At 62.0% G+C, this 56,074-nt stretch carries 58 protein-coding genes, 1 tRNA gene and 1 pseudogene (2 of these 60 cut by a window edge); 10 read left to right on the forward strand and 50 right to left on the reverse strand.

Translation table 11 applies throughout. The features are described 5' to 3' along the window. On the forward strand, positions 1-1,241 hold the final stretch of the coding sequence (locus ACN6NG_RS24665; RefSeq protein WP_474316699.1) for a PepSY domain-containing protein. 1,315 nt of this gene lie to the left of the window's left edge; the window shows 1,241 of its 2,556 coding nt (coding positions 1,316-2,556); the start codon falls outside the window, past its left edge; it ends in the stop codon at positions 1,239-1,241. 213 nt (positions 1,242-1,454) lie between these two features. On the opposite strand, the gene ACN6NG_RS24670 is transcribed toward ACN6NG_RS24665, so the two are convergent. The 21 genes from ACN6NG_RS24670 to trmJ all read right to left on the reverse strand — a co-directional run bounded on the left by ACN6NG_RS24670 (position 1,455) and on the right by trmJ (position 20,167). Then, positions 1,455-2,246 (reverse strand): amidohydrolase, encoded by a 792-nt coding sequence (locus ACN6NG_RS24670; protein WP_063426341.1) that lies wholly within the window; start codon positions 2,244-2,246, stop codon positions 1,455-1,457. Then, entirely contained in the window at positions 2,234-3,382 is a 1,149-nt protein-coding gene (locus ACN6NG_RS24675; protein WP_059394691.1) for a pyridoxal phosphate-dependent aminotransferase, read from the reverse strand. The genes ACN6NG_RS24670 and ACN6NG_RS24675 overlap by 13 nt, the downstream gene beginning before the upstream one ends. A gap of 210 nt (positions 3,383-3,592) precedes the next feature. Next, positions 3,593-5,056: a ribosome biogenesis GTPase Der gene (gene der, locus ACN6NG_RS24680; RefSeq protein ID WP_016501390.1), complete on the reverse strand. Its 1,464-nt coding sequence runs from the start codon at positions 5,054-5,056 to the stop codon at positions 3,593-3,595. A gap of 116 nt (positions 5,057-5,172) precedes the next feature. Beyond that, the gene (gene bamB / locus ACN6NG_RS24685; protein ID WP_003248513.1) at positions 5,173-6,315 is read right to left on the reverse strand and encodes an outer membrane protein assembly factor BamB; all 1,143 of its coding nucleotides are present in this window, start codon (positions 6,313-6,315) and stop codon (positions 5,173-5,175) included. Continuing rightward, positions 6,316-6,957, reverse strand: coding sequence for a tetratricopeptide repeat protein (locus ACN6NG_RS24690; protein WP_016501391.1), 642 nt, complete (start codon positions 6,955-6,957; stop codon positions 6,316-6,318). Positions 6,958-6,996: 39 nt separating this feature from the next. Next, positions 6,997-8,286, reverse strand: coding sequence for a histidine--tRNA ligase (gene hisS, locus ACN6NG_RS24695; RefSeq protein ID WP_049274109.1), 1,290 nt, complete (start codon positions 8,284-8,286; stop codon positions 6,997-6,999). A gap of 25 nt (positions 8,287-8,311) precedes the next feature. After that, positions 8,312-9,421: a flavodoxin-dependent (E)-4-hydroxy-3-methylbut-2-enyl-diphosphate synthase gene (gene ispG / locus ACN6NG_RS24700; RefSeq protein WP_016501393.1), complete on the reverse strand. Its 1,110-nt coding sequence runs from the start codon at positions 9,419-9,421 to the stop codon at positions 8,312-8,314. A 3-nt stretch (positions 9,422-9,424) separates the two neighbouring features. Beyond that, positions 9,425-10,450, reverse strand: a complete 1,026-nt coding sequence (locus ACN6NG_RS24705; RefSeq protein WP_063426337.1) for a RodZ domain-containing protein — start codon at positions 10,448-10,450, stop codon at positions 9,425-9,427. Then, positions 10,447-11,208 (reverse strand): type IV pilus biogenesis/stability protein PilW, encoded by a 762-nt coding sequence (gene pilW / locus ACN6NG_RS24710; RefSeq protein WP_063426335.1) that lies wholly within the window; start codon positions 11,206-11,208, stop codon positions 10,447-10,449. Before pilW ends, ACN6NG_RS24705 begins: the two co-directional genes overlap by 4 nt. 14 nt (positions 11,209-11,222) lie before the next feature. Then, positions 11,223-12,368 carry a dual-specificity RNA methyltransferase RlmN gene (gene rlmN, locus ACN6NG_RS24715; RefSeq protein ID WP_016484976.1) on the reverse strand — a complete coding sequence of 382 codons (1,146 nt, stop codon included), beginning with the start codon at positions 12,366-12,368 and terminating at the stop codon, positions 11,223-11,225. Positions 12,369-12,396: 28 nt separating this feature from the next. Beyond that, on the reverse strand, positions 12,397-12,822 hold the full coding sequence (gene ndk / locus ACN6NG_RS24720) for a nucleoside-diphosphate kinase (RefSeq protein WP_008092560.1): 426 nt from the start codon (positions 12,820-12,822) through the stop codon (positions 12,397-12,399). Positions 12,823-12,910: 88 nt separating this feature from the next. Then, positions 12,911-13,111, reverse strand: a complete 201-nt coding sequence (gene iscX, locus ACN6NG_RS24725; protein ID WP_003248529.1) for a Fe-S cluster assembly protein IscX — start codon at positions 13,109-13,111, stop codon at positions 12,911-12,913. Positions 13,112-13,121: 10 nt separating this feature from the next. Then, a complete protein-coding gene (gene fdx, locus ACN6NG_RS24730; RefSeq protein WP_016501396.1) occupies positions 13,122-13,463 on the reverse strand; it encodes an ISC system 2Fe-2S type ferredoxin in 342 nt (113 codons plus the stop codon). 3 nt (positions 13,464-13,466) lie between these two features. Next, the gene (hscA, locus tag ACN6NG_RS24735; protein WP_474316708.1) at positions 13,467-15,329 is read right to left on the reverse strand and encodes a Fe-S protein assembly chaperone HscA; all 1,863 of its coding nucleotides are present in this window, start codon (positions 15,327-15,329) and stop codon (positions 13,467-13,469) included. A 42-nt stretch (positions 15,330-15,371) separates the two neighbouring features. Then, positions 15,372-15,893, reverse strand: coding sequence for a co-chaperone HscB (hscB, locus tag ACN6NG_RS24740; RefSeq protein ID WP_016501398.1), 522 nt, complete (start codon positions 15,891-15,893; stop codon positions 15,372-15,374). A gap of 8 nt (positions 15,894-15,901) precedes the next feature. Next, positions 15,902-16,225 (reverse strand): iron-sulfur cluster assembly protein IscA, encoded by a 324-nt coding sequence (gene iscA, locus ACN6NG_RS24745; protein ID WP_016501399.1) that lies wholly within the window; start codon positions 16,223-16,225, stop codon positions 15,902-15,904. A 32-nt stretch (positions 16,226-16,257) separates the two neighbouring features. Next, positions 16,258-16,644, reverse strand: coding sequence for a Fe-S cluster assembly scaffold IscU (gene iscU / locus ACN6NG_RS24750; protein WP_003248539.1), 387 nt, complete (start codon positions 16,642-16,644; stop codon positions 16,258-16,260). Between the two features lie 46 nt (positions 16,645-16,690). After that, positions 16,691-17,905 carry an IscS subfamily cysteine desulfurase gene (locus ACN6NG_RS24755; protein ID WP_016501400.1) on the reverse strand — a complete coding sequence of 405 codons (1,215 nt, stop codon included), beginning with the start codon at positions 17,903-17,905 and terminating at the stop codon, positions 16,691-16,693. A gap of 46 nt (positions 17,906-17,951) precedes the next feature. Beyond that, a complete protein-coding gene (gene iscR / locus ACN6NG_RS24760; protein ID WP_008092572.1) occupies positions 17,952-18,443 on the reverse strand; it encodes a Fe-S cluster assembly transcriptional regulator IscR in 492 nt (163 codons plus the stop codon). Positions 18,444-18,622: 179 nt separating this feature from the next. After that, positions 18,623-19,408: a serine O-acetyltransferase gene (gene cysE, locus ACN6NG_RS24765; protein ID WP_474316711.1), complete on the reverse strand. Its 786-nt coding sequence runs from the start codon at positions 19,406-19,408 to the stop codon at positions 18,623-18,625. A 3-nt stretch (positions 19,409-19,411) separates the two neighbouring features. After that, positions 19,412-20,167 (reverse strand): tRNA (cytosine(32)/uridine(32)-2'-O)-methyltransferase TrmJ, encoded by a 756-nt coding sequence (trmJ, locus tag ACN6NG_RS24770; RefSeq protein ID WP_474316714.1) that lies wholly within the window; start codon positions 20,165-20,167, stop codon positions 19,412-19,414. Positions 20,168-20,318: 151 nt separating this feature from the next. On the opposite strand from trmJ, the gene suhB reads away from it, so the two are divergent. After that, a complete protein-coding gene (suhB, locus tag ACN6NG_RS24775; RefSeq protein WP_012270588.1) occupies positions 20,319-21,137 on the forward strand; it encodes a type III secretion system regulator SuhB in 819 nt (272 codons plus the stop codon). Positions 21,138-21,342: 205 nt separating this feature from the next. Here the strand turns inward: suhB and ACN6NG_RS24780 are convergent, their stop codons facing one another. The 6 genes from ACN6NG_RS24780 to queA form a co-directional block, all read right to left on the reverse strand. Continuing rightward, on the reverse strand, positions 21,343-21,885 hold the full coding sequence (locus ACN6NG_RS24780; protein WP_016501403.1) for a glycine zipper 2TM domain-containing protein: 543 nt from the start codon (positions 21,883-21,885) through the stop codon (positions 21,343-21,345). Between the two features lie 122 nt (positions 21,886-22,007). Next, positions 22,008-22,916 carry a protein translocase subunit SecF gene (gene secF, locus ACN6NG_RS24785; RefSeq protein WP_016484966.1) on the reverse strand — a complete coding sequence of 303 codons (909 nt, stop codon included), beginning with the start codon at positions 22,914-22,916 and terminating at the stop codon, positions 22,008-22,010. 10 nt (positions 22,917-22,926) lie between these two features. Further along, on the reverse strand, positions 22,927-24,789 hold the full coding sequence (secD, locus tag ACN6NG_RS24790) for a protein translocase subunit SecD (RefSeq protein WP_049274125.1): 1,863 nt from the start codon (positions 24,787-24,789) through the stop codon (positions 22,927-22,929). Between the two features lie 63 nt (positions 24,790-24,852). Further along, complete coding sequence (yajC, locus tag ACN6NG_RS24795) at positions 24,853-25,188, reverse strand: preprotein translocase subunit YajC (protein WP_016484964.1); 336 nt, start codon at positions 25,186-25,188, stop codon at positions 24,853-24,855. A gap of 42 nt (positions 25,189-25,230) precedes the next feature. Beyond that, complete coding sequence (gene tgt / locus ACN6NG_RS24800; protein WP_016501406.1) at positions 25,231-26,346, reverse strand: tRNA guanosine(34) transglycosylase Tgt; 1,116 nt, start codon at positions 26,344-26,346, stop codon at positions 25,231-25,233. Between the two features lie 14 nt (positions 26,347-26,360). Continuing rightward, a complete protein-coding gene (gene queA / locus ACN6NG_RS24805) occupies positions 26,361-27,410 on the reverse strand; it encodes a tRNA preQ1(34) S-adenosylmethionine ribosyltransferase-isomerase QueA (RefSeq protein ID WP_049274126.1) in 1,050 nt (349 codons plus the stop codon). A 107-nt stretch (positions 27,411-27,517) separates the two neighbouring features. Here queA and ACN6NG_RS24810 point away from each other — a divergent pair. Further along, positions 27,518-27,602: transfer RNA gene (locus ACN6NG_RS24810), tRNA-Leu, on the forward strand. 75 nt (positions 27,603-27,677) lie between these two features. Here ACN6NG_RS24810 and ACN6NG_RS24815 read toward each other — a convergent pair. Both ACN6NG_RS24815 and ACN6NG_RS24820 read right to left on the reverse strand, forming a co-directional pair. Further along, the gene (locus ACN6NG_RS24815) at positions 27,678-28,175 is read right to left on the reverse strand and encodes a RidA family protein (protein ID WP_063426328.1); all 498 of its coding nucleotides are present in this window, start codon (positions 28,173-28,175) and stop codon (positions 27,678-27,680) included. A 79-nt stretch (positions 28,176-28,254) separates the two neighbouring features. Beyond that, positions 28,255-29,670: an NAD(P)/FAD-dependent oxidoreductase gene (locus ACN6NG_RS24820; protein WP_063426325.1), complete on the reverse strand. Its 1,416-nt coding sequence runs from the start codon at positions 29,668-29,670 to the stop codon at positions 28,255-28,257. Positions 29,671-30,104: 434 nt separating this feature from the next. Here ACN6NG_RS24820 and ACN6NG_RS24825 point away from each other — a divergent pair. Next, positions 30,105-30,209: pseudogene (locus ACN6NG_RS24825) on the forward strand (effector protein); the annotation flags it as partial. Between the two features lie 22 nt (positions 30,210-30,231). On the opposite strand, the gene ACN6NG_RS24830 reads toward ACN6NG_RS24825, so the two are convergent. Beyond that, positions 30,232-30,654 (reverse strand): bleomycin resistance protein, encoded by a 423-nt coding sequence (locus tag ACN6NG_RS24830; protein ID WP_012051239.1) that lies wholly within the window; start codon positions 30,652-30,654, stop codon positions 30,232-30,234. A 330-nt stretch (positions 30,655-30,984) separates the two neighbouring features. Between ACN6NG_RS24830 and ACN6NG_RS24835 the strand changes: the two genes are divergently transcribed. The 3 genes from ACN6NG_RS24835 (at position 30,985) to ACN6NG_RS24845 (ending at position 33,274) form a co-directional block, all read left to right on the forward strand. Next, entirely contained in the window at positions 30,985-31,632 is a 648-nt protein-coding gene (locus ACN6NG_RS24835; protein ID WP_016501411.1) for a trypsin-like peptidase domain-containing protein, read from the forward strand. A gap of 170 nt (positions 31,633-31,802) precedes the next feature. Beyond that, entirely contained in the window at positions 31,803-32,282 is a 480-nt protein-coding gene (locus ACN6NG_RS24840; RefSeq protein WP_063426323.1) for a GNAT family N-acetyltransferase, read from the forward strand. Positions 32,283-32,380: 98 nt separating this feature from the next. Next, complete coding sequence (locus tag ACN6NG_RS24845) at positions 32,381-33,274, forward strand: bestrophin family protein (protein ID WP_063426321.1); 894 nt, start codon at positions 32,381-32,383, stop codon at positions 33,272-33,274. 36 nt (positions 33,275-33,310) lie between these two features. Here the strand turns inward: ACN6NG_RS24845 and phnE are convergent, their stop codons facing one another. Genes phnE through ACN6NG_RS24865 form a run of 4 tightly spaced genes read right to left on the reverse strand, consistent with a single transcriptional unit; the run spans position 33,311 to position 36,556 of the window. After that, complete coding sequence (gene phnE / locus ACN6NG_RS24850) at positions 33,311-34,078, reverse strand: phosphonate ABC transporter, permease protein PhnE (RefSeq protein WP_016501416.1); 768 nt, start codon at positions 34,076-34,078, stop codon at positions 33,311-33,313. Further along, complete coding sequence (locus ACN6NG_RS24855) at positions 34,075-34,902, reverse strand: PhnE/PtxC family ABC transporter permease (protein WP_063426319.1); 828 nt, start codon at positions 34,900-34,902, stop codon at positions 34,075-34,077. Before ACN6NG_RS24855 ends, phnE begins: the two co-directional genes overlap by 4 nt. Beyond that, positions 34,896-35,705, reverse strand: a complete 810-nt coding sequence (locus ACN6NG_RS24860) for a phosphonate ABC transporter ATP-binding protein (protein ID WP_353455806.1) — start codon at positions 35,703-35,705, stop codon at positions 34,896-34,898. The genes ACN6NG_RS24855 and ACN6NG_RS24860 overlap by 7 nt, the downstream gene beginning before the upstream one ends. Further along, positions 35,702-36,556: a putative selenate ABC transporter substrate-binding protein gene (locus tag ACN6NG_RS24865; protein WP_474316721.1), complete on the reverse strand. Its 855-nt coding sequence runs from the start codon at positions 36,554-36,556 to the stop codon at positions 35,702-35,704. The genes ACN6NG_RS24860 and ACN6NG_RS24865 overlap by 4 nt, the downstream gene beginning before the upstream one ends. Before the next feature lie 126 nt (positions 36,557-36,682). Between ACN6NG_RS24865 and selD the strand changes: the two genes are divergently transcribed. Together selD and mnmH are read left to right on the forward strand one after the other, a co-directional pair. Next, complete coding sequence (gene selD, locus ACN6NG_RS24870) at positions 36,683-37,717, forward strand: selenide, water dikinase SelD (RefSeq protein ID WP_353455807.1); 1,035 nt, start codon at positions 36,683-36,685, stop codon at positions 37,715-37,717. Next, positions 37,717-38,829 carry a tRNA 2-selenouridine(34) synthase MnmH gene (gene mnmH, locus ACN6NG_RS24875; protein WP_169725096.1) on the forward strand — a complete coding sequence of 371 codons (1,113 nt, stop codon included), beginning with the start codon at positions 37,717-37,719 and terminating at the stop codon, positions 38,827-38,829. Before selD ends, mnmH begins: the two co-directional genes overlap by 1 nt. Positions 38,830-38,952: 123 nt before the next feature. Here the strand turns inward: mnmH and ACN6NG_RS24880 are convergent, their stop codons facing one another. From ACN6NG_RS24880 to hmpA, 16 genes are all read right to left on the reverse strand, one after another. Continuing rightward, the gene (locus tag ACN6NG_RS24880; RefSeq protein ID WP_016501422.1) at positions 38,953-39,339 is read right to left on the reverse strand and encodes a lysozyme inhibitor LprI family protein; all 387 of its coding nucleotides are present in this window, start codon (positions 39,337-39,339) and stop codon (positions 38,953-38,955) included. 20 nt (positions 39,340-39,359) lie between these two features. Then, entirely contained in the window at positions 39,360-39,899 is a 540-nt protein-coding gene (locus tag ACN6NG_RS24885) for a hypothetical protein (protein WP_474316724.1), read from the reverse strand. Between the two features lie 67 nt (positions 39,900-39,966). Further along, a complete protein-coding gene (locus ACN6NG_RS24890) occupies positions 39,967-42,492 on the reverse strand; it encodes a TonB-dependent siderophore receptor (RefSeq protein ID WP_174371258.1) in 2,526 nt (841 codons plus the stop codon). A 73-nt stretch (positions 42,493-42,565) separates the two neighbouring features. Then, positions 42,566-43,540, reverse strand: coding sequence for a FecR family protein (locus ACN6NG_RS24895; RefSeq protein WP_063426305.1), 975 nt, complete (start codon positions 43,538-43,540; stop codon positions 42,566-42,568). After that, entirely contained in the window at positions 43,537-44,064 is a 528-nt protein-coding gene (locus tag ACN6NG_RS24900; protein ID WP_049273391.1) for a sigma-70 family RNA polymerase sigma factor, read from the reverse strand. Before ACN6NG_RS24900 ends, ACN6NG_RS24895 begins: the two co-directional genes overlap by 4 nt. 56 nt (positions 44,065-44,120) lie before the next feature. Further along, complete coding sequence (locus tag ACN6NG_RS24905; RefSeq protein WP_016501424.1) at positions 44,121-44,684, reverse strand: GNAT family N-acetyltransferase; 564 nt, start codon at positions 44,682-44,684, stop codon at positions 44,121-44,123. 194 nt (positions 44,685-44,878) lie between these two features. Further along, entirely contained in the window at positions 44,879-45,262 is a 384-nt protein-coding gene (locus ACN6NG_RS24910) for a YkgJ family cysteine cluster protein (protein ID WP_016501425.1), read from the reverse strand. Between the two features lie 126 nt (positions 45,263-45,388). Then, positions 45,389-46,516 (reverse strand): hypothetical protein, encoded by a 1,128-nt coding sequence (locus ACN6NG_RS24915; RefSeq protein WP_063426303.1) that lies wholly within the window; start codon positions 46,514-46,516, stop codon positions 45,389-45,391. Between the two features lie 217 nt (positions 46,517-46,733). After that, positions 46,734-47,942: an alanine transaminase gene (gene alaC, locus ACN6NG_RS24920; protein ID WP_063426301.1), complete on the reverse strand. Its 1,209-nt coding sequence runs from the start codon at positions 47,940-47,942 to the stop codon at positions 46,734-46,736. A gap of 335 nt (positions 47,943-48,277) precedes the next feature. Beyond that, complete coding sequence (gene cyoE / locus ACN6NG_RS24925; RefSeq protein ID WP_016484944.1) at positions 48,278-49,165, reverse strand: heme o synthase; 888 nt, start codon at positions 49,163-49,165, stop codon at positions 48,278-48,280. An 11-nt stretch (positions 49,166-49,176) separates the two neighbouring features. After that, positions 49,177-49,509 carry a cytochrome o ubiquinol oxidase subunit IV gene (gene cyoD / locus ACN6NG_RS24930; protein WP_016501428.1) on the reverse strand — a complete coding sequence of 111 codons (333 nt, stop codon included), beginning with the start codon at positions 49,507-49,509 and terminating at the stop codon, positions 49,177-49,179. Continuing rightward, the gene (gene cyoC / locus ACN6NG_RS24935; protein WP_016484942.1) at positions 49,509-50,135 is read right to left on the reverse strand and encodes a cytochrome o ubiquinol oxidase subunit III; all 627 of its coding nucleotides are present in this window, start codon (positions 50,133-50,135) and stop codon (positions 49,509-49,511) included. Before cyoC ends, cyoD begins: the two co-directional genes overlap by 1 nt. A gap of 3 nt (positions 50,136-50,138) precedes the next feature. Further along, positions 50,139-52,157 carry a cytochrome o ubiquinol oxidase subunit I gene (gene cyoB / locus ACN6NG_RS24940; RefSeq protein ID WP_016501429.1) on the reverse strand — a complete coding sequence of 673 codons (2,019 nt, stop codon included), beginning with the start codon at positions 52,155-52,157 and terminating at the stop codon, positions 50,139-50,141. A gap of 3 nt (positions 52,158-52,160) precedes the next feature. Further along, positions 52,161-53,105 (reverse strand): ubiquinol oxidase subunit II, encoded by a 945-nt coding sequence (gene cyoA, locus ACN6NG_RS24945; RefSeq protein ID WP_016501430.1) that lies wholly within the window; start codon positions 53,103-53,105, stop codon positions 52,161-52,163. A gap of 559 nt (positions 53,106-53,664) precedes the next feature. Then, positions 53,665-54,171, reverse strand: coding sequence for a disulfide bond formation protein B (locus ACN6NG_RS24950; protein ID WP_016484939.1), 507 nt, complete (start codon positions 54,169-54,171; stop codon positions 53,665-53,667). Positions 54,172-54,673: 502 nt separating this feature from the next. Then, positions 54,674-55,852, reverse strand: coding sequence for an NO-inducible flavohemoprotein (hmpA, locus tag ACN6NG_RS24955; RefSeq protein ID WP_063426299.1), 1,179 nt, complete (start codon positions 55,850-55,852; stop codon positions 54,674-54,676). Positions 55,853-56,006: 154 nt separating this feature from the next. Here hmpA and norR point away from each other — a divergent pair, with 154 nt between their 5' ends. Then, positions 56,007-56,074, forward strand: partial view of a nitric oxide reductase transcriptional regulator NorR gene (gene norR / locus ACN6NG_RS24960; protein ID WP_353455810.1) — the 5' portion only. 1,489 nt of this gene lie beyond the right edge of the window; the window shows 68 of its 1,557 coding nt (coding positions 1-68); it begins with the start codon at positions 56,007-56,009; the stop codon falls past the right edge of the window.

Here is a 56,074-nt window from a genome sequence, read left to right on the forward strand (position 1 = left end):
CCCGCCGCGCATTGTTCGTGGTCAGTACTTTCGGCGACGGCGAAGCACCCGACAGCGCCCGCGCCTTCGAGCGCAAGGTGCTCGGCCAGCCGTGGGCACTGAACCACCTCAACTACGCCCTGCTCGCCCTCGGCGACCGCCAGTACCCGCACTTCTGCGGCTTTGCCCGTCGCCTGCAGGCGTGGCTGGGAGAACGCGGTGCCAGCAGCGCGTTCAGCCCGGTGGAAGTGGACAACGCCGACCAGGCCGCCCTGCAGCAGTGGCAGCAGGAGCTGGCGCAACTGACCGGCGCCCAGCCAGTGGCCGCCTGGCAGCCGCCAAGCTTTGGCAACTGGTCACTGGTGCGTCGCGAATTGCTCAACCAGGGCAGCCAGGGCCAGCCGGTGTACTTGCTTGGCCTGCTGGCTGGAGAGCCTGCCAGTTGGGAAGCCGGCGACCTGGTGGAAATACTGCCGCTCAATGGGCAGCCACGGATCGGCGCGTTCCTCAAGGGCATGGCGCTGGACGCCAGCGCCCCGGTACAGGTGAATGGCCTGGGCGAAACACTTGCCCAAGCCCTCGCTGGCCGCCAGTTGCCGGCGCGCCGTGATCACCTGATCGGCTTGCAGCCGCAAGCCCTGGTAGACGCCCTGGTGCCGATCGGCAGCCGCGAATACTCCATCGCCTCGATCGCCAGTGACGGCGCGCTGGAGCTGATCGTGCGCCAGGAGCGCCATAGCGATGGCAACCTGGGCCTGGGCTCCGGCTGGCTCACCGAATACCTGCCACTGAACGGCACGCTGAGCTTGCGCCCGCGGCGCAACAGCGGCTTCCACCTGCCGGAGACCGCAGCCCCGATGATCCTGATCGGTAACGGCACCGGCCTGGCCGGCCTGCGCAGCCTGATCCGCGCACGGGTGAATGCTGGCGAACAGCGCAACTGGCTGCTGTTTGGCGAGCGTAACCGGGCGCATGACCTGCTGTGTGGTGACGAGCTGCAAGGCTGGCTGCAGAGCGGCGACCTGGCACGCCTGGACCTGGCGTTCTCGCGGGATCAGGCCGAGAAAGTGTATGTGCAGGATGTGTTGCTGCAGCAAGCCGAGGAATTCAAACGCTGGGTGGCGGATGGCGCCTGTGTGTATGTCTGCGGCAGCCTGCAAGGGATGGCTGCGGGGGTGGATGCGGCGCTCAACGGCATGCTTGGTGAAGCCGCTGTGCAGCAGATGATCGAGGATGGGCGGTATCGGCGGGATGTGTACTGATCATTCATTGATGTAGCCGGTGCTGGCCCTATCGCCGGCACAGGCTGCTCCCACAGGTACAGCACCGGGCCGGAAGGCAGTGGGTTACCTGTGGGAGCTGGCTTGCCGGCGATGGGGCCGGTACAGGCTGCTCCCACAGGTACAGCACCGGGCCGGAGGGCAGTGGGTTACCTGTGGGAGCTGGCTTGCCGGCGATAGGGCCGGTACAGGCTGTCAGTGTAAATCGAAGGTATCGGCATCCAGGTTGGCCGGGAACTTGGCCCGGTACGCCGCCAGTTCCGGCGCACTCAGCACGGCGGTAAACACCCCGTCTGCCTCGCCTGCACCAAGCAAGCTCTCGCCCTGGAAGTCCAGCACCTGGCTGTCGCCCGAATAGGCAAAGCCCTTGCCGTCCGTGCCCACCCGGTTCACCGCTGCCACATAGCACAGGTTCTCGATGCCCCGCGCCGGTAGCAGACGGTTCCAGTGCTGGCGGCGCGCAGCCGGCCAGTTGGCGGTGTACAGCAGCAGGTCAGTGTCCTGGGCGTCACGGCTCCACACCGGGAAGCGCAGGTCGTAGCAGATCAGCGGGCGAATCCGCCAGCCCTTGAGCTCGAACTGCACCTGGCGTTCGCCTGGGGTGTAGTGCTTGTGCTCACCGGCCATGCGGAACAGGTGGCGCTTGTCGTAGTGCAATATCTCGCCGTCCGGCCGGGCCCACAACAGGCGGTTGCGGTGGCTGCCATCGGCGGCCTGGATGATCACGCTGCCGGTGATCACCGCGTTGCACTTCTTCGCCTGGGCCTTGAGCCATTTGTAGGTCGGGCCGTTTTCCGGCTCGGCTAGGCTTTCGGACTGCATCGAGAAGCCGGTGGTGAACATCTCTGGCAGGATTACCAGGTCCACCTCCCCTACCTGCTCCAGCAACACCTCGAAGTGTGCATAGTTGGCCTCGCGGTCGTGCCAGGCCAGGGTGGTTTGCACCAGGGCGACTTTCAGGTTGGGCAGTGTGCTCAGATCGCGCATAGTCGTTCCGCTGCCTGACGCAGCGTCTCCTCACGTTTGGCAAAGCACAGGCGTACCAGGCGTTGCTCGGGGATGGGTTGCTGGTAGAACACCGATACCGGGATGGTCGCCACACCGTGCTCACGGGTGAGCCATAGCGACATGTCGACATCGTTCAGGTCCGGGCGGATCTGCGAGTAGTCCACCAGCTGGAAATAAGTGCCCGCCGTGCGGGTAAAGTTGAAACGCGAGCCTTCCAGCAAGCCGCAGAACAGGTCGCGCTTGGCCTGGTAGAAGGCCGGCAGCTCATCGATATGCTCAGGGTGCTCGGCCATGAAATCAGCCAGGGCGCACTGCAATGGCGTCACGCCACAGAAGTTGACGTACTGGTGCACCTTGCGCAGCTCTGCGCTCAGCGCCGGGGGCGCGATCACGTAGCCGGTCTTCCAGCCGGTAACGTGGTAGGTCTTGCCGAACGAACTGACCACAAAGGCACGTTGATACAACTGCTCGTGGGCCAACACGCTGGCGTGACGAACGCCGTCATAAACCAGATGCTCGTAGACCTCATCGCTGACCAGGTAGATATCGCGATCGGCAATCAGCGTTGCCAACTGCTCAAGGTCTTCGCGAGTGATCAATGCACCGCTGGGGTTGTGCGGCGAATTGAGGATGACCATGCGGGTGCGTGGGCTCAGGGCATCACTGAACTTCTGCCAGTCGATACGGAAGTCGCCGTCGCTCAGTTGCACATGCACACAGCGGCCACCGGCCAGTTCCACGGACGGCTCGTAGCTGTCGTAGCACGGGTCGAAGACAATCACTTCGTCACCGGCATGGACCACCGCCTGGATGGCACAGAAGATCGCCTCGGTGGCACCGGGGGTGATGGTCACTTCCTGGTCGGCATCCACCTGTGCGCCGTACAGCCGCGCCACCTTCGCCGCCACTTGCTGGCGCAAGGCCGGCAGGCCGGTCATTGGCGAATACTGGTTGTGCCCGGCAGCCACATGCCGGCCCACTGCATCGAGCAGGGCCTGCGGGCCGTTGAAATCAGGGAAACCCTGGGACAGGTTGAGCGCGCCGGTCTGCACGGCGAGCTGGGACATGGTGGTGAAGATGGTCGTGCCGACATTCGGCAGTTTGCTGCGGATCATGGAGCCCTCTTTCCTGGGGTGTATCCGGCACGGGGTGGAGTCCGAGCATAGCGGATCGAGCAGTCAGGAAAAAGGTTGAAACAATAGGGGGATTGCTTTGGATCAAAGGGCCTCTTCGGGGTGAACCCGCTCCCACAGGTGCTGCACAATATTCAAAATCTGTGGAGGACCTGTGGGAGCGGGCAAGCCCGCGAAGAAGCTGACGCGGAATCAGCGCTTGTCGCGGCGCTTCTTCTCGGCCTTCTTGTGGTGCGACATCAAGCGGCGCTTCTTGTTGACCTGGCGGTCGGTGAGGGTGTTTTTCTTGCCCTCGAACGGGTTCTCACCGCCCTTGTACTCGATGCGGATCGGCGTACCGACCAGCTTCAGCACCCGGCGGTAGGTGTTTTCCAGGTAACGCGAGTACGACTTGGGAATGCTCTCGGTCTGGTTGCCGTGGATCACGATCAGCGGCGGGTTGGCACCACCAAGGTGGGCATAGCGCAGCTTGATGCGGCGGCCGTTGACCAGCGGTGGCTGGTGCTCGCTGACAGCATCTTCGAGGATCTGCGTCAGGCGGCTGGTTGGCCAGCGGGTCACAGCCGAGGTGAATGCGGCCTGCACCGACTTGTACAGGTTGCCCACGCCGGTGCCGTGCAAGGCGGAGATGAAGTGGATGTCGGCGAAGTCGACGAAGAACAGCCGGCGCTCCAGCTCGGTCTTCACGTAGGCGCGCTCACCCGGCTCCATGCCATCCCACTTGTTCAGCGCGATGACGATGGCGCGGCCGGCTTCGAGGGCGAAGCCCAGCAGGTTCAGGTCGTGGTCGACCACCCCTTCACGGGCGTCCATGACGAAGATGACGACGTTGGCGTCCTTGATCGCCTGCAGCGTCTTGACCACCGAGAACTTCTCGACTTCCTCGTGGATCTTGCCGCGCTTGCGCACCCCGGCGGTGTCGATGAAGGTGTACTTGTCACCATCACGCTCGAACGGGATGTAGATACTGTCTCGGGTAGTACCCGGCTCGTCGTAGACCACCACACGCTCTTCGCCGAGCATGCGGTTGACCAGGGTCGACTTGCCGACGTTCGGGCGGCCGATGATGGCGATCTTGATGCCATCCTTCTCGCTTGGGCCAGGAATGCGCACGGCCTCCTCGCCTTCGGCGACGTTCTGGTCGAGGGCTTCTTCCTCGGCATCACGTGGCAGGTGGCCGAGCACGGCTTCCATCAGGGCGCTGATACCACGGCCCTGGGAGCCCGCCACCGGAATGGCGTTGCCCATGCCCATCGGCGAGAACTCGGCGCGGGCAACATCGGGGTCGATGTTGTCGATCTTGTTGGCGACCAGAATCGCCGACTTGTTGCGCTTGCGCAGGTGCTCGGCAATCATCTGGTCAGCGGCGGTCATGCCGGCGCGGGCATCGACCAGGAACAGCACATAGTCGGCTTCTTCGATGGCCATGAGCGACTGCTCGGCCATTTTTTCGTCCATGCCCACTTCGTCACCGGTAATACCGCCGGTGTCGATCAGGATGAACGAACGACCCTGCCAGCTGGCATCACCATACTGGCGGTCACGGGTCAGGCCCGACAGGTCACCCACGATGGCATCGCGGGTTTTGGTCAGGCGGTTGAACATGGTGGATTTGCCGACGTTCGGGCGGCCCACCAGGGCAATTACGGGAACCATCGGCTCTCCACTCTCGAATTCTTGAAAATGCAAAGGCCGCTGCAAGGCAGCGGCCGGAGTTTGGGCGGCGTGTCCTACGCCGCGGCTTGAAGCCCGCCAAGGCTTCAAGCATAGCTTCAGCGGATGGTCAGTGCCTCGAGCTTGCCGCTGTTGCCAAAGACATAGATGGTGTCGCCGACCACAAGTGGGCGGGCGCGCAGGCCATCGCTATCGATACGTTCACGGCCGACGAAGCGGCCATCCACCTGGCTCAGCAGGTGCAGGTAACCCTCAAAGTCACCCACAGCCACGTAGCTGCTGAACACTTCAGGGGCGGTCAGCTGGCGGCGAGCCATGCTGTCGTTGCTCCACAGGGCGCTGGAAGAGCGCTCATCCACGCCTTCCACGGTACCCGAAGCTTCGCTGACGTAGACGTTACCGAAGCCCTGGGCGACGCCCACATAGCTGGAAGCATCGCGCTGCCACAGCTCGCGGCCGCTTTCCAGGTCCAGGCCCGCTACACGGCCCTGGTAGGTGCTGACGTACAGGGTACCACCAGACAGCAGCAAGCCGCCGTCGATATCAACCACACGGTCCAGCTCGGAACGGCCCTTCGGGATGGCCACGCGGCTTTCCCACACCGGCACACCGTTGTTGATGTCCACCGCCACCACCTTGCCGGTGGACAGGCCGGCGACGGCCAGGCGATTGGTGGCGATCGGAGCACCGGTACCACGCAGGGTCAGTACGGCCGGGGAGTTCTCGTAGATCCAGCGGCGGTCGCCAGTGGCGGCATCCAGGCCGATCAGGCGATCGTCCTGGGTCTGCACCACCACCACATCACCGTTGTTGGCAGGCGGGGCCAGCACTTCGCTGGTCACGCGCGAGCGCCAACGCTCTTCACCGGTGCTGGAGTCCAGGGCAATGACTTCGCCCTTGAGGGTGCCGAGCATGACCAGGCCGTAGCCCACGCCGACAGCGCCGGAAACCTGCAGCTCCAGGTCCTTCTTCCACACCACGTCACCGGTGATGCGGTCGAGGGCGAAGACTTCGCCATTGACGTCGGAGGCGTAGATACGGTCGTTTTCGATGGCCGGTACCAGGGTGTTGTAGGTCTCACCCTGGCCGTCACCGATCGAACGGCTCCACTGCTTCTTCAGCACCACTTCCTCGGTGAACTTGGTCAGCTCGGCCGGGGGCAGTTCCTTCTTGCTGTTGCTGCTGCAACCGGCGGCCAGTACGGCCAGGGTCAGCACTGCTGCATGTTTCCAACCGATCACTTACGCGTCCCCTTTAGCCAGGTCATCCAGCTTCAATTGCAGGCCACCGACCGCCGCCTCATCGGACAACGCAGCCTTGGCTTTTTCGTAAGCGCTGTGCGCGTCGTCGGCGCGACCCAGCTGTACCAGCAGGTCACCCTTCAACTCTTCACGGCTGGCCAGAAAGGCTTTGTCGGCGTCGCCGTCGAGCAGCTTGAGGGCATCCTCGGCCTTGTTCTGGGCGGCCAGCACGCGGGCCAGACGCTGGCGCGAAATCTCGCCCAGGGTCACGTCGGCCGGCTTGTCCAGCACGCCTTTGAGCTCGGCAGCGGCGTCGTCGAGCTTGCCGCTCTCGACCGCGACCTTGGCCACGAACAGGCTGCCGTACTGGGCATAGGCGGTACCGCCAAACTCGCTCTTGAGCTTGCCGGCCAGTTCCGCGACCTTGGTGGCGTCTGGCTGGCCAGTCGGCGTCAGGCTGGTTTCAAGCAACGCCTGATACAGCTGCGAGGCACCTTGCGACTGGTTGTTCTGGTACTTGTGCCAGGTATTCCAGCCCAACACCACCACGCCTGCCAGCAATGCGCCAGTCAGCAGCGGCTTGCCGTTGCGGTTCCACCAGTCCTTGACCCCTGCCAGGTCATCATCATCGGTACTCGACACCCCAATACTCCTTTTCGCCTATTCGCTTGTTGAACCGCGTTACGCTTGCGCGATCGCGGTTTCCAGGTGCTCTGCCAGAGCATCCCAGGCAATGTTCTGTTGTTCGCCCTGGCCACGCAGGGGCTTGAAGCCGATTTCTTGCCTGGCCAGTTCCTCATCACCGAGGATCAGGGCGAACAGCGCCCCGCTCTTGTCGGCTTTCTTGAACTGGCTCTTGAAGCTGCCACCGCCCGCGTTCACCGCCAGGCGCAGGCCCGGCAAGCGGTCGCGCAGGGTTTCGGACAGGCGCAGGCCAGCCAGCTCGGCCTGCTCGCCAAAGGCGCACAGGTAGACGTCGATCTGGCGGTTGATGGACTCCGGCACCTTGCCCAGGGTTTCCAGCAGCAGGATCAGGCGCTCGATACCCATGGCGAAACCGACACCAGTGGTCGGCTTGCCGCCCATCTGCTCGACCAGGCCGTCGTAGCGGCCACCGGCGCACACGGTGCCCTGGGAGCCGAGCTTGTCGGTGACCCACTCGAATACGGTCTTGCTGTAGTAGTCCAGGCCACGCACCAGCTTGGTATTGATCACGAACGGAATGCCGGCGGCGTCCAGGCGGGCCTTGAGGCCCTCGAAGTGCACGCGCGAGGCTTCGTCCAGGTAATCTTCCAGCTTGGGCGCCCCCACCAGCACCGCCTGGGTGTTCTGGTCCTTGCTGTCGAGGATGCGCAGCGGGTTGCTCTTCAGGCGGCGCTGGCTGTCTTCGTCCAGTTGCTCCAGGCGCGCCGAGAGGAACTCGACCAGCGCATCACGGTAGCGCGCACGGGCTTCGCTGGTACCCAGGCTGTTGAGCTCCAGCTTGACCGCATCCTGGATGCCCAGCAGGCCCCACAGGCGCCAGGTCAGCATGATCAACTCGGCATCGATGTCCGGGCCATCCAGGTTGAACACTTCCACGCCAATCTGGTGGAACTGGCGGTAGCGGCCCTTCTGCGGGCGCTCGTGGCGGAACATCTGGCCGATGTACCACAGTTTCTGCACCTGGCCGTTGCCGGTGATGCCATGCTCCAGCACGGCACGTACGCACGCGGCGGTGCCTTCGGGGCGCAGGGTCAGCGAATCGCCGTTGCGGTCCTCGAAGGTGTACATCTCTTTTTCGACGATGTCGGTCACTTCACCGATCGAGCGCTTGAACAGCTCGGTGAACTCGACGATCGGCGTGCGGATCTGGCTGTACCCGTAGGTGTCCAGCAGACCGGCCACGGTGCCTTCGAAGTAGCGCCACAGTGGCGACTGTTCTGGCAGGATGTCGTTCATGCCACGGATGGCTTGCAGCGATTTGCTCACGAAAAGTCCTTACGAATTCTGTGTGTCAGCCACGGGCGATCAGCGCCGCGTCGGCTTCGACCTTTTCGGCCGCTTTCTGACGGATGAGCCTTTCCAGCTCATCGACCAGGTTGTCATTGGTCAGTTTCTGCGCCGGCTTGCCGTCGATGTAGATCAGGTTCGGCGTGCCGCCGGTCAACCCCACATGGGCTTCCTTGGCTTCACCGGGGCCGTTGACCACACAACCGATCACCGCCACGTCCAGCGGCACCAGCAGGTCTTCCAGGCGCCCTTCAAGCTCGTTCATGGTCTTGACCACATCGAAGTTCTGCCGCGAGCAGCTCGGGCAGGCGATGAAGTTGATGCCACGCGAACGCAGGTGCAGCGACTTGAGGATGTCGTAGCCGACCTTCACTTCTTCGACCGGGTCGGCCGCAAGCGAGATACGGATGGTATCGCCAATGCCCTCGGCCAGCAGCATACCGAGGCCGACGGCGGATTTCACCGTCCCTGAACGCAGGCCACCCGCTTCGGTGATGCCCAGGTGCAGCGGCTGCACGATCTGCTTGGCCAGCAGCCGGTAGGCTTCGACGGCCATGAACACATCGGATGCCTTGACACTGACCTTGAAGTCCTGGAAGTCCAGGCGGTCGAGGTGCTCGACGTGGCGCAGGGCAGACTCCACCAGCGCCGCCGGGGTCGGTTCGCCGTACTTCTTCTGCAGGTCCTTTTCCAGGGACCCGGCGTTGACGCCGATGCGGATCGGGATGCCACGGTCGCGGGCAGCATCAACCACGGCGCGTACACGGTCTTCGCGGCCGATGTTACCCGGGTTGATACGCAGGCAATCGACGCCCAGTTCGGCCACGCGCAGGGCGATCTTGTAGTCGAAGTGGATGTCGGCGACCAGCGGCACGCTGACCAGTTGCTTGATCTTGCCAAACGCCTCGGCCGCGTCCATGTCCGGCACCGAAACCCGCACGATGTCCACGCCGGCATCGACCAGGCGCTGGATTTGCGCCACGGTGGCGGCGACATCGTTGGTGTCGGTGTTGGTCATGCTCTGCACCGCGATAGGTGCATCACCACCTACCGGCACATTGCCGACCCAGATTTTGCGGGATTCGCGACGTTTGATCGGAGATTCGCCGTGCATGACTTACTGTCCCAACTTCAGGCGAGCAGTCTCGCCACTGGTGAACGGGGCAACATCGACGGCCTGGCCGTTGTAGCTGACCTGGGCGCCACGGGCAAAGCCCAGGCGCACCGCGAACGGCGGCTTGCCGGTCAGCTCGAGGTTGTCCCCCTTGCGCTTGACGGCGCTGAACAGCACCTTGCCGTTGCCATCGGAGACCTGGGTCCAGCAATCGGCGGTGAACTGGATGGCGACCTTGGCGCTGCCTGCCGGTACTGCGGCGGGCTCGGCAGCGGCCACGGCGGCTGCAGGTGCTGCTGGCGCAACGGCGGCCGGTGCAGGGGTGGCCGGTGCGACCGGAGCAGGCGCTACGCTGGCTGCGGGCTGCGCAGGCACCTGCTGGGCGGGTGCGGGTGCAGCAGCCGTTGACGCCGGGCTTGCCGGGGCCTGTTCGGCGGTAGCGGCAGGCTGTTCGGCAGTGCCCTGCTCCAGTGCCAGCGGCGCGCTCTCAGGCTGCTGGCCAGCGGTAACAGCCTGATCTTCAGGCTCGTCAAGCGGGTGAATCTGAGTGGTGCCGTCGGCGCTTTCGACTTCGACGTGCTCCAGGGCCATCTTGGCCAGGTCCTTGCCACGCAGGCTGCCCTGGTCCTGCCACCAGACGAAGCCACCGCCGACCACGGCCACCAGCAACAACAGGCTGACGCCGCGCAGGATGTTGTGCGACAGGCGTACCGGCTCTTCGATGCGCCCCAGCGAGTGCACATCGCTGCCTTTGGCGTGGGTACCGGTGTAGCGGTCGAAGGCTTCTACCAGGGTGGCCTGGTCAAGGTCCATCAACTTGGCATAGGCGCGGATATAGCCACGGGCGAAGGTATGCCCGGGCAGCTTGTCGAAGGCGCCGGTTTCCACATGGTTCAACGAACTGACAGTGAGGTTGAGCTTGCGGGCCACCTCGGCTTGAGACCAGTCCCGTTTCTCACGGGCCAGGCGCAAAAGCTCACCGGGGTTCTGGCCAGGCGCTACTGCTACTTCGGGATGCGCGGCGTTCATCGTTGCTCCGACAGGTATTGCTGATATTCCGGCGTACCGGGATAAAGTCGTTGTAATTGCTGGCCCAGCTCGGCCAATGTGCCCTGCTCGTCGAACACCCTGGCAAGGCGGCTACCCAGCAGCAGGCTACGGGCATCGTGGTCGCTCAACTGGCTGAAACGATCGTAGTAGTCCCGGGCCGGCACATAATGCCTGTTTTCGTAGGACAACTCAGCCATTTCCAGCAACGCTTTCGGTTGCCGCTGGTTGAGTTGCAACGCTTTGAGCAGATACGCGTGCGCCGCCTCGCGACTATCGAGCTTGAGGGCGGTCAGGCCCAGGTTCTCGTACACGCGTGAGCGCTCAGGATACAGGGTATCGCTACTGGCCAGGCGAAACATCTGCTCGGCCTCGGCAAATCGCCCCTGAGCATAAAGGAAACTGCCGTAATTGTTGCGAATTCGCGTGTCGCCCGTGCGGGCCTGCAAGGCTTTGCGAAAGTGCGCCTCGGCCAGTGCCGGCTCACCTTCGGCCTGGAACACCAGCGCCAGGGCGGCATGTGCGTCGGCATCACGGCTGTCCAGGGCCAGGGCCTTGCCCAGCGGCGCCTTGGCCTGCTCGGTCAAACCCTGTTGCAAATAACCCAGGCCAAGCTGCACATAAGCACGCCCCGCATCCGCCCTGCCCTGGCGGCTGGCCAGGGGGTCGCCCGCGCCGCCCGACACGCAGCCGGCCAGCAGCAAAAGCGCAAGGATCGACAGCGCAGCGCGCAGGCTCATGGGCTAAGTCCCAGTCAGTGGCTGGCGGCGCTGTCTTGCAGCTCGACGTCCGCAGAAAGCTGGCGTACGGCGATGTAGCGCTCACTGCGACGGGTGCGGTCGTTGACCTGGCCGACCAGCTGGCCACAGGCGGCATCGATGTCCTCACCACGGGTGGTACGGGTGGTGACGTTGAAACCACCGTGGTGCAGCAAGTCCTGGAAGCGACGAATGGCGTTGTTGCTCGGCCGCTCGTAGCCCGAATGCGGGAATGGGTTGAACGGGATCAGGTTGATCTTGCACGGCACATCGCGCAGCAACTCGATCATCTGCGCGGCATGCTCAGGCTGGTCGTTGACGTCCTTGAGCAAGGTGTACTCGACGGTGAGCACGCGCTTGCCACCCAAGGTGGACATGTAGCCCATGCACGACTCCAGCAGCACTTTCAGCGGGTACTTCTTGTTGATTGGTACCAGTTTGTTACGCAGCTCGTCGTTCGGTGCGTGCAGCGACAGGGCCAGCGACACGTCGATGTGCTTGGCCAGTTCGTCGATCATCGGCACCACGCCCGAGGTGGACAAAGTGACGCGACGCTTGGAAATGCCATAGCCCAGGTCATCCATCATGATTTTCATGGCGGCGATGACGTTGTCGAAGTTCAGCAAGGGCTCGCCCATGCCCATCATGACCACGTTGGTAATCGCGCGGTCGACTTTGGCAGGAACGGTCCCGAAGGATTTGTTGGCAAGCCACACCTGGCCGATGACTTCAGCGGCGGTGAGGTTGCTGTTGAAGCCTTGCTTGCCGGTGGAGCAGAAGCTGCAATCCAGGGCACAGCCGGCTTGCGACGATACGCACAGGGTGCCGCGGTCGTCGGTAGGAATGTAGACGGTCTCGACGCAGCTGCCGGAGGCAACGCGGATCACCCACTTACGGGTGCCGTCGGCGGAAATGTCTTCACTGACCACTTCCGGTGGGCGAATCTCGGCAACGGCCTCGAGCTTTTCGCGCAACGCCTTGCCTACGTTGGTCATGGCCGCAAAGTCGGACACGCCAAAATGGTGAATCCATTTCATCACCTGGCCGGCACGGAAGCGCTTCTCCCCGATTGAGTCGAAGAATTGTTCCATTTCCGGCTGGGTCAGACCCAACAGGTTGATTTTGCCAGTAGATGTCGTCATGGATTCACCCTCACCCGTAAGCTTTCGCTTAGCGAGTGGTTACCTCGGTAGCAGCGAAGAAGTAAGCGATTTCGCGAGCAGCAGCAGCTTCGGAGTCCGAACCGTGAACGGCGTTGGCGTCGATCGACTCGGCGAAGTCAGCACGGATGGTGCCGGCAGCAGCTTCTTTAGGGTTGGTAGCGCCCATCAGCTCACGGTTCAGAGCGATGGCGTTTTCGCCTTCCAGAACCTGAACAACAACCGGGCCGGAAGTCATGAAGGCAACCAGGTCACCGAAGAAGCCGCGAGCGCTGTGCTCAGCGTAGAAGCCTTCGGCTTCGGCTTTGGACAGTTGCTTGATTTTCGAGGCAACGATTTTCAGGCCGGCTTCTTCAAAGCGAGTGGTGATCTTGCCGATGACGTTTTTGGCAACTGCGTCAGGCTTGATGATCGAGAAAGTACGTTGAACAGCCATGGAAAACTCCAGAATATGAGTGTTACGAAAAATTAAACCCGCGAATTATACGCGGGTTTCAGGGGATTGCCTAACCTGCACATGACGCTTAGTCGGCTTCGTCGATCCAGGCGGCCTGGATTGCCTCAAGCACTTTCTCACCGCCGCGTGACGGATCGTCGCTGAACTCTGGCAATGCCAGCACCCAGCGGTGCAGGTCCACGAAATTCACATAACGAGGATCGACCTCAGGCTTGCTTTCTGCAAGCTGGATGGCGATCTCAAGTACATCAACCCATTTCAGACTCATGTACAGGACCTCAGTGCGGCGCTTCGGCAGCGTGGTTGAGCGAATATTTGGGGATCTCGATGGTCAGGTCGGTATCGCCCACGACCACCTGGCAACCAAGGCGCGACTGCGCTTCCAGGCCCCATGCCTTGTCCAGCATGTCCTCTTCCAGCTCGTCGGCTTCTTCGAGCGAATCGAAGCCCTTGCGCACGATGCAGTGGCAAGTGGTGCAGGCCTTGACGCCGCCGCAGGCGCTTTCCATCTCGATGTGATGGTCGTGGGCCAGCTCCAGGATGTTGGTCCCGGGCTCGACCTCCACAGTCAGCCCTTCTGGGCAGAACTTCTCATGCGGCAGGAATGTCACCAGCGGCATCGGTTACTCCTCGATCTCATTCAGGTTGCGCCCGGCCAGTGCGGCTTTGACCGTCGAATCAAGGCGACGGGCGGCAAATGCGTCGGTCACCTGCGACAGACGCTTGGTCTGTTGCTCGATGGCTGAGCCATCGGTGCCGGCCAGCAAATCACGTAGTTCTTGCATCTGGAATGCAATGGCGTCGCGCTCGTCGCTGCTAAGCAGGCGCTCACCGTCGGCGTCCAGGGCGCCCTGTACCGCTTCGAGCAAGCGCTCGCCGTCCACCTGGTGCTCACGCAACTGGCGGGCCTGCTTGTCGGAACCTGCGTGTTCGAAGGAATCCTTGAGCATGCGGGCAATTTCGCCGTCGGTCAGGCCGTAGGACGGCTTGACCTGGATGCTGGCTTCCACACCCGAACCCAGTTCCCGGGCGGCAACGCTGAGCAGGCCGTCGGCATCCACCTGGAAGGTGACGCGAATTTTTGCCGCCCCGGCAACCATCGCCGGAATGCCGCGCAGCTCGAAGCGCGCCAACGAGCGGCAGTCGCTGATCAGCTCGCGCTCGCCCTGCAGCACGTGGATCATCATGGCCGACTGGCCATCTTTATACGTAGTGAACTCCTGGGCACGCGCCACCGGAATGGTGGTGTTGCGCGGGATCACTTTCTCCATCAGCCCACCCATGGTCTCAAGGCCCAGGGACAGCGGGATGACGTCAAGCAGCAGCAGTTCACCGCCTTCGCGGCGGTTCCCTGCCAGGGTATCGGCCTGGATGGCGGCACCGATGGCGACCACCTGATCAGGGTCGATCGAGGTCAGCGGCGTGCGGCCAAACAGTGTACCGACAGCCTCACGCACACGCGGTACGCGGGTCGAACCACCGACCATGACCACCGCACCTACCTCCTCAAGCTCGACACCGCTGTCGCGCACGGCGCGGCGGCAGGCCTTGAGGCTGCGGGCGATCAGCGGCTCGATCATGGCATCGAAGGCAGCCCGGCTGAGCTCGCCCTGCCAGGCACCGTGACTGATGCTGACCACGTCAGCGTCGGTCAGGGCTTCCTTGGCGGCGCAGGCAGCCTGCAACAGCTGGCGCTGGGTACCCGGGTCGAGGTCGGAGGACAGGCCGGCCTGCTCGATGATCCAGCCAGCAATGGCGTGGTCGAAGTCGTCACCACCCAAAGCGGTATCACCGCCGGTGGCCAGCACTTCGAACACACCAGCAGTCAGGCGCAGGATCGAAATATCGAAAGTACCGCCACCCAGGTCATAGATGGCCACCAGGCCTTCGGCATTCTGGTCCAGGCCGTAGGCAACGGCAGCGGCAGTTGGCTCGTTGAGCAAGCGCAGCACGTTCAGGCCGGCCAGCTTGGCCGCATCCTTGGTCGCTTGGCGCTGAGCGTCGTCGAAATAAGCCGGCACGGTAATAACCGCGCCTACCAGGTCACCGCCCAGGGTCGCTTCGGCACGCTCACGCAGCACCTTGAGGATGTCAGCGGACACTTCCACCGGGCTCTTCGGCCCCTGGACGGTGTCGATGAACGGCATGTGCGATTCACCGCCAATGAAGCGGTACGGCAGCTGCTCACCCAATTGCTTGACGTCGGCCAGGCCGCGCCCCATAAGGCGCTTGACCGACAACACGGTGTTCAGCGGGTCACTGGCGGCCGCCTCGCGCGCAGCCTGGCCGACATCAGTGTGGTCAGCCAGGTAGCGTACCGCAGAGGGCAGAATGACGTTACCCTGCACATCGGGCAGGGGTTCGCTGCGACCGCTGCGTACGGCAGCGACCAGAGAATTGGTGGTACCCAGGTCGATACCCACCGCCAGGCGGCGCTGGTGCGGCTGAGGGCTTTGACCGGGTTCGGCGATCTGCAGTAGGGCCATGCTTATCTGAATACCTTAGGCGTCATCACGGGCAACGCCGGGTTAATCGTCGAGGCGCTCTTCCAGTTGGCGCACTTCTTGGGCGAGCTTGTCGAGGAACTGCATGCGGCGCATCAGGCGCTCGGCCTTGTCGCGCTCGGCAGGCACATCCCAGCAGGCGGCGAAATCCTCGTTCAGCGTGTCCTGGGCACCTTTGAGGCGCTTCTTGAACACGGCAACACCATCGAGGTCGGCTTCGTCCTGCAGCTCTTCAAGCTCTTCGCGCCACTGCATTTGCTGCAGCAGGAAGTCGGGGTCGTGGACCGTGACCTCCTGGGGCACTTCGTGGCCACCGATGGCCAGCAGATAGCGGGCACGGCGCGGCGCACTGCGCAGGGTCTGGTAGGCGTCGTTGAGGGCCGCGGACTTCTCCAGCGCTACCCGCTGCTCACGCTCGGAAGCGTCGGCAAAGCGGTCAGGATGGACCTCGCGGGCCAGCTCGCGGTAGCGAGTGGCCAACTTGTCGAGGTCCAGCCGAAAGCACGGCTGGAGATCAAACAGAGCGTAATGACAAGGAGTACCCACAGCCAGCCTCAGACGTTGAAGCTTTCGCCGCAGCCACACTCACCGCGCACGTTGGGGTTGTTGAACTTGAAGCCTTCGTTCAACCCTTCCTTGACGAAGTCCAGTTCGGTGCCGTCGAGGTACACCAGGCTTTTAGGGTCGATGATGACCTTCACGCCGTGGTTCTCGAACACCTGGTCTTCGCCCGCCACTTCGTCGACGAACTCCAGCACGTAGGCCAGGCCCGAGCAGCCGGTGGTGCGCACGGCCAGGCGAATGCCTTCGCCCTTGCCGCGCCCTTGGAGGGAACGCCGCACGTGGTTGGCGGCGGCTTCTGTCATGCTGATAGCCATCAGAACTCCTTACCTCTTACCTTGCAGGCGACTTAGATCAAGCCTTTTTTCTGCTTGTAATCGCGAACGGCTGCCTTGATGGCATCCTCGGCGAGTACCGAGCAGTGGATCTTCACTGGCGGCAACGCCAGTTCTTCCGCCAGCTGGGTGTTCTTGATGGTTTCGGCTTCGTCCAGGGTCTTGCCCTTCATCCACTCGGTGGCGAGGGAGCTGGAAGCGATGGCCGAACCGCAGCCGTAGGTCTTGAACTTGGCGTCTTCAATGACGCCCTGCTCGTTGACCTTGATCTGCAGGCGCATCACGTCACCGCACGCTGGAGCACCGACCATGCCGGTACCGACATCCGGGTCCTCGGCATTCATCTTGCCGACGTTGCGTGGGTTTTCGTAGTGGTCGATGACCTTTTCACTGTATGCCATGGTGCAATTCCTTCCTCATCAGGGAGCCGCTCTTGCCGGCGACTGCTTAGTGGGCGGCCCACTCGATCTTGGAGATGTCAACGCCGTCTTTGTACATGTCCCACAGCGGCGACAGCTCACGCAGTTTGTTAACGGCCTCGCAGACTTTCTGCGCGGCGTAGTCGACTTCTTCTTCGGTGGTGAAGCGGCCGAAGGAGAAGCGGATCGAGCTGTGCGCCAGCTCGTCGTTGCGGCCCAGAGCACGCAGTACGTACGACGGCTCGAGCGAAGCGGAGGTGCAGGCCGAACCGGACGATACGGCGATGTCTTTCAGCGACATCAGCAGCGACTCGCCTTCGACGTAGTTGAAGCTCAGGTTCAGGTTGTGCGGCACGCGAGCGGTGCTGCTGCCGTTGACGTACAGCTCTTCGAGGTCCGAGACCTGCTTGAAGAAGCGGTCGCTCAGGGCCTTGATGCGCACGTTTTCGGCGGCCATTTCCTGCTTGGCAATGGCGAACGCTTCGCCCATGCCGACAATCTGGTGGGTCGGCAGGGTGCCCGAACGCATGCCGCGCTCATGGCCACCGCCGTGAATGATGGCTTCAAGGCGTACACGCGGCTTGCGGCTGACGTACAGCGCGCCGATGCCTTTCGGGCCGTAGACCTTGTGCGCCGAGAACGACATCAGGTCGACTTTCAGCTTTTGCAGGTCGATTTCGACCTTGCCGGCCGACTGGGCGGCGTCGACATGGAACAGCACGCCGCGCGAACGGGTCAGTTCACCAATGGCGGCGATGTCGTTGATCGAGCCGACTTCGTTGTTCACGTGCATCAGCGAGACCAGAATGGTGTCATCGCGCAATGCTGCCTCGACCTGGGCCGGGGTGACGATGCCGTCTGCGCCTGGCTCGAGGTAGGTCACTTCGAAACCTTCACGCTCGAGCTGGCGAGCGGTATCGAGGACCGCCTTGTGCTCGATCTTGGAAGTGATGATGTGCTTGCCCTTGGTCTGATAGAAGTGCGCGACGCCTTTCAGTGCGAGGTTGTCGGACTCGGTGGCACCGCTGGTCCAGACGATTTCGCGCGGATCGGCGTTGATCAGTTCGGCAACCTGGCGACGACCGTTCTCGACCGCTTCCTCGGCCTTCCAGCCGAAGACGTGGGAGCGCGAGGCCGGGTTACCGAAGTTCCCGTCGACCAGCAGGCAGTCGGCCATTTTCTGGGCCACACGTGGGTCGACCGGGGTGGTCGCGGAGTAATCGAGGTAGATCGGCAACTTCATTTGTCTCTCCTATCAGGCGGTGGCGTCGCTCGTCGTCCCTGGGGGATCAATCGACGGCGGACGTCTCAATCTTGTCCAGCTGGGCGGTTCGGCCTGCGACACGACGCAGGTCCTGGCGCTGGGCAACTTCCTGCACCTCACGGCGCATGACGAGGTCGGCCAGGCTGATGCCGCTGAGGAATTCATGGATCTGCTGGCTGAGGTCGCACCACAGGTGGTGGGTCAGGCAGGTATCACCGGCATGGCAGTCCCCGAGGCCCTGGCAACGGGTAGCATCGACCGATTCGTTGACCGCATCGATGACCTGGGCCACCTGGATGGTTTCCATGCCCCGCGACAGCTGGTAGCCACCACCTGGACCGCGCACGCTGGAGACCAGGCTGCTGCGGCGCAGCTTGGCGAACAGCTGTTCCAGATAAGAGAGGGAAATGCCCTGGCGCTCGGAAATGTCGGCCAAAGACACCGGCCCATGCTGCGCGTGCAACGCCAGGTCGAGCATGGCAGTCACGGCGTATCGGCCTTTGGTAGTCAGTCGCATGGCTATTGGGTACCACGGGAGTTTCGGGATGTGTGCGAGTATGCGATTCCCGAGCATTTAAGTCAACTATTAGACCTACTGCTTTAGTCGGGTTTGCGTCGGGGAGGCGGGCGCGATTGTAGCAGACGAGGGGCGTGAGCACACGCCCCGTATGTCACCAGGGTTTCAGCGCGGCGCAATCAATGCGACTGAGTGTCGCGCTGGGCCACCTGGGCAACCTCGGTGAAATCATCTTCCGGCAGGGCCGGCAGTTCCTTGGCGCAGTAGTCGCTACCCATCTTGGTCAGGGCGCCACACATGCCCTCCAACCGCTCGTCGACGGCCTGCAAGTGGTCGAGCATCTGGCCGATGGCTCGCGCCACCGGGTCAGGCATGTCGCCACTGACACCGTAGGCATCGAAACCGATCTTCTCGGCCATGGCCTTGCGCTTGGCCTCGACTTCGGTGTCCTCGCTCTTGACGATGATCCGCCCCGGGATGCCCACCGCCGTGGCGCCGGCCGGCACAGCCTTGGTCACCACCGCATTGGAGCCGATCTTGGCCCCGGCGCCGACGGTGAACGGGCCCAGCACCTTGGCCCCCGCCCCTACCACCACGCCGTTTTCCAGGGTGGGGTGGCGCTTACCTTTGTTCCAGCTGGTGCCGCCCAGGGTCACACCCTGGTAAAGGGTGACGTCGTCGCCGATCTCGGCGGTTTCGCCGATGACGATCCCCATGCCGTGGTCAATGAAGAAGCGCCGGCCGATGGTGGCACCGGGATGGATCTCGATACCGGTCAGCCAGCGGCCGAAGTTCGACACCAGCCGGGCCAGCCACTTGAAATCACGCTTCCACAGGGCATTGCCCAGGCGGTGCAGCCAGATGGCATGCATGCCCGGGTAGCAGGTGAGCACCTCGAAGGCATTGCGCGCAGCCGGGTCACGGTGGAATACGCTTTGAATATCTTCACGCAGGCGTTTGAACATCTGTCAGTCCTTCCGTTTATGCGGCTCGCCACGGACCACTTTCTGGGTCTCGGTGAGGATGCCGCGCAAAATGCTCATTTCCGTACGCTCGACCGCCACCCGCCCATACAGCCGGCGCAGGCGCGGCATCAGGTGCTTGGGTTTTTCAGGGTCGAGGAAGCCGATGCCCACCAGGGTTTTCTCCAGGTGGTCGTAGAACAGCTCCATTTCGTCCATTGTCGCCAGCTCGCTGGCGTCAACCTTCTCGACTTTGCCCGGCGCCTTACCGGCAGCCAGCGATGCCATGCGCACCTCGTAGGAGAGCACCTGCACAGCGGCCGCGAGGTTCAGCGAGCTGAAGTCGGGGTTGGAGGGAATGTGCACGTGGAAGTGACATCGCTGCAGTTCTTCGTTGGTCAGGCCGGCATGTTCGCGCCCGAACACCAGGGCGATCTCTTCACCACCCTTGGCATGCTCCACCGCCTTGGCGCCGCACTCGCGCGGGCCAATCAACGGCCAGGGGATGCTGCGCTCACGGGCGCTGGTACCCATCACCAGGTTGCAGCCGACCAGCGCCTGTTCAAGGCTGTCGACCACCTGGGCGTTAGCCAGCACATCGTCGGCGCCCGAGGCGCGGGCACTGGCTTCCAGGGCGGGGAATTCTTTCGGCTGCACCAGCACCAGGCGCGACAAGCCCATGTTTTTCATGGCACGCGCAGCGCCTCCGATGTTGCCGGGGTGGCTGGTATTGACCAGAACAACACGAATATTTTGCAGCAAGGTGTTGTGCTCACAGATGCAGGAATCAGGGCCTTCGATCTTACAGAACCGACAGACGTAACGCCATGAAAGCAAATGTGACACTTCTGCCGACAAACTTTTCTGCTAGAATGATCGGCTTTCTTCTTTAACATCTCCAGGTGACCCGCCCATGCAGCCTATGCTGAATATCGCCCTGCGCGCCGCTCGCAGCGCCAGTGAACTGATTTTCCGCTCCATCGAACGCCTGGATAGCATCAAGGTGGACGAGAAAGAGGCTAAGGACTACGTTTCCGAGGTTGATCGTGCCGCCGAGCAGAAGATCGTCGACGCGCTGCGCAAGGCCTACCCGAACCACTCCATCCAGGGTGAAGAGACGGGCATGCACGCGGGCACCGGCGAAGAAGGTAAAGACTACCTGTGGATCATCGACCCACTGGACGGTACCACCAACTTCCTGCGCGGTATCCCCCACTTCGCCGTCAGCATTGCCTGCAAATACCGTGGTCGCCTTGAGCACGCCGTGGTGCTCGACCCGGTACGCCAGGAAGAATTCACCGCCAGCCGTGGCCGTGGCGCCCAGCTCAATGGCCGTCGCCTGCGCGTCAGCTCGCGCACCAGCCTGGAAGGCGCCCTGCTGGGTACCGGCTTCCCGTTCCGTGATGGCCAGATGGCCGACATGGACAACTACCTGGGCATGTTCCGCGCCCTGACTGGCCAGACCGCCGGCATCCGCCGCGCCGGCTCCGCCAGCCTGGACCTCGCCTACGTGGCCGCTGGCCGCTTCGACGCCTTCTGGGAGTCGGGCCTGTCCGAATGGGACATGGCAGCTGGCGTGCTGCTGATCCAGGAAGCCGGTGGCCTGGTGAGCGACTTCAACGGTGGCCACGACTTCCTCGACAAAGGCCACATCGTTGCAGGCAACATCAAGTGCTTCAAGGCCGTGCTGACCGCTATCCAGCCGCACCTGCCAGAAAGCATGAAGCGCTAAGCGCGAATTGCCAGAAAGCAAAAAGCACCCCTCGGGGTGCTTTTTTTGTGCCCAGAGCTTACGCAGTCCTTGTGGGAGCGGCCTTGTGTCGCGATAGGGCTGCAAAGCAGCCCCGGGAATCTCTGATGGATCACAGATCCTGGGGCCGCTGCGCACCCCATCGCGACACAAGGCCGCTCCCACACAAAGCAGACCGCGTACGAAATTACTGGGCAGCTTCGCTCAGGATCAGCTTGCCATTCTTGTCCAGCGGAATGGTGGCCCCCGGCTCGCGGTCCATCTTCACCTTGCCTACCTGATCACCGATGGAATAGGTCACGTTGTAACCCACCACCTTCTCGCTGATGTCATTGACCGTATTGCAGCGGGTTTGCGTGGTGGTGTAGGTGTCACGCTGCTGCATGCCTTCCTGCACCTTGTTACCGGCATAACCACCACCGACCGCACCGGCCACGGTAGCGATCTTCTTGCCGGTACCACCGCCAATCTGGTTACCCAGCAAGCCACCTGCCAGCGCACCGACCACGGTACCGGCAATCTGGTGCTGGTCCTTGACCGGCGCCTGACGCGTCACGGCCACGTCTTTGCATACTTCACGCGGGGTTTTCACCTGCTGCTTGATCGGCTGCACGTCCGTCACCTGGGCGACTTCGGGGCCTTTGTTCACCAAGCTGTAGGTCGCCACAGCACCTCCGGCAGTTACACCGACAGCACCCAGCACCGCACCCACCAGCATTGATTTGTTCACGTGAACCTCCTGATCGTACCAGCGGGCATTAACCCGCGCTTCTCCCAGCCTTGGAGCAAAAAAAAAGGCGCGAGTTCAACACTCGCGCCTTTTTGCTCGCCGTACGGCGTAGGGACAGGGCCTTATGGGCGTTCGTCCACACCTTCAGCCTTGACTGGAGGGATCAGGTCTTCGCTGTTCAGGTTCAGCCAGATCAGTACCACGTTGGCGATGTAGATCGACGAGTAGGTACCGGCCATGACACCGATGAACAGGGCCAGCGAGAAGCCGAACAGGTTGTCGCCACCGAAGAACAGCAGTGCGGCAATGGCCAGCAAGGTCGAAACCGAGGTGGCGATGGTGCGCAGTAGGGTCTGGGTGGTCGAAACGTTGATATTCTCGATCAGCGAAGCCTTGCGCATGACGCGGAAGTTTTCACGCACCCGGTCGAACACGACGATGGTGTCGTTCAGCGAGTAGCCGATGATCGCCAGCACCGCCGCCAGCACCGTCAGATCGAAGGTAATCTGGAAGAACGACAGGATACCCAGGGTGACCACCACGTCGTGGATCAGCGAAACGATCGCACCCACGGCGAACTTCCACTGGAACCGGAAGGCCAGGTAGATAAGGATGCCGCCCAAGGCCATGAGCATGCCCATGCCGCCCTGGTCGCGCAGCTCTTCCCCCACCTGCGGGCCAACGAACTCGACACGCTTGAGCGTGGCCGGGTTGTCGCCGCCAGCCTTCTGCAGGGCAGCGGCTACCTTGTTACCCAGCTGCGGGTCATCGCCCGGCATACGCACCAGCAGGTCGGTGGTAGCGCCGAAGCTCTGCACCACGGCCTCGTGGAAGCCGGAGTCGACCAGCTCGGCACGCACCGCCTTGAGGTCGGCCGGGCGCTCGTATGTGAGCTCGATCAGCGTACCGCCGGTGAAGTCCAGGCCAAAGTTGAGGCCCTTCTGCCACCAGCTGAACAGCGCCAGCACGGTGAGGAGCACGGTAATGGCGAACGCAACATTGCGCACGCCCATGAAGTTGATGGTTTTCATCGCAGCTCCCTCAAACCCACAGCTTCTTGATGTCACGCCCGCCGCAGGTCAGGTTGACCATTGCGCGGGTCACCATGACGGCGGTGAACATCGAGGTGAAAATCCCGAGGGACATGGTAACCGCAAAGCCTTTGACCGGGCCGGTACCCATGGCGAACAGGATACCGCCGACCAGCAGGCTGGTCAGGTTGGCGTCGATGATCGCGGTGTAGGCGCGGTTGAAGCCTTCGTGGATGGCGCGCTGTACCGACATGCCGGCTTTCAGCTCTTCGCGGATACGCGAGAAGATCAGCACGTTGGCGTCCACCGCCATACCCATGGTCAACACGATACCGGCAATACCCGGCAGGGTCAGGGTGGCACCCAGCAGCGACATCAGCGCCAGCAACAGCACCATGTTGCCTGCCAGGGCGATGGTGGCGATCACGCCAAAGCCGCGGTAGATGGCGATGATGAACAGCGAGACGAACAGCATGCCCCACAGCGACGCATCGATACCCTTGGTGATGTTGTCGGCACCCAGGCTTGGGCCAATGGTACGTTCTTCAGCGAAGTACATCGGCGCGGCCAGACCACCGGCACGCAGCAGCAGGGCCAATTCGGACGATTCGCCCTGGCCGTTCAGGCCGGTGATGCGGAACTGGCTGCCCAGTGGCGACTGGATGGTCGCCAGGCTGATGATCTTCTTTTCTTCCACGAAGCTTTGTACGGCCACGTCCTTCTCGACGCCGTCGACGGTCTGCTTCACATAGCGGGTGACCGGCTTCTGCTCGATGAAGATCACTGCCATGCTGCGGCCGACGTTGCTACGGGTAGCACGGCTCATCAGCTCGCCACCGTGGCCATCCAGGCGGATGTTCACTTGTGGGCGACCGTGCTCGTCAAAGCTGGCCTGGGCGTCGGTAACCTGGTCACCAGTGATGATCAGGCCGCGCTCGACCGGCGCAGAACGGCCGCCTTCGCGGAACTCGAACACTTCGGTAGTGGCCTTGGACGCACCCGGCTCGGCACCAAAGCGGAACTCCAGGTTGGCGGTTTTACCGAGGATACGCTTGGCTTCGGCAGTGTCCTGCACGCCCGGCAGCTCGACCACGATACGGTTGGCGCCTTGGCGCTGTACCAGCGGCTCGGCCACGCCCAGCTCGTTGACACGGTTGCGCACGGTGGTGAGGTTTTGCTTGATCGAGTATTCGCGGATCTCGGCAACTTTTGCCTGAGTCAGCGCCAGACGCAGCACGGCGAGGTCGTTGCGCTCGGTGGTGGTCAGGTCGAAATCATTGAAATTCTTGCGGATCAGGGCACGTGCCTGTTCGCGGGTTGCATCGTCAGCGAAGCCCAGCATGATGCCACCATCCTGCTGAGGCAGGCTGCGGTAGCGGATGCGCTCTTTGCGCAGCAAGGTCTTGACCTCGCCTTCGTAGACTTTCATGCGGGCCGTCATGGCCTTGTCCATGTCCACTTCCAGCAGGAAGTGCACACCACCGGACAGGTCCAGGCCCAGCTTCATCGGGCTTGCACCCAGGTTGCGCAGCCATTGCGGGGTAGTCTGTGCCAGGTTCAGGGCCACGACGTAATCATCGCCCAGTGCCTTGCGCACCACATCCTTGGCTGGCAGCTGGTCTTCCTGGTTGGTCAGGCGGATCAGCCCGCTGCCCTTCTCACCCAGGCTAACGCCCTTGACGGCGATCTTGGCATCGACCAGCGCCTTGCTGACGCGATCGAGGTCGGCCTGGTTCACCTGCAGCGCCGAACTGGCACCGCTGATCTGTACCGCCGGGTCATCCGGGTAGAGGTTGGGAGCGGAATAAATGAAACCGACCACCAGTACCAGCACGATCAGTGCATATTTCCACAGAGGGTATTTGTTCAGCATCACGCCGCCCGTTCAAGACGCGGGGCGCTTTGCGCGCCCCGACTGGAAAATAAAACCGGTAACTCAGATAGCCTTGAGCGTACCTTTTGGCAGGGTTGCCGCGATGGCGCCCTTCTGGAACTTCAGCTCGACAGTGTCGGAAACTTCCAGCACCACGAAATCATCGGAAACCTTGACGATCTTGCCGGCGATGCCGCCGTTGGTGACAACTTCGTCACCTTTCTGCAAGTTGCCGAGCAGGTTCTTCTGCTCTTTGGCACGTTTGGCCTGTGGACGCCAGATCATCAGGTAGAAGATGACCAGGAAACCAACCAGGAAAATCCACTCGAAACCGGTACCGGCTGGGCCAGCGGCAGGTGCTGCAGCGTCCGCGTATGCGGCGGGGATGAAGAAGCTCATTGGGCACTCCTAATGTAATTTTCTAATAATGGATGCAGACAGTCAGTCCAAAGGCGGTACAGGAAGCCCGCGCTTGGCGTAGAAGGCGTCGACGAAGGCGGCCAATTTACCCTGTTGAATAGCCTCGCGTAAACCGGCCATCAAGCGCTGGTAATGGCGCAAGTTGTGGATGGTATTCAGCATGCTGCTCAACATTTCGCCGCACTTGTCCAGGTGATGGAGATAGGCGCGGGAGAAGTTGGTGCAGGTGTAGCAGTCACAGGTCGGATCCAGCGGCGATTCATCGTGGCGATGGAACGCATTGCGGATCTTGATCACCCCTGTATCGACGAACAGATGGCCGTTACGCGCGTTACGCGTAGGCATCACGCAGTCGAACATGTCGACGCCGCGGCGCACACCCTCAACGAGATCTTCCGGTTTGCCTACCCCCATAAGGTAACGAGGTTTGTCAGCAGGCATCATGCCCGGCAGGTAATCCAGCACTTTGATCATTTCGTGCTTGGGTTCGCCCACCGACAGGCCGCCGATGGCCAGGCCGTCGAAACCGATGTTTTCCAGGCCTTCCAGGGAGCGCATGCGCAGGTCCTGGTACATGCCGCCCTGGACGATGCCGAACAGCGCCGCCGTGTTGTCGGCGTGGGCGTTCTTCGAGCGCTGGGCCCAGCGCAGCGACAGCTCCATGGAAGTACGTGCCACGTCGTGCTCGGCCGGGTACGGGGTGCACTCATCGAAGATCATCACCACGTCCGAGCCCAGGTCACGTTGCACCTGCATCGACTCTTCAGGGCCCATGAACACCTTCGAGCCATCGACTGGCGAGGCGAAGGTCACGCCCTCTTCCTTGATCTTGCGCATGGCGCCCAGGCTGAACACCTGGAAGCCACCGGAGTCGGTGAGGATCGGGCCTTTCCACTGCATGAAGTCGTGCAGGCCGTTGTGCTTCTTGATCACCTCGGTGCCCGGGCGCAGCCACAGGTGGAAGGTGTTGCCCAGGATCATCTCGGCGCCAATGGCCTCGATATCGCGTGGCAGCATGCCCTTGACCGTGCCATAGGTGCCCACCGGCATGAACGCCGGGGTTTCCACCGTGCCACGTGGGAAGGTGATGCGACCACGACGGGCCTTGCCGTCGGTAGCCAGCAGTTCGAAGGACATTCGACAGGTGCGACTCATGCTTGATCCTCGGGGCCGCGTGGCGCCGGATTGCGGGTGATGAACATGGCATCACCGTAACTGAAGAAGCGGTACCCGTTCTCGACCGCCGCCGCGTAGGCAGCCATGGTCTCGGGGTAACCGGCGAACGCCGAGACCAGCATCAGCAGCGTGGACTCCGGCAGGTGGAAGTTGGTGACCAGGGCATCGACCACATGGAACGGCCGGCCCGGGTAGATGAAGATGTCGGTGTCGCCGCTGAAGGCCTTGAGCACGCCATCGCGCGCCGCGCTTTCCAGCGAACGCACGCTGGTGGTGCCGACCGCGACCACCCGGCCGCCACGTGCGCGGCAGGCCTCGATGGCATCGACCACATCCTGGCCCACTTCGAGCCATTCTTTATGCATGTGGTGGTCTTCGATCTTGTCGACCCGCACCGGCTGGAACGTGCCCGCGCCCACGTGCAGGGTAACGAAAGCCCTCTCCACACCTTTGGCAGCAATCTTTTCCAGCAGCGCTTCGTCAAAGTGCAGGCCCGCAGTGGGCGCGGCAACCGCACCGGCGCGCTGGGCGTACACGGTCTGGTAGCGCTCACGGTCGGCGCCCTCGTCGGGGCGGTCGATGTAGGGCGGCAGCGGCATATGGCCGACGCGGTCGAGCAATGGCAGCACCTCTTCGGTGAAACGCAGCTCGAACAGCGTGTCATGGCGCGCGACCATTTCGGCCTCGCCACCGCCATCGATGAGGATCACCGCGCCCACTTTCGGCGCCTTGCTGGCACGCACATGGGCCAGCACCCGGTGGCTGTCGAGCACGCGCTCGACCAGCACTTCCAGCTTGCCCCCGGAGGCTTTCTGGCCAAACAACCGCGCCGGGATGACCCGGGTGTTGTTGAACACCATCAGGTCGCCGGGGCGCAGGTACTCGAGCAGGTCGGGGAATTGCCGGTGCGCCAGCGCGCCGGTCGGCCCATCGAGCACCAGCAGACGGCTGCCATGGCGCTCGGCCAACGGGTGGCGGGCGATCAGGGAATCAGGGAGTTCGAAGGAAAAATCGGCGACGCGCATGATGATGTTCGGTTCGGCAGGGCCGGGAAGTTTAGCCCAATGTGTGAAAATTGACCATGAAAGCCGATTGACCGACTAGCGGCACCTCTCTATACTGCGCGCCACACGCCCTGATGGCGGAATTGGTAGACGCGGCGGATTCAAAATCCGTTTTCGAAAGGAGTGGGAGTTCGAGTCTCCCTCGGGGCACCAAAATCCGGAAAAAACCGACCTTATGGTCGGTTTTTTTGTGCCCGACGATTATGTCGGGCTGGGCCAAGGGGGATCTCAGGGACGAACCGCTGTCACTTCGATCTCAACCCGCCAGGCAGGGTGCGCCAGGCCTGCAATCTGGAACGCCGAGCGCGCAGGTAGCACCGGCTGCTTGGCGGCTGGGCCGAAGAACTGGGTGTAGCCGGCCATGAAACCGTCGAAATCCATCTTGCCGCCGTTCTCTGGCCCGCCCACCAGGAATACCTGCATCTTCACCACGTCAGTCAGGCCAAGACCCAGCGCTTTCAGCTGCTGCTGGATGCTTTCAAGCACATTGATGGTTTGTGCCTTGGTATCACCGTAGGCTTCCAGCGAATCCTTGGGCGCGTCGGGATGGATCACCGACGGGACAGAACCGCTCAGGTAGACGATCGACTTCCCGGCAGGAATCTCTACAGCCGACGAGATAGGGAAACTACCTGCGCCATGGCGCACAATATCTTGTGCATGAACGCTGCCGGCACCGGCTAATCCCAACGCCAATGCAGCAACGGTCTTGAAAGCGAATTTCATATTTCTCTCCTGATGGTTACGCAAGAATGTACACGCACCGGTGATGCGTGTACGGGTCATTCCATTGCGGTATGTGTACTTAGAATCGATACAAACTGAAGGGTTTAGGGTCCAGCACCGGCGCCTTTCCAAGCAGCAGGTCTGCCGTCAGCTCGGACGACACCGGGCTTTCCGTCATACCCCACCCGGTCGCGGTGTTGATGACCAGGCCTGGGTACTCGTTGACCTGCGAAATGATCGGGTTCTCATCCGGGGCGATGGCCATGGCACCGCTCCACTGATCGATCAACTTCGCATCTTTGAAGGCAGGGAACTCGACTTTGAGCTTTTCCAGAGATGCATCCAGCTCGGGAATATCCGGGGCCGCCGTCATCAGCCTGTTTTTCTCGAAGGGCGATACTTCGTCCAGCCTCCACTGGGTGGGCTGAGTGAACGAATCGATCAGTTGCTTGTTGAGTGAGATGTGCACCGGGAAGTCGGGGATGGCCAGCAATGGCAGGTATTTATAGCCATACATGAACGATTCTTTGACCACCGGGGCAACGACGACGCGCGGCGAGGTTGCATATGTACCGTCGGCCTGCTCGCGGAAGTAGATATTCCCTGGCAATGCAACGTTGCCCCCCGGTGCACGGGGTGCCGCGCTGATGATTTGCTGGGACTGGTAGGCCGGCAAGGTAGGTACATCGACGCCCAGGTTCTGCATGAACAGCCTGGACCAGGCGCCGCCTGCCACGACCACGCGAGAAGTCTTGATGGCGCCCTTCTCGGTCACCACATCGGAGATGACGCCTGCCTGGGTTTCCAACCCCCTTGCGGCGCAGTGGGTGTAGATGCGCACACCCATTTTCTTGGCGTACTCCGCCATGACAAACGATGCGCGCTCGGCGTCCAGGCTACCGGAGTCTTCCTCGAAACCTGCAATTTTCCAGCTCGATGATGCACCGCGCAGCCGCTGTTCGAGTTCATTCCCCTGAATGATCCGAGTCTTGAAGGGGTTGTCCGCTGCTACTTCCCGGCTTTTGACATCAATCCACTTTCTGACGCTTTCCAGGTCTTCTTCATCGAAAGGAACTTCGACCCGGCCCTGTGTGCGATAGCTGGTATCTGCACCCACTTTGGCATTCATCTCGCGCCACCGTTGTTTGGCAAGATGGTGCAACTGGAACGTCGCGTCAGGCATCTTGTAGGTCATGACCTGACCATAGAACCTGCATGACTGCTCGCCGGCAATATCCCCTTTTTCAACGACGACTACCGAGAGGCCACGTTCGACAAGATTGATCGCGGTCATGAGCCCCAGAATACCAGCGCCAACAACTACCACGTCTGCCTGCTTGGGAAGTGCACCTTCGGTGCCTTCTACAAAACCAAACCGCGGTTTGCCGGGGATCAACCGGCCTTCGCGGGTCAGCAAGGGGGTCAGAATGCCTGCGCCACCTGCAATAGCAACGACGCCGCCGCCGATCAAAAATTTACGCCTCGTCATTCCCATGACACTTTCCTTTCCTGGTAATCGGTGTGGGTTCATCAGCTCAGGCGGCGAGCCACCTACCTGGCCGCCAGCCGCCGCGGTCAACTTTCGGCCACCGCGTCAGGCTGATGCTTAAAATTGAAGGGCGGCTATTTTGTTGATGACCCGCGTCGGGAAAAAGCGCTGTGGGCAAATACTTAGTTCAGCCATTTTGAAACTATCGCGCAGGGGACATAAATAGTTGATATGGCGACATTCAGCACTCGAAAGAGGGAAGTTAGTACGAGCAAAGATGCTGGCTTAGTTTCGAAAGTGCACGGAGGCAATAAGCGCTGAGAATTCAGTAGCTGTGTGGGTGTATAGCGTTATGTGGCGACACTTCATTGCCACATATTCAGTGTGGACAAAAGCATCAGCATCCGACGGTGGTAGATCTGTCCAATGCTCAGGGTGGCATCGAACGGATCGGCACGGATTTGCAGAGCCTGTTCCGGTTCAGTGAGCACCAGATCCAGATGGATACCCTTTTCGAGACCATCGAGCGCAACCTGGGGTCAATTTTTCCGTGCATCCGCCCTTGGCTCAGGCGCTCTTCACGCCGAGATCTTCAGCAAAGCGAAGCAGGTAGCCGTCCGGGTCTTGCACCAGGAAATTGCGCTGGCCGACCAGCATGCCGCCCTGGCGGTACCAACATTCTTCAATCGGCTTTCTGATGCTATGCCCCGCAACCCCCAGCGACGCGACCAAGGCCAGTGCATCAGCGCATTCGATCGACAGGTTGATGCCTCGACCATACGGCGGCTCCAGCGGGCCGACCCGCCAGGGTGACTCACTCTGCCAGTCCTGTTCCAGCATCAGCTGGCTGCCGCCAAAGGACAGGAAGGCAAAATGCTCTTCTGGCCGGTCGTATTCAATCTTGAAGCCGAGTACGCCGCAGTAGAATGCCAGGCTGCGTGGTAGATCAGAAACAATCAGCTCGGGCACCAAGGGATTTAGCTTAAACAATGTTCTGATTCCTTTCAGGGTAAGTCGACTGACAACTATGAACAGGTCGCCCTGAAAAAGGTAGCTTGTCAGTGTGATAGCTCAATGCAGCTCACACCCATCAGATCCGCCCGAAAAATCCCTCCAATTTGACGCCGCCCCAATGGCTCTGGGACCTGTAGCCATACCTGCATTCTATTGGCCGCCGTCATGACTAACACTTAAGCTGTCATTCGTCGGATATATGCCGAAAGTATTGCTAGTGTAATGGCACTTAGCCATAGTTGCGTTCCCATTTCCCCACACCCTGTGTGACACATGAAAACAATCGCGCCCTGCATGGCGGCAATGATGCTGCTCAGTGGGTGCAATGGAGTGCCAACGTCGTACGTTTCAGACCCCGTCTACAGCCAGGCTTTCGTGGTCACTTCCGGTGCACCCCTGCCGATGTTGCTGATGGCCAGCGCCATCCAGTGGAACGAGGATTACGCTGTAACCGCCAAACACACCCCCTTCCTGCGCAACGTGGTCCACGAGGGCCTCGGTGACGTAGTGTTCTTCAAGCACAAGGCCAGCAGCGTGCCGCACTGGCGCCAGTACGTGCCTGGAGAAGCCGTGACGGCGGTGGGTTTCAACAGTTTCATGATGCCGATGCAGGGCAAGGGCCATGCCCTGCCGTCACTGGTACGGCTTGAAGGTACGCCTGGCAGCGTCTTCTACTCAGTGCATGACGGCCCGATCACCAAGGGCATGTCGGGTGGGCCGGTGTTTGCCGATGATGGCAAGGTGGTGGGCATCAACGTGGCCATCATTCCCACCAGCGAGATCGACGCCGGCAAGCGCCCGGACCTGGCCGGCAAGGACCGCATCAGCGTGTTCATGTCGTTCAGCGAAATCGACAAGGAATGGCGGCGTTACCAGTACCTGCTGGCGCACAAGGCCAAGCCCCAGGCACCGGCTTCCGTCAAAGGCTACGTGGCGGTGGCCGCCAAGCCGTGAATCGGGGCGCGGTATTGGATGGAAAGCGGCCTATGATGTGAGGCTGATGGCCTCTTCGCGGGTAAACCCGCTCCCACAGGGCCTGCACAGGATTTGAGCCTTGTGCAGTACCTGTGGGAGCGGGTTTACCCGCGAAGAGGCCGTGCCAACCAACGCGAGAAGGACCTGCCATGCACCTGACCCACCGCCCCATCCGGCCTGAAGACATCCCCGTCATCTGCAGCTTCCCGCAGAACCCGGACGAACTGTTCTACATGTTCCCCAAAGCCACCTACCCCCTCACCCCCAACCAGCTGAGCGACGCCATAGCCCAACGCAGCGGCTCCACGGTAGTGGAAGGTAATGGCGCTGTCCTGGCCTTCGCCAATTTCTACAAAGCCGAACATGGCGGCGTATGTGCCTTGGGCAACGTAGTGGTGGCCCCCAGCGCCCGCGGCTTTGGTGTAGCGCGTTATCTGGTAACGGCAATGATCGACCTCGCCCGCCAGCAGTACAGCGCACGGGAGGTCTGGGTGTCATGCTTCAATCACAACACCGCCGGCCTGCTGCTTTATCCACAGCTGGGCTTCACACCGTTCGGCATCGAGGAGCGGCAGGCGTGGGACGGCACGCGGGTAGCGTTGGTGCAGATGAAGCAGGTCTTCAGCTAGCAAGATACGTTTGCTCACACACCTCGACGAACCGCACCGAACCATGCCCTTCCCTCGACGTCCGATCCAGCATCCCCCGCGTTTCGAGGTGCCCCCGCGTGAAAGACATCATCACCCGCAAGTACCGCCTGGCCGTGAAGACCATCGGCTACATCGGCTGGTCGCTGTTCTGGCTGCTGATCTGGGATGTGCTGGTCACCATCGACTTCATGCTGTTCTTCAACAGCAAGTTCACCCTGCCGCTGATCCCATTGACCTTGCTGGGCTCGGCGCTGGTGGTGCTGGTGAGTTTTCGCAACAGTAGCGCCTACAACCGCTGGTGGGAGGCACGCACGTTGTGGGGGGCGCTGGTGAACGGGTCGCGCAGCTTCGCCCGGCAGACGCTGACCCTGATCGACGACCCGGATGATGGCCTGAACCCGGTCAAGGCCACCCTGCTGCGCAGGCATATCGCCTATGTGAACTGCCTGGCGGCGCACTTGAAGGGTGAACGCTGCCCGGACGAGCTGATGGCCTTCATCCCGCCCGCGGAGTTCGAGCGGCGCAACCGTTCGAACAACTTCGCCAATGACATTCTCGGCGGTTCAGCGGCCTTGCTGGCCCGGGAGTACCAGGCCGGGCGGCTGGACAGCATCCGCCTCGCACGGCTGGAGTCGACGCTGGTGGACCTGTCCAATGCCCAGGGTGGCATGGAGCGGATCGCCAACACGCCGCTGCCCTACCCTTATGTGTATTTTCCGCGGCTGTTCATTACTTTGTTCTGTTTGATCGTGCCGGTGGGGCTGGTGGAATCGCTGGGTTGGTTCACGCCGCTGGCATCGACGGTGGTGGGGTTCATGCTACTGGCCATCGAGCGGATCGGGACTGATCTGCAGAGCCCGTTCAGGTTCAGTGAGCACCAGATACAGATGGATACCATTTGCGAGACGATCGAGCGGAACCTGGAGTCGATGCAGCGGGAGGCGCAGTGTGCCGAGGCGGTGGATGCCTGAGGATTTTTGGGGCTGCCTTACAGCCCCGGCTATGTGTCAGGCCCGCACATAGCGCTGGCGCAACACGTCACTCAACACATCCACCAGCAACACCAGCACCAGCATCCCGATGATCACCGTGCTGGCCTGGGCCTCCTGGAACAGGCTCAAGGTGGTGTACAGCATCTGCCCCAAGCCACCCGCCCCGACAAACCCCAGCACGCTGGCCATGCGGATGTTGTTCTCCCAGCGGTACAAGCTGTAGGCCAGCAATTGCGGCCACAGATTGGGCAAGGTACCAAAGCAGAACGCCGCCACCTGGCTGCCGCCCTGCAGGCGGATAGCCGCTGCCGGCTCTGGCGGTGCGTTCTCCAGCGCCTCGGCAAACAACCGCCCCAGCACGCCAGCGGTATGCAGCGCCAAGGCCAGGGTACCCGCATTGGGGCCAAGGCCTGCCGCCAGCACCGTCAGCGCCGCCCAGACCAGTTCAGGGATGGCCCGCAGGGCATTCAGCAACAACCGCGCCGCGCCCTGCAACGGCCAGCCGAAGCGCCCCGCCGCCGGCAACGCCAGCAACATCCCCAGTACCATCGCCAACAAGGTGCCCAGGCCAGACATGGCCAGGGTCTCCAGCGCGCCACGCCACACTGCCTTCAGGTGATCGGCAGACAGGTCCGGGTGCAGGAAGCGCCCGGCATACTCGCCCATCTGCCCCAGCCCGCCGTTGCCTACCAGTGCGCGCAGGTCCAGCTCCAGGTAAGCAAACGAGGCCACCACCGCCACCGCGATGGCGCCAAGCAGCAACAGGTTGATGGCGCGGTTCATGCCAGCCTCCAGCGCAGCAGGCGGCTGAGCAGGTCGGCCAGCATCACCAGCAGCAAGAACGTAAGCAGCATGCTCGCCACTTGCGCACCATCGAACATGCGCATCGACAGGTCGATCTGCTGGCCCAGCCCGCCAGCACCGACAAAGCCCATCACTACAGAAGCCCGCACCGCGCATTCCCAGCGGTACACGGTGTATGACACCACTTCCGATGCAGCATTGGGCAGGATGCCGTAGAGAAACGCCGCCAGCCGGCCACTGCCCGCCTGCAGCAAGGCATGGGCCGGGCGCTGGTCGACCGACTCGAAGATTTCGGCGTAGACCTTGCCGAGCATGCCGCTGTAAGTGATGGCGATAGCCAACACGCCCGCCGTTGGCCCCAGCCCCACGGCCCGTACAAACAGCAGCGCCCAGACAATTTCCGGCACGCTGCGCAGAAAAATCAGCAACCCGCGCACCGGCAGGCGCAGCAAGCGCGACCACAACCCGGCACGCCCGCCGCGGGAGGCGGCACGCAACGACAAGGCGCGGCTGGCCATCAGCCCGGCTGGCACTGCCAGCAGCAATGCCAACGCCATGCCTGCAGTGGCCACGGCCAGGGTTTGCAGAGTGGCTTCGTACAGCAATGCGAGAAAGTCGGCATCGTGTGCAGGTGGCCAAAAGGCACTGGTGAAACTGGCGATCTGCTGTCGGTTCTCAGCCTGCAACAGCACCCACGGGTTCAGCTCGCTCAACTGAATGCCTGGCCACAGCACGACAATTGCCAGCAAGGCCAGCAGCAACCGCGGCAGCACGGCCGGGTCGCGGGTGTCGGCCTTCAGCATCGCGGTATCTGCACGGTCAGGGTCGGCCCCTGGATTGGCGGCGACGCCAGTTGTTCGTTAGCGTACAGCGCATCCAGCATGGGTTGGGTGACCGCATCGGCCGGGCAGTCAAACGCCACCTGCCCCTCGCGGATACCGATCACCCGCGGGAAATGCGCCAGCGCCAGCTCCACGGCATGCAGGCTCGCTACCAGCGTCACGCTGTTGGCCTGGGCATGGCGGTTGAGCAAGGCCAGGCTGTGGTCGGCCAGTACCGGGTCCATGGCCGACACCGGCTCATCGGTCAGCAGCACCTGCGGCCGCTGGTACAACGCCCGGGCAATGCCCACGCGCTGCAACTGGCCACCGGACAATTGCCCACACTGCACGAACAGTTTGTCGGCCAGCCCCAGCTCCGCCAAAACCTGCCGTGCCCCGGGTACATCGCCGGGGTACAGCAGGTTGAGCAAGCCGCGCATTACCCCCCACTGCCCTAGGCGGCCGGCCAGTACTGCCGTCACCACCCGCTGGCGTGGCGGCAAGGGCGGCGCCTGGTGCACCAGGCCAACCCGTGCCCGAAGGCGCTGGCGTGCCCGGGCCGACAACGCCCAAGGTTGCTCGCCGAGCAGCTCCAGGCGCCCGCCGCTGGGCTGGATGGCCGTGGCCATCAGGTGCAGCAAGCTCGACTTGCCCGCCCCCGACGGCCCGATGATGGCGACTCGCTCGCCCTGCCCGATGCGCAGGCTGACCGCATCAAGCGCGCGGACCTGGCCATGGCGCAGGCTGGCACCGTGCAGATGGATGGCTACATTCGAAGCAGTCACTTGAGCAGGCCGGCCTCGCGTGCGGCTTGCTCGGTGCCCTCGTAGTTCTCAGGCTTGGTTTCGATGAAGCGGCTGGCAGCCTGCAGGTCCAGAATCGCTTTGTGCTCCGGGTTGGCTGGGTCGAGGTCAAGGAAGGCTTTCTTGATCTTCTCCTTCAACGCCGGGTCCATGTTGCCGCGCACGGTCCAGTTGTAGTCGAAGTAAGCAGGCGTGGTGGCAAACACCTTCACCTTGTTGGTATCCACCTTGCCGGCATCCACCAGCTTTTGCCACACGCTGGCGTTGAGCACGCCACCTTCTACCTTGCCGGCCTGTACCCAGGCCACGGTGGCGTCATGGGCGCCGGAATAAGCCACGCGGCTGAAGTACGCTTCAGGCTCGATGTTGTCCTGCTTGAGCATGAAGTAACGCGGCATCAGGCTGCCCGACGTGGACGAAATGGAACCGAAGGCAAACGACTTGCCCTTGAGGTCGGCCAGGCTCTTCACGTCGGGGTTGGCAGTAATGAACTTGGAGGTGAATTGCGCGTCTTGCTCGCGCTGCACCAGCGGCGTGGCAGTCGGGTCCTTCAGGTGTACCTGGACAAAAGTGAAACCACCCAGCCAGGCCAGGTCCAGGCGGTCGGCGGCCAGCGACTCGACCACCGCCGGGTAATCAGCCACCGGTACGAACTTCACTTCCATGCCCAGTTGCTTGGCCAGGTACTCACCCAATGGCTTGAACTTGCGCTGCAGTTCGGTGGGCGCTTCGTCGGGGATGGCGCTGACCCGCAGGGTTTCAGCGGCCTGTACGACAACGGCACAGCAAGACAGCACGAGGCCGGCGGCGAGCGCCAGGGGGCGTTTGAGCATGGGTGTTCTCCGGTTCAATAGCGGGGAAGTGCCGACAAATCCGCCGACATCGGGAATTATAAGAGGCAAGGGCCCAAAGGCCAGCTTTGCTACAATCGCGCAACAATTTGACCAGCTGAGGTACACATGAGCGAGCCGATTCGCCTGACCCAGTACAGCCATGGTGCCGGCTGTGGCTGCAAGATTTCCCCCAAGGTGCTGGACGTGATCCTCGCCGAAAGCGGCACCCAGGCCCTGGACCCTAAACTGTGGGTCGGCAACGCGTCACGCGACGATGCAGCAGTGTACGCGCTGGACGATGAGCGCGGTGTGGTCTCGACCACCGACTTCTTCATGCCGATCGTCGATGACCCGTACGACTTCGGCCGCATCGCCGCCACCAACGCCATCAGCGACATCTACGCCATGGGCGGAGACCCGCTGATGGCCATCGCCATCCTTGGCTGGCCAGTCAACGTGCTGCCACCGGAAGTGGCCCGTGAAGTGATCCGTGGCGGCCGCGCCGTGTGTGCCGAAGCCGGTATCCCGCTGGCGGGTGGCCACTCCATCGACGCCCCCGAGCCAATCTTCGGCCTGGCCGTCACCGGTGTGGTCAACAAGCGCCATCTCAAGCGCAACGACACCGCCACTGCAGGCTGCCAGCTGTACCTGACCAAGCCACTGGGCATCGGCATCCTCACCACCGCCGAGAAAAAGGCCAAGCTGCGCCCGCAGGACCAGGGCCTGGCCCGCGACTGGATGTGCACCCTCAACACCCCCGGCAGCCGCTTCGGCAAGCTCGACGGGGTCAAGGCCATGACCGATGTCACCGGCTTCGGCCTGCTCGGCCACCTGGTCGAGCTGGCCGAAGGCAGCGGCCTCACCGCGCACCTGGACTACACCGCGGTACCGCGCCTGCCCAGTGTCGACCACTACCTGGCCGAGGGCTGCATCCCCGGTGGGACCCTGCGCAACTACGAAAGCTACGGGCACAAGATCGGCGCCCTCAACGACGACCAGAAACACCTGCTGTGCGACCCGCAGACCAGCGGCGGCCTGCTGGTGGCCGTTACCCCGGAGGGTGAAACCGACTTCCTCGCCGTGGCTGCCGAACTGGGCCTGCAACTGTCGCCTATCGGCAAGCTGGTCGAGCGACAGAGCCACGCGGTCGAGGTGATCTGATGCGCCCCGACTGCACCGACTTCCGTCAGCTGTTCCTCGACGACGTGCCGATGATGGACATGCGCGCGCCTGTCGAATTCGCCAAAGGCGCCTTCCCTGGCGTGGTCAACCTGCCGCTGATGAACGACCAGGAGCGGCAGAAGGTCGGCACCTGCTTCAAACAGCAAGGCCAGGCGGCCGCCATCGTCCTGGGTCACCAGCTGGTCAGCGGCGCCACCAAGCAGGCGCGGATGGATGCCTGGGTAGCGTTTGCCCAGGCCCACCCGCTAGGTTACCTGTACTGCTTCCGGGGCGGCCTGCGTTCGCAGATCGTGCAGGGTTGGCTGCGCGATGAGGCAGGCATCCAGTACCCGCGTGTCAAAGGTGGCTACAAGGCCATGCGCACCTTCCTGCTGGAGACTACCCAGCAGGCGGTGGCGCAATGCGATTTTGTGCTGGTGGGCGGTTTGACCGGTACCGGCAAGACCGATGTGCTGCACCAGCTGGATAACGTGCTCGACCTGGAAGGCCACGCCAACCATCGCGGTTCCAGCTTCGGCAAGCGTGCCACTGCACAACCGGCGCAGATCGATTTCGAAAACCAGCTGGCCATCGATGTGCTGAAAAAGCGCGCCCGCGGCTGCGAGCAGTTCGTACTGGAAGATGAAGGCCGCATTGTCGGCAGCTGCACGGTGCCGCTGGAGCTGTACCAGGGCATGCAGCAGTACCCGCTGGTGTGGCTGGAAGACAGCTTTGCCAACCGCGTGGAGCGCATCTTGCGCGACTACGTAGTCAACCTGAGTGCCGAGTTCATCGGCGTGCATGGTGAGGAGGATGGCCGCCGGTTGTTTGCCGAGCGCATGCTGCAAAGCATGGCCAACATCTGCAAGCGCTTGGGTGGGGAGCGCTACCAGCGGCTTTCACAGATCCTGCGCCTCGCCCTTGAGGAGCAACAGCGCAGCGGCGCGGTGGACCTGCACCGGGGCTGGATCGAAGGCTTGCTCAACGAGTATTACGACCCGATGTATGCCTACCAGCGTGCAGCCAAGGCAGAGCGTATCGAGTTTGCCGGGGATGCCGTGGAAGTGCGCGAATACCTCAAGGCCCGGGCGCTGCGCGAGCCTCGCCAGTAAAAGCGGGGCCGCTTCGCGCCCCATCGCTGGCAAGCCAGCTCCCACAGGTTGAGTGCCATCTTCTGCCTGTGAGCTGTACCTGTGGGAGCTGGCCTGCCGGCGATGAGGCCGGTACAGGCAACCTCACTGCCCGGGGCTGAGCACCCGTTCCAGCTCCGCCGCCCGGTCGCGGGTCATGTCCATCATGCATGACCCTCCCTCCAGCTGCGCCATCGTCCCGCCACTGGCCTGCACATGAAACTGGCAATTGCCATCGCGGTAGGCAAGCCATTTACGCTGCACATCCCGCAAGCTTTTCTGCTGCCCGGCATCCAGCTTGCCCATCAACTGCTTGTACACCCGGTTCAGACGCTGGTCCTGCACGTGTGTCTCGGCCTGGATGCACTCGCTCATGGCCACGGTGCTGGAGGCCTTGTCCATGCACTTTCCGTAGGCCGGCGTGTAATCGTCCGCCACCGCCAGCGGCAAAACGCAGGCCATTGCCAAGCCTGTCAGGCAATGCTTGATCATGCAAACCCTCCTTGCGGGTATCAAAACGACTGCGGCTGTTCTGGCGGCATCAGTACCTTGCCTGGGTGGAAGCGCAGCGATGGCATCTGCGTGGCTGAATAAAGCGCCACGCCCAGCGCCGCAATCAACGCCACATCCAGCCAGTTCCAGCCCGGCATGTCGTCGGCGCTACGTGCCTTCCAGCAATGCCAGGCCTGCCCCAGGCAGAACACCCCGATGGCCGCCAGCCACAGATAGAAACCAGTACCAAAACCGGTCAGGTCGTGAAACTCATAACTCTGGTTGTCCGGCAGGCGGGTGATGCCGAAACTGCTGGCCGCCAGGTACGCCGCCGCCAACCCGGCCAGCAATGCCAGGCGGCGGAACCGCCGATGGGCAAGAATGGCCAAGGCCAGCAGCGGGTTGGCAAACCATTGGTACAAACCGAAAGGCATGCCCCATGGCCCGTACAGCAACATCTGCAGGGCCGGCATGTGCCGTGCGCCGCTCATCAGCGCGCCATCGAAAAACAGGGCGAGCAGATACAGCAGCAGGCTGATGCTCAAGTAGAAAACGGGCAAGGGGCACACCTGGAGGAAACGGGACAGCCTACGACCATAACCCAGGCCCTGCCCCGCTTCCAGACCCTCAATAGGTGCCGCGCAGGGTTACCATGAAGTTGCGTGGTTCACCGTAGAAGTTGCCATAGGTCGAAGTACCCACAGTTTCGTAGTACTTCTTATCGAACAGGTTGTTGCCATTGAGCGTGACGTTCCAGTGGTCATCGACGCGGTACTCGACCAAGGCGTTCCAGATGGCATAGCCGCTCTGATCGAAGTCGAAGGGCACATTCCGCTCCGCCACTGCGCCATTGCTGTCATAACGGTTCACCGTCCCGGAGGTGTAGGTGGCACTCTGCACCTGCACGCCGCCGCCCACCTTGAAGTCGCTGAAGATGCCCGGCAGGCGGTAGGTGGAGTAAAGCTTGAACAGGTGCTTGGGCATAACCGTGCTCAGCGGCGTGTCGGCGCTGCGGTTGCGATTGAGGTTGAAGGTGTAGCCACCCACCAGCATCCAGTCTGGCAACAGCTCGCCGGACAGCTCCATATCGATGCCCTTGCTCACCACCTTGCCGTTGGACACGTAGCAGCAACTGCCAGAGAAGCCGGCATTGGTCGCCGCGAAGTTCGGGTCCTGCACCGCCTCGTTTTCGCGGGTGGTGTAGTACAGCGCCAGGCTGGCGTTGAGCGCGCCGTTGAACAGTTCGCCCTTGAGGCCGGTTTCGTAGGTTTTGCCGGTCATGGGTTCAAGCGGCGAGCCGGTGCCTGCCGGGCCGCTGATCCTGCTGGACTGTGGCTTGTAGATTTCCGAGTAGCTGGCATAGGCCGACCATTGATCGTCCAGGTCGTAGACCAGGCCACCAAACGGCGTGACTTTAGTGCCGATGCGCTGCTCGGGGCTGGAAATGCTGGCCGGCGTCACAAGGTTGTTGGTGTAGGTCTGCCAGAAGTGGAAGCGCTGGGCACGTGCCCCCACTATCAGGTGCAGCGGCTCGGCCAGCTGCAGGCGCAGGCTGCCATACAAACCATACTGGCGCTGCGAGTTGGGGCTGTAGTCGCGCTTGTAGTCACGCCCATTGCCAGGGTCGTCAAAGGCCGAACTGTCGGGGTCAAACACATTGGCCGGCGAGCCTGATGCGGCAAAAGGCGCAGTGCCCAGCCAGCGGCTGTCGATCTTCTGATAGTCGGCGCCGAAGACCACTTCATGGTCCAGACCAAAGGCCTGGAAGTGGCCGGAGACATTACTGTCGTAAAGGTGCTGCTCGTTCTCCTGACGGGACGAGGTGCCGTACCAGGTCGCCCCGGTATTGGTCACCGGGTCCACCGCATTGAGGGTTGTGGCGCTCTTGAACAGCCCCAGGTCCCAGGTGTTGGTGTAGCTGAGGTTGAGCTTCCAGTCGTCGTTGAAGCGGTGGTCGATCTTGGCGAAGTACTCGCGTGCGGTGGCATCGAGGTAAGCCCAGTTCCGGGTCAGGCCGGTATGCCGTGGCAAGTTCAGGTCGGCACCATTGCTGTAGCGGGGCACCGCGCTGTTGGTGCCGTTTTCGTGGGACTTGTTGTAGCGGGCACCGAAGGTGAGCATGGTGTCGTCCGTAACGTCCGCTTCAAGCACACCGTACACCAGCGGGCGCTCGGTGGAGCGGTTGTCCGTGAAATACTGGCGATCGGTGTTGGACATCACCAGGCGTCCACGCAGGCGGCCATCCCAGCCCAGCGGGCCGGAGAGGTCGAACTCCTGGCGGTAGTTGTCCCAGCTGCCGGCCGACAGGGTCAGCTTGAGCTGGTTGTAGGCGGTCGGCCGCTTGCGCACCATGTTGATGATGCCGCCCGGGTCGCCCGAGCCGCCATACAGCGCCGCGGTACCGCGCAGCACCTCGATGTGGTCGAACTCGGCCAGCTCGAAGATGTTGGACGAATAGAACGAGCCCATCGCGGTACCCAACGCCTGTGGCGCAGCGCCGTCGATCTGCAGGTTCTGGATGCTGAAACCACGCGAGAGGAAGTCCTGGGTGCGGAAGGTGGTGCTCTGGGTGACGATGCCCGGCGTCACTTTCATCGCCTGGTTGATGTCGGTCAGTTGCTGGTCTTCGATCAGCTGTCGGGTCACCGTCGACACCGATTGCGGCGTCTGGCGCAGGCTGGTCGGGGTTTTGGAGCCGACGCTGATCAGGCCCGGGGCATACGAGCCGGTGTTCTCGGTGCTCTCACCCATGCCTTGCCCGGCCACGGTGGTAACGCCCAGTTCCATCGCGTCACCGCTCCCGGCCGCCTGCGGCTCGGCCACCAGCCGGTAGCCGTTGTCGCTGCGCTGCACCCGGTAACCACTGCCAGCCAGCAACACGGCAAAACCGCTGTCCACTGAATACAGGCCGTGGAGGCCACTACTTTGCAGCCCGGTCAGCGCTTCGGGGGTGAAGGCCAGCGACACGGCGGCTTGCTGGGCATAGCTGCCAAGCGCCTCGGCCAGGTTGCCGGCGGGCACGTCGAAGCTACGGCGGGCGGCCTCCTCGGCCACGGCCGGCAGGGCTGCAATGGATAGGGCCAGCCCAGCGCAGGACAGGCGCAAGGCCAGGGCTAGCGGGCTGAGGACGGGGTGGCCAGGGAATCGGCGCATGGTGGATCGGCTCCTTGTTCTTGATCGGTTGGCCTCTTGTTTGACGGGCCACTGCGCAGAAGCGGAACCACCTTTATCGATTTTCTCGCGGGGCTGGCTCGACCGTGGTCCACCAGCGGCTAAAACCGCCGATACGAATCGGCAACGCCTCGGCCAGCAGGCGCAGGGCGCGCTCGCTGTCATCCAGCGGCAGCACCGCCGAAACCTTGATGGCCTGCATGGCTTGGCGGTCGAAACGCAGCACGCCGCGTCGCTGTTGCGACAACGCGTCCAGCACCTGATCGAGCGGCACGCCTTCGGCCACCAGTTGGTGGTGCTGCCAGGCCCGGTCTACCCGCGCCGGGTCGATGGCCGGCAGCGGTCCAAGCCCGTCACGTGCCACCCAGGCGCGTTCGCCACGCCCGGCGACCAACTGATCACCGGACACCGCACTGCGCGCCTCGACCCTGGATTCGAGCATGGTCAGCTCGCTGCGTGCTTTACCTTGGCTGACCACGAAGCGGGTCCCCAGCGCCTTGAAGCTGCCCTCATCGGTTTGCACCACGAACGGCCGCGTCGGGTCATGGCTGACATCCACCAGCAACTGGCCATGCAGCAGGCGGATGCGCCGCTCGCCAGCGCTGAACTGCACATCCACGGCAGAATTGCCCGCCAACGTCAGCAGTGAGCCATCGGCCAGGGTTTCGCTATGCCACTCGGCCGGCGCGGTGTGCAGGTCGGCCAGCCAGTCCGTTGGGGATACGCCGGCAAGCGGCAAGCCGCCCAGCAACGAGGCCGCCAGTACCAGGCCGAGCAAGGCGCGCCGCACCCCAGAGCGTGGCGTCGAAGGCTGTAACCCGGCGCGCAACCCGGCGCCCACCGGCCCGCGTTGCTGCCGCAGCGCCTGGACCTGGCTGATCACCCCCTGCATACGGCGCAAGGTAGCGCCGTGGCGCGGGTCGGCCTGCAGCCAAGCCTCAAGTTCGCAAGCATCAGCGGCATCCAGTTCGCCTTCGCCCAGGCACAGGGCCCACTCGGCAGCCTCCTGTTCGATGCGGGACGGGTTCACGGTGCGGCAATGTCCAGCGTGCGGTGGCAGTGGATAAGCGCTTGGGCCAGGTACTTGCGCACCATGCGCGGGGAAATCTGCAGGCGCTCGGCAATCTGTGTCTGGGTCAGGTCGTCCAGGTAATAGCCCACAAAAGCTTCACGTGCATTTGCATGCAGGCCTTCGAGCAGGAAGGCAATCTGCTCCAGCGCCTCAAGGGTGATGAGGATGCTCTCGGGGGACTGGTGCCCTTCCAGCGCCTCGGCAGCTTGGGCCAGTTCACTGAGGTAGGCCTCCTCGATCTGCTGCCGGCGCACCCGATCGATCAGCAGGCGGCGCGCCGTGGTGCTGAGGTAGGCGCGTGGCTCGCGCATGCCCAGCAGGGCATCACGCGAAGCCAGGATACGCACGAAAGTGTCCTGGGCCAGGTCGGCTGCGCTGTGCGAACAGCGCAGCTTGCGGCGTAGCCAGCTGAACAGCCAGCCGTGGTGCTCGCTGTACAGCTGTTCAAGCGGGTACGGGCTCGGTGAGTCGGCTACGGGCATGGGGTACCGGGACACAAGTGAGAACTGTTCCCGAATAGTAGCTATTCGCCGTAAGACTATGCAACAGGTGGTTCAAGCAACAACCCGTAGATACCCGAGTCGGACAGCTCGCCGGCCACGCACCAGCGCGCCCGCAGGGTGCCTTCCAGCACAAAGCCCTGCCGCTCGAGTGTGCGCGCCGAGCCCTGGTTGCGTGGGTCGATTTCGCCTTCAAGGCGGCGCATGTGCAGGGTGTGGGCGAGGTAATCGATGAAGCAGGTCAATGCCTCGTCCATGTAGCCCCTGCCCTGCACGGCACTGGCCAGGCAGTAGCCGATTTCGCCGCGGCGGGACACATCGTCGATGTTGAACAGCTGCACCATGCCGATGAGCTCACCATTGTCACGGCGATACATGCCGAGCTTGAGCTGGTCGCCATTGGCATAGGCTTCGCGGTCGGCGGCCAGGGCGCTTTCGGCTTCGGCCAGGTCTTGCCAGGGGGCATGGTGCCAATAACGCATGACCTCGGGGTCGGCCATGATCGCCAGCCATTGCGCAGCATCGGCATGGCGCATGGGGCGCAAGTGCAGACGCGGGCTGTCGAGGCAGAGGTCACTGGGGAAACTGCGGGGTGGGGTCACGCCGGATCTCCTGTCCATTGCTGGGGAGATGACAGTTTAACGTCAAGTGCAGGGTTCAGGCATCCCGGGGCTGCTTTGCAGCCCATCGCCGGCAAGCCAGCTCCCACCAGGCCACCACAGAACCTGAGCCTTGTGAAGTACCTGTGGGAGCTGGCTTGCCGGCGACAGGGCCAGCCCAGGCGAGCATAAAGGGTTCAGGCCACCTCAGCCCCATCATCCGGCCAATGCGGCTCGTTGGCCCCTGGCGGCGTCAGTGGTGGCAGCCCATACGCCGCCCGCGCATCGTCGCAGCTAGGGTTGTGCACACCACCCTCCCACGATGCTTCGAATTCGCGGCAAGGGCTGGAGCGGTTGGCGTAAATGGTACAAGCGACTTCCTTGCCTATTTCGCCTTCAAGGCTGACGCAGCGGCAGGGCTTGGCGTCAGTGCCGATCATGGCAACGCGGGTGGGGTTGATCTGTACCACCAGGTCGTCCGGCACAACGCCCCCGGCAGACTGGCATTCGCCCCAGAAGAAAGACACACGGAAGTACCCGCAGCAGGCGCCGCAGTCAAGGCAAGGGTTATATTCAGACATGATGCCACGGAGGGAAGGTTGTTGTTATCGGGGTTGGCCCGCGGCGCCATTCTCAATCGAACCCGGGGCGGCTGGATAGAGGGTACATGCAAAAAAATTTGCCACTGATCCGGCCGCCCGCTTCGTTCAGCGCAATGCCTTGTAGGTGGAGACATCCCAACGCTGCAAGGCAAGCCCTTCGGTCGGGTCATAGTCATCACCACACACCTTGCTGAACTGCGTACGGTCCTCGCCGCAATGCACCAACCGGTCATGCTTCTGACCCTCGGTCAGCACTGTGTAGGATTTGACGCGCATGGCTTGGTACTGCGCTTCGGCTGCGGCCATGGCTTGGTGACACTTCATCAACTGGCTGTCGTTCAACGCCAGCTGCCTGCCCAGTTGAACCCCCCAGCGGGTCAGGCAGACTTCAGCGAAATGTCGCACGATCAGCCCGGGCTCCTTGAGCACCGTGCCGTCGCTTGCACCATCGACCGATGCGTTGCCGACCAGCGTGGCATGACGCCCGGGCATCGGATAAATACAGATTTGCGTGCCACTGGCGACTGACGGGATCACGCAGGCAAACCCTTTGGAACGCTCATCCCGCGAGTAGAAGCCGATATATTCACGCACGTTCTCCGCCAGTGCGATGCGCTCGGCTTGCACATTGCCGACACCAGGCACCGGGTCGATCGCAAAGATATTCACCGGTACGTTTCGCAACACCGGGTCTTTCGCCATGGCGTTGGCCAGCATGTGGCAGCTGATGCCGCCCCGGCTCCAGCCCACCAGGTTCACCTGGGTCGGAATGCGCGGCTTGCGGAACATGCTGATGATGCGCTCTTGCAACTCTTGCGGCGTTGGGTGGCGGTCACCGTAGTCGTAGGTACGCCAGAACCACGAGGCCGTGGATGACACTTCCGGAACAGGTACGCCAGCATCCTTCAGCCGCTCGTACTCTTCCTCGCTCAGCTTGGTGCGCTGCCAGCTGCTTTCGCCTTTGATCACCTGCAGCACGTGGTTGACGTTTTCTTCCCAGCCGCTACCGAACAACTGGCCGGTCCAGTTGAAGTAGCCGCCGGGTTCTACGAACAGCTTGTCATCCTGAAGGTTGCCGCTGCCGGGGCCGTCAACAGCAATCCAGTGGGCGAATTCGCGGCCCTGGTCGTTGGCGGCCAGGGTCGAAACCAGCTCGCCGTTCCAGAAGTTGGGGTTTGCGTCGTCGAAGCGATGCGAGCCGGTGCCACAGAAGTAGGCGGTGAACACACTCATGGGGAGGGGTCTCTTTGGTGAGAAATGAGTGCTGAAGATAGGTAGGCTGATCGGTGAAACGCAGGCGGAAAGCTCGCCCTGCTGCAAAATCGAGGGGCTGCTTTGCAGCCCATCGCCGGCAAGCCAGCTCCCACAGAGCCCCAACAGGTCGTGAGAGCGGCGCCGCACCTGTGGGAGCTAGCTTGCCGGCGATGGGCCGCAAAGCGGCCCCGGTTCCTTATTTGCGGGCCACCCCGTCAGCCCGGAACATCTGCCGGATGCCGCGAATGGCCTGGCGAATACGGTCCTGGTTCTCGATCAGGGCAAAGCGCACATGGTCGTCACCATATTCGCCAAAACCAATCCCCGGCGACACGCACACCTTGGCCTCGGCCAGCAGCTTCTTGGAAAACTCCAGCGAGCCCATGTGTGCATATTGCTCAGGGATCTTCGCCCATACGTACATCGATGCCTTGGGGTTCTCGACCATCCAGCCCAGCTCGTGCAGCCCTTTCACCAGCAGGTTGCGGCGCTGGCGGTACTGCTCGGCAATGTCACGGACGCATTGCTGGTCACCTTCCAGCGCCGCAATGGCAGCGACCTGCAGCGGGGTGAAGGTGCCGTAGTCGTGGTAGCTCTTGATCCGGGCCAGGGCGTTGACCAGCTCGGGGTTGCCGACCATGAAGCCGATCCGCCAGCCCGCCATGTTGTAGCTTTTGGACAGGGTGAAGAACTCCACCGCAATGTCCTTGGCGCCAGGCACCTGCATGATCGACGGGGCTTTCCAGCCGTCGTAGACGATGTCGGCGTAGGCCAGGTCATGCACCACCAGCACATCGTACTGCTTGGCCAGGGCCACCACGCGCTCGAAGAAGTCCAGCTCCACGCACTGGGCCGTCGGGTTGGACGGGAAGCCCAGGATCATCATCTTCGGCTTGGGGATGGACTCGCGAATGGCCCGCTCAAGCTCGTTGAAGAAGTCCACACCCGGCACCAGCGGCACCGAACGCACCTGGGCACCGGCGATCACTGCGCCGTAGATGTGGATCGGGTAGCTGGGGTTGGGCACCAGCACCGTGTCGCCCTGGTCGAGGGTGGCCAGCATCAGGTGGGCCAAGCCTTCTTTCGAGCCGATAGTTACGATGGCTTCGCTTTCCGGGTCGATGTCGACCTCGTAGCGTTCCTTGTACCAGTTGGAAATGGCCCGGCGCAGGCGTGGGATGCCGCGAGAGGTGGAATAGCCGTGGGTGTCTTCACGCTGGGCAACCTGCACCAGCTTCTCGACGATGTGCGGCGGGGTGGCGCCATCGGGGTTGCCCATGCTCAGGTCGATGATGTCCTCGCCACGGCGGCGGGCGGCCATCTTGAGCTCGGCAGTGATGTTGAAGACGTAAGGGGGGAGACGATCGATGCGCGCAAAGCGGCGCGGCGAACCTGGGTTGGCCATGGCTTCCTCTGAGTACGTAAGCGCCCGGAACCGTCCGAGCGACGTTGGCCGATGTGGCGGCCTGAAACAGAAGATAATGCCGAAATATGATTTCTGTAAAGGGTAAAAGCCTGTTTTGTTAGATCTTTTCAGATCTATTGTTTGAAAAATTGGATTTTATGTTTTCCTGTGCCGGCCCTTTCGCGGGTAAACCCGCTCCCACAGGGACCGCGCCACATGCAAAGCCGGCGCTGTACCTGTGGGAGCGGGTTTACCCGCGAAGAGGCCGGCACAGGCAGACAGGCATAAAAAAACCCCGGCACATGGCCGGGGTTTTCGTGAAACAGGCAGCAGTATCAGCGTGCGTAAGTCATCAGCACGTCCGCAGCGGTCTGGCTGTCCACACCCATCATCACGCTCAGGGCGGTAACGGTGAGGATGGAGAAGCCGAACACCTTGCGGGCCCACTTGCTGTCGTCCTCGGCCTTGTAGCCACCCCAGGCCATGTACAGCCAGTACAGGCCCATGGCAGCTGCCACGGCCAGGTAGCCGAGGCCGGCGTAACCGCCGAGGGTGAGCATCAAGGTGGCGAGCACGAAGGCCAGCACGTACAGCACGATCTGCTTCTTCGCCGCGAGGATGCCACGTGCCACCGGCAGGACCGGAATGTTGGCAGCGCTGTAATCCTTGAAGCGGAAGATTGCGATGGCAAAGCTGTGCGGCATCTGCCACAGGCTGAACATCACCAGCAGGGTTACCGCAGCCAGGTCGAAGCTGTTACTTACGGCGCAGTATCCGATCACCGGAGGCATGGCACCCGAAAGGCTGCCGACCAAGGTGCCGTGCACCGATTTACGCTTCAGCCACAGGCTGTAGAAACCGACATAGACAATGAAGCCTACAGCTGCGCAGAACGCCGACAGTGGGTTGGCCTGGACATACAGCAGGCTGAAACCCGCCACCCCGAGCAGGGTGGCGTAGATCAGCGCGAGGGGCAGCGACATGCCGCCCTGCACCATGACGCGGTTCTTGGTGCGCTCCATCTTGTGGTCGATGTCACGGTCGATGCAGTTGTTGAACACGCATCCGGACGCAACCACCAGCGAAGTACCGATCACCACCGCCAGGAACAAGGCGAAATCCACATGGCCCTTCGAGGCAAGGAAGAAACCGCCTGCCACGGAAAGCACGTTACCGAAAATGATCCCCGGTTTGGTGATTTGGATAAAGTGCTTAACGGACATGCAGTCTTACCTCACTTGGCCATCATTTCGATGTGGATGTTGAACATGATCCACAGCGACAGGCCGACCAGCAGTGCAATTACCAGCACGGTGAACAGGAACGTCGACACGTTGTTGCGTTGCTCTTTCGAGCGGTCCATGTGCAGGAAGTACACCAGGTGTACCACTACCTGGATCACGGCCATGGCAACAATGATCAGAACGGTCAGGTTCTTCGGCAGGCTGGCAGTCATCGCCAGCGCGAACGGAATCGCGGTCAGGATGATCGACAGGACAAAGCCGATCATGTACGACTTGACGCTGCCGTGGCTACCTTCGTGATGAGTGTCGTGTGCGCTAGCCATTACAGAACCCCCAGCAGGTAAACGACGGTGAATACGCAGATCCAGACCACGTCCAGGAAGTGCCAGAACAGGCTCAGGCAGCTCATGCGGGTCTTGGCGGTCGGCGTGATGCCATGCTTGTTGATCTGGTACATCATGATTGCCATCCAGATCAGGCCGGCAGTCACGTGCAGACCGTGGGTACCTACCAGGGCGAAGAACGCCGACAGGAAGCCACTGCGCTGCGGGCCGAAGCCCTCGCTGATCAGGTGATGGAATTCATAGATTTCCATCGCGATGAAGCCTGCACCGAACAGGAAGGTCACAGCCAACCAGCCCAGTACGCCGGCTTTCTTGCCATCGAACATCTTCAGCATGGCGAAGCCGAAGGTGATCGAGGACAGCAGCAGGAACAGCGTTTCAACAGCTACGAAATCGAGCTGGAAGATGTCATGACCCGACGGGCCGCCGGCAAAACTGCCGGACAGCACCGCGTAGGTGGCGAAGAGCGACGCAAACAGGATGCAGTCGGTCATCAGGTACAGCCAGAAACCCAGTACGGTCATCTGGCCCGAGTCGTGGTGGTGGTCGTCATGCCCATGGTCGTGACCATGAGCAGCGCCGCCGTGCATTACTTGACTGGACATTGATTACACCCGCTCAAACGATTCGACACGTGCGCCGGCAGGCAGAGCACCTGCTTTGGCCAGCGCTTTCATACGCTCGCCTTCGATGCGCGCCACTTCTTCGGCCGGAACCATGTAGCCCTGGTCGTCACGTGCAGCGTGGCGAACGAAGACTGCGATGGTTGCCAACAGGCTCGCGCCCACCAGCCACCAGATGTGCCAGATGAAGGCGAAACCGAACACGGTCAGGAACAGACCCATGAACAGACCGGTGGAGGTGTTGCTCGGCATGTGGATCGCTTCGTACTTGGCCGGAACCTTGTACGCAACACCGGCTTCCTTGGCTTCGTGCCAGGCGTCCAGACCAACTTTCTCAGGCATGTGAGCGAAGTTGTAGAACGGTGGTGGCGACGAAGTGGACCACTCGATGGTACGGCCGCCCCATGGGTCGCCAGTGACGTCCATGTTGTCTTTGCGGTCGCGAACCGACACATAGATCTGGATCAGCTGGCAAGCGATACCGAACAGGATCAGCACGGCGCCGACAACGGCTACGTACAGGTAGGGTTCCCACAGCGGGTTGTCGGAGTGGTTCAGACGACGGGTCATGCCCATGAAGCCCAGGGCGTACAGCGGCATGAACGCAACGTAGAAGCCCGACAGCCAGAACCAGAAGGCAGCTTTGCCCCACTTCTCGTTCAGGGTGAAGCCGAAGGCTTTCGGGAACCAGAAGGCGAAACCGGCGATGTAGCCGAATACCGCGCCACCGATGATCACGTTGTGGAAGTGCGCAATTACGAACAGGCTGTTGTGCAGAACGAAGTCAGCACCTGGAACGGCCAGCAGTACGCCGGTCATGCCACCGATGGAGAAGGTGACCATGAAGCCCAGGGTCCAGAGCATCGGTGCGGTGAAGCGCACACGGCCTTGGTACATGGTGAACAGCCAGTTGAACAGCTTCACACCGGTCGGGATGGAGATCAGCATCGTCGCCAGGCCGAAGAAGGTGTTGACGCTGGCGCCGGCACCCATGGTGAAGAAGTGGTGCAGCCATACCGCAAAGCCGAGGATGGCGATCGCGCCCGATGCGTAGATCATCGAGTGGTGGCCGAACAGGCGTTTGCCAGAGAACGTCGAGGTAACTTCCGAGAACACGCCGAAGGCCGGCAGGATCAGGATGTACACCTCAGGGTGACCCCACGCCCAGAACAGGTTGACGTACATCATCGGGTTCCCACCAAGCTCGTTGGTGAAAATGTGGAAGTCCAGATAACGGTCAACAGTCAGCAGAGCGAGTGCAGCAGTCAGAATCGGGAACGAAGCAACGATCAGTACGTTGGCCCAGGTGCAGGTCCAGGTGAAGATCGGCATGTCCATCAGCTTCATGCCAGGTGCGCGCATCTTCATCACGGTGACGAGGAAGTTCACGCCGGTAAGCGTCGTACCCAATCCGGATAGCTGTAGCGCCCAGATGTAGTAGTCGACACCTACCCCAGGGCTGTACTGGATGCCTGCGAGCGGCGGATAGGCAACCCAGCCGGTCTTGGCGAATTCACCAACGCCCAGCGAGATGTTGACCAGCAGCACGCCTGCCAGCAGCAGGTAGAAGCTCAGGGAGTTCAGGAACGGGAAGGCAACGTCACGTGCACCGATCTGCAGAGGAACCGCGAGGTTCATCAGGCCGGTGAAGAACGGCATCGCCATGAAGATGATCATGATCACACCGTGAGCGGTGAAGATCTGGTCATAGTGTTCAGGCGGCAGGTAGCCTTCGGAGCCACCGGTAGCGGCAGCCAGCTGGGTACGCATCATGATGGCGTCGGCAAAGCCGCGCAGCAGCATGACCATCGCGACGATGATGTACATCACGCCGATCTTTTTGTGGTCGACAGTAGTCAGCCACTCGCTCCACAAGTAGGTCCACTTGCGGAAATAGGTGATAAGACCGACGACAGCGATACCGCCGAGCGCGATCATGGCAAGCGTCACCATGACTATCGGCTCGTGATAGGGTATCGCCTCCAGGCTTAGTTTACCGAACATCTCTTACTCCTCTGCACCGGCAGCTGGTTGCATACTCGATTCCACACCCTTGGTTGTGGCCAGATCTTTGCTGCCTGCTTCTTCGTGGACCGGCTTGCCGCGGTTCATGCCTTCGTACTTGTCGACGATGGACTGGAACAGCTCTGCTGGCGCCTCGCTGTACAGCGCGACTGGGTTGTATTCGCTAGGCTTGGCCAGAGCTTCGTACTCGGCTTTGCCCAGTTTCAACGGCGACTGCTTGACCTCGGCGACCCATGCATCGAAGTCGGCCTGGGAAGTGGCAGTAGCCTTGAATTTCATGCCGGTGAAACCAGCACCGCTGTAGTTGGCGCTGATACCGTCAAACACACCGTTTTCGTTGGCGATCAGGTGCAGTTTGGTGGTCATGCCGGCCATGGCGTAGATCTGGCCACCCAGGCCCGGGATGAAGAACGAGTTCATCACGGCGTCGGAGGTGACACGGAAGTTCACCGGGGTATTAGCCGGGAAGTTGATCTTGTTGACGGTGGCAATGCCCTGTTCCGGGTAGATGAACAGCCACTTCCAGTCCAGTGCGACCACGTCGATCTGAATCGGCTTCACGTCCGAGTCCAGCGGACGGTAAGGGTCCAGCTTGTGGGTGGAGTGGTAGGTGACGTAACCCAGGGCAATGATGATCAGGATCGGGATGATCCACACCGCGGCCTCGATCTTGGTCGAGTGCGACCAGTCAGGGGTGTAGGTGGCTGCCTTGTTGGAAGCACGGTACTTCCAGGCGAACGCCAGGGTCATGATGATCACAGGAATGACCACCAGCAGCATCAGGCCGGTAGCGATCAGGATCAGGTTCTTTTGCTCAATGCCGACCTGGCCCTTCGGGTCGAGCAGGGTCCAGTTGCACCCACTGAGTAAAAGCATGCCTAAAAAGGGCAATATGCCAAACAGTCTGGGGTAACGCTTTTTACTCATCTCACGACCTCTAGATCAGCTTGCTTCAATGCAATTTGTGTTTTGGTAGCCAACACTTCGTCCTGCCAAGTGAGGCATTTTGCGCCCGTACTCGCTCCTGCCTGGGGTCCGACTGCAGGACCTTGGCTTCAAGCGTGTTAGCGGTGCTTATGGTTTCGTAGGCAACAGGCCTGTACTTCAGACCAAGTCCATTTGGTGCGGGAAAACGCGGAGGGGGGTCCGCCCGGTATCGCCGTTGGGCGAAACTTGACGAAGTCAGCAAAAAGGAGCGCTGGGGCTTCCTTCAATCCTGCGACTCGCAAGCAGTGCCGAACGGAAATTGGGGGCGATTGTAGTGAGGTCGCCAACCCTTGACTATGACTTATTGAGCAACAGTCTTTTACAGAATGCGTAACAATGCTGCTCGATAATTCAACTTCGCGACAGTTTGTCGCACCCCGCTTGCTAGGCCTCAAAGCCGCATTCCGCAAGGCTTTGTGGTTGATCTGGATCAAGCGGTGCGCGACTTTTCCCTCTTCTCATGCGGTGTAAAAGACCACATGCAATTCAGGACTTTTGTCTAAGCCTGGCGTCGGTTGCGGTAGATCCCGAGCGGAACCAGGATGGCGGTCAGCACGAACGCCACGAGCGCCCATTGCGCCAGCGACAAGCCGAGAAGCGGCGGGTACGGCGTGCTGCAGAAGCCGTCGACCTGGAATGCCAGCGGCCAGAGTTTGGCCAGAGGCAGGTCGTCAACGATCGGCTGGAGGGTATCGATGCCACAGCTGACCATGGGGTTGGCGAGTATATACACATGGTTGCCGGCCGCAATGATTCCGCCAATTGCGCTTAACACCACCAGTGCCTCGAAGAAGGTCAGGCTGCGGCGCCCGGGCATCGCCGCGGCGATGAAGGCAAATACGGCAATGAACAGCAGCGCGTAACGCTGCAGGATGCACAGCGGGCACGGTGCCTCGCCCAGCACCACTTGCATGTAGAGGGCGCCGCCGATCAGCGAGAGGCAGATCAGGCCCAACAGCACCAGAAAGCGCCGTTCCCGATTCAGGCGCGATGTTTGTTCGTTCATTGCCGGTTCCTTCGATGGATAGTGGCAGCGTGGTCCGCCTGCCTGAGCGCAAGTCTACACGCTGGGCAGGGCCTTTGAGCGTGCCGAGGAAGCAGCGTGATAGCACTGCGCAGGGCTATCCGGTGTGGCTGAGACCGGCCGCAACAACGTCGGTTCAACGCTGGGCGGCAAAAAAACGGCTGCCCGGGTGCCGCGCAGGGGCAAGCCCCTCGACACCCGGGAGTGAAGGATACCGTGATTAAAGGAGGATTAAAGATGAAAGCGCAGCGCCCGGTTTCATCTTTCCTTTATATATAAGCAGGAAGGTGTGGTGCGACCCAACAGCCGGGATGACTGGCCCAGCAATGGCTTGCACTATCCCTGTAGGAGCGGCCTTGTGCCGCGAAAGGGCCGCAAAGCGGCCCCAGGGTCTCAGCTTCGCAGCTGATATTGCAGGGGCCGCTTTGCGGCCCTTTCGCGGCACAAGGCCGCTCCTACAGGCCAGCGCAGTACCTTCGGTGGATTACTCCAGGGCAGCCGCCGGCCCGAAGAACTCGTAGCGGCTCTGCTGCTCCGGCACACCCAGGCTCTTCAACTGGTGCTTCACCGCCGCCATGAAGGCCTTGGGCCCAAGGAAGTAGGCATCCACATCACGCTCCGGCGGCAGCCACTCGGCCAGCAGGTCCTCGCTCAGCAGGCCGATGGCATCGGCCTCGGCGCCACCCGCAGCCTCGGCATAGCAGTAGAAGCGCTTGAGCTGCGGATGACGCGCCGCCAGGCCATCGACCCAGTCACGGAAGGCATGCACCGCACCGTTACGCGCACAGTGGATGAAATGCACCTCGCGCCGGGTTTGCAGCGCCGCCTGCAACATCGCCAAGGTCGGCGTGATGCCCACGCCGCCACTGATCAGCACCAGCGGCTTGTCGCTGGCTGCCAGGGTAAAGTCACCCGCAGGCGGGAACAGTTGCAGTGTCTCGCCCACCAGCAGCTCATCGTGCAGGTAATTGGAAACCTTGCCGCCCGCCTCGCGCTTGACGCTGATGCGGTACTCCTTGCCATCGCACAGCGCCGACAGGGAATAGTTGCGGCGCTGCTCGGCACTGTCGATGTCCAGCTTCAGGCCGATGTACTGGCCTGGCTCGGCCTTGAGCACCGGCTTGCCATCCACCGGGGCAAAGTAGAACGAGACGATCTCGCTGCTTTCCTGCTCGCGACGTACCAGGCGGAATTCGCGGGTACCGCGCCAGCCGCCCTCGGCCTCTTCCTTCTGTTTATAAAGGTTTTCTTCAGCACCAATCAGGATGTCGGCCAGCTGGCCATAGGCCGCGGCCCAGGCATCGATCACCGCAGGTGTGGCGATTTCCTTGCCCAGCACTTCCTCGATGGCGCGCAGCAGGCAGCTGCCAACGATCGGGTAGTGCTCCGGCAGAATCTGCAGGGCAACATGCTTGTTGATGATCTGCCCCACCAGGCCGCCCAGCTGCTCCAGCTGGTCGATGTGGCGGGCATACATCAGCACGCCGTTGGCCAGGGCCCGCGGCTGGTCACCACTGGCCTGGTGGGCCTGGTTGAACAGTGGACGGACCTCGGGATACTCATTGAGCATCATCTTGTAGAAGTGGGTGGTCAGCGCTTCGCCGCCGCTTTCCAGCAGGGGTACAGTGGCCTTGATGATTGCACGTTGTTCGGCATTGAGCATTGCGACAACTCCTGAGCCTGTGGCTTCAAATGACTGCCCTAGCCATTTCAGCAATCGTGCCAACTTTTATCGCCAGCAAAATCAGGGGCTTGACACAAGTCATGTCAAAACGACCCACCCCGGCGTATAGTCATAACGACCCACTGGAGTCTTTATGACCACAAAGCCATTGCTCACCGCCTTGCTGCCCCTGGTCAGCGACCTGTCCCGCGATTTGCCCGA

The sequence above is a fragment of the Pseudomonas sp. TSO6 genome, from assembly GCF_056098905.1.

Coding starts and splice junctions, on each gene's coding strand:
- queA (WP_049274126.1), bottom strand. CDS start 27,410: ATGCGCGTCGCCGATTTTTCCTTCGAACTCCCTGATTCCCTGATCGCC.
- ACN6NG_RS24890 (WP_174371258.1), bottom strand. CDS start 42,492: ATGCGCCGATTCCCTGGCCACCCCGTCCTCAGCCCGCTAGCCCTGGCC.
- cyoE (WP_016484944.1), bottom strand. CDS start 49,165: ATGTCCGTTAAGCACTTTATCCAAATCACCAAACCGGGGATCATTTTC.
- ACN6NG_RS24705 (WP_063426337.1), bottom strand. CDS start 10,450: ATGAACGCCGCGCATCCCGAAGTAGCAGTAGCGCCTGGCCAGAACCCC.
- iscX (WP_003248529.1), bottom strand. CDS start 13,111: ATGAGTCTGAAATGGGTTGATGTACTTGAGATCGCCATCCAGCTTGCA.
- ACN6NG_RS24835 (WP_016501411.1), top strand. CDS start 30,985: ATGCTGCTCAGTGGGTGCAATGGAGTGCCAACGTCGTACGTTTCAGAC.
- ACN6NG_RS24855 (WP_063426319.1), bottom strand. CDS start 34,902: ATGCTGAAGGCCGACACCCGCGACCCGGCCGTGCTGCCGCGGTTGCTG.
- ACN6NG_RS24755 (WP_016501400.1), bottom strand. CDS start 17,905: ATGAAGTTGCCGATCTACCTCGATTACTCCGCGACCACCCCGGTCGAC.
- fdx (WP_016501396.1), bottom strand. CDS start 13,463: ATGCCGCTGGTGACATTCCTGCCGCATGAGAAGTTCTGCCCAGAAGGG.
- iscR (WP_008092572.1), bottom strand. CDS start 18,443: ATGCGACTGACTACCAAAGGCCGATACGCCGTGACTGCCATGCTCGAC.
- secF (WP_016484966.1), bottom strand. CDS start 22,916: ATGAAAACCATCAACTTCATGGGCGTGCGCAATGTTGCGTTCGCCATT.
- ACN6NG_RS24880 (WP_016501422.1), bottom strand. CDS start 39,339: ATGATCAAGCATTGCCTGACAGGCTTGGCAATGGCCTGCGTTTTGCCG.
- tgt (WP_016501406.1), bottom strand. CDS start 26,346: ATGTCCTTCGAACTGCTGGCTACCGACGGCAAGGCCCGTCGTGGTCGC.
- selD (WP_353455807.1), top strand. CDS start 36,683: ATGAGCGAGCCGATTCGCCTGACCCAGTACAGCCATGGTGCCGGCTGT.
- mnmH (WP_169725096.1), top strand. CDS start 37,717: ATGCGCCCCGACTGCACCGACTTCCGTCAGCTGTTCCTCGACGACGTG.
- cyoB (WP_016501429.1), bottom strand. CDS start 52,157: ATGTTCGGTAAACTAAGCCTGGAGGCGATACCCTATCACGAGCCGATA.
- ispG (WP_016501393.1), bottom strand. CDS start 9,421: ATGCACGGCGAATCTCCGATCAAACGTCGCGAATCCCGCAAAATCTGG.
- cyoC (WP_016484942.1), bottom strand. CDS start 50,135: ATGTCCAGTCAAGTAATGCACGGCGGCGCTGCTCATGGTCACGACCAT.
- ACN6NG_RS24815 (WP_063426328.1), bottom strand. CDS start 28,175: ATGAAATTCGCTTTCAAGACCGTTGCTGCATTGGCGTTGGGATTAGCC.
- ACN6NG_RS24840 (WP_063426323.1), top strand. CDS start 31,803: ATGCACCTGACCCACCGCCCCATCCGGCCTGAAGACATCCCCGTCATC.
- ACN6NG_RS24675 (WP_059394691.1), bottom strand. CDS start 3,382: ATGATCCGCAGCAAACTGCCGAATGTCGGCACGACCATCTTCACCACC.
- iscU (WP_003248539.1), bottom strand. CDS start 16,644: ATGGCATACAGTGAAAAGGTCATCGACCACTACGAAAACCCACGCAAC.
- yajC (WP_016484964.1), bottom strand. CDS start 25,188: ATGAGCTTCTTCATCCCCGCCGCATACGCGGACGCTGCAGCACCTGCC.
- cysE (WP_474316711.1), bottom strand. CDS start 19,408: ATGTTCAAACGCCTGCGTGAAGATATTCAAAGCGTATTCCACCGTGAC.
- cyoA (WP_016501430.1), bottom strand. CDS start 53,105: ATGAGTAAAAAGCGTTACCCCAGACTGTTTGGCATATTGCCCTTTTTA.
- ACN6NG_RS24950 (WP_016484939.1), bottom strand. CDS start 54,171: ATGAACGAACAAACATCGCGCCTGAATCGGGAACGGCGCTTTCTGGTG.
- hscA (WP_474316708.1), bottom strand. CDS start 15,329: ATGGCCCTACTGCAGATCGCCGAACCCGGTCAAAGCCCTCAGCCGCAC.
- cyoD (WP_016501428.1), bottom strand. CDS start 49,509: ATGGCTAGCGCACACGACACTCATCACGAAGGTAGCCACGGCAGCGTC.
- alaC (WP_063426301.1), bottom strand. CDS start 47,942: ATGGCCAACCCAGGTTCGCCGCGCCGCTTTGCGCGCATCGATCGTCTC.
- secD (WP_049274125.1), bottom strand. CDS start 24,789: ATGCTGAACAAATACCCTCTGTGGAAATATGCACTGATCGTGCTGGTA.
- pilW (WP_063426335.1), bottom strand. CDS start 11,208: ATGAGCCTGCGCGCTGCGCTGTCGATCCTTGCGCTTTTGCTGCTGGCC.
- ACN6NG_RS24865 (WP_474316721.1), bottom strand. CDS start 36,556: ATGCTCAAACGCCCCCTGGCGCTCGCCGCCGGCCTCGTGCTGTCTTGC.
- ACN6NG_RS24670 (WP_063426341.1), bottom strand. CDS start 2,246: ATGCGCGATCTGAGCACACTGCCCAACCTGAAAGTCGCCCTGGTGCAA.
- suhB (WP_012270588.1), top strand. CDS start 20,319: ATGCAGCCTATGCTGAATATCGCCCTGCGCGCCGCTCGCAGCGCCAGT.
- ACN6NG_RS24915 (WP_063426303.1), bottom strand. CDS start 46,516: ATGAGTGTGTTCACCGCCTACTTCTGTGGCACCGGCTCGCATCGCTTC.
- ACN6NG_RS24910 (WP_016501425.1), bottom strand. CDS start 45,262: ATGTCTGAATATAACCCTTGCCTTGACTGCGGCGCCTGCTGCGGGTAC.
- iscA (WP_016501399.1), bottom strand. CDS start 16,225: ATGGCTATCAGCATGACAGAAGCCGCCGCCAACCACGTGCGGCGTTCC.
- der (WP_016501390.1), bottom strand. CDS start 5,056: ATGGTTCCCGTAATTGCCCTGGTGGGCCGCCCGAACGTCGGCAAATCC.
- rlmN (WP_016484976.1), bottom strand. CDS start 12,368: ATGACGACATCTACTGGCAAAATCAACCTGTTGGGTCTGACCCAGCCG.
- phnE (WP_016501416.1), bottom strand. CDS start 34,078: ATGAACCGCGCCATCAACCTGTTGCTGCTTGGCGCCATCGCGGTGGCG.
- ACN6NG_RS24900 (WP_049273391.1), bottom strand. CDS start 44,064: ATGCCCGTAGCCGACTCACCGAGCCCGTACCCGCTTGAACAGCTGTAC.
- ACN6NG_RS24820 (WP_063426325.1), bottom strand. CDS start 29,670: ATGGGAATGACGAGGCGTAAATTTTTGATCGGCGGCGGCGTCGTTGCT.
- hmpA (WP_063426299.1), bottom strand. CDS start 55,852: ATGCTCAATGCCGAACAACGTGCAATCATCAAGGCCACTGTACCCCTG.
- ndk (WP_008092560.1), bottom strand. CDS start 12,822: ATGGCTGTTCAACGTACTTTCTCGATCATCAAGCCTGACGCAGTTGCC.